We start from the raw sequence: 57,428 nt of genomic DNA, 5'->3' as shown, positions 1-57,428 counted from the left end.
TACCTTTGATCAGTGCGCTGCCGCTGTCGGCGGGTTTGATGCCGAAGATCACCTCCGCCGTTTCCGTTCGCCCGGATCCCAGCAGTCCGGCGAGACCGACGATCTCACCGGGACGCACTTGCAGATCGAACGGGGCGATAGTGCCTTTCTTACCAAAATCACTAAACGCCGCCACCGGTTTATCGCTCAGCAACGTGCGGCCCGCACGCTGTAACGCGTGGGTATCCAGTTCGCGGCCCAGCATCATTTTGACCAGTTCGATCTGCGGCAGCGCATGGGTTTCACGGCAGCCCACAAAGCCGCCGTTACGCAGGACGGTGATGCGATCGCTGACCTGATAAACTTGATCGAGGAAGTGGGTGACGAAGATCAGACTGACGCCGCGATCGCGCAGATGCCGCATCAGGCCGAACAGCATTTCAACTTCCTGGGTATCGAGGCTGGCGGTAGGTTCATCGAGGATCAGTACCTTCGCAGAGAGATCGATCGCCCGACAAATGGCGACGATCTGCTGCATTGCCACGGAAAAGCGGTTCAGCGGCTCGCGCACATCAAGGGAAAAACCGTACGACGCCATCAGTTCCGTCGCGCGCTTTTCCATCTGTTTGCGCTGCAACAGGCCAAAGCGCCGCGGTTCGCGGCCAATAAACAAGTTATCCGCTACCGACATATTGGGCAGCAGGTTCACTTCCTGGTACACGGTGCCAATCCCCAGTTGCTGGGCATGGGCGGTATTTTTGGGGGAGACAGGCTGGCCTTCGAGCCAGATCGTGCCGCGATCGGCATGATATACACCGGTCAACGCTTTGATCAGCGTCGATTTCCCCGCCCCGTTTTCGCCGAGCAATGCCATGATCTCGCCGCGTCGCAGGCTGAAATCCACGTTATCCAGCGCTTTGACGCCGGGAAAGAATTTACTTAAGCCCTCTGTACGGAGGATTTCCTGGTATTGGTCGGTGGTCATGGCATTCCTCCGGTACGAGGTCACGGCGTTTCGTAGGCCTGATAAGCGCAGCGCCATCAGGCAACAAATGCCGGATGGCGGCGTAACGCCTTATCCGGCCTACAAAGAGCTTAATGTAGGCCGGGCAAACGCAGCGCCCCCGGCAGTTTCATGAAGGCTCAGTAGCCCATGTTTTTCTTCTTCTCTAACTCTTCTTTCGCGGTATCCGGCAGATAGAGGATCGATTTGGTAATGGTCAGCTTCTCAGGCATCGTGCCGTCTTTTTTGAATTTCTCCAGCGCGTCAAATGCCGGACCAGCCATATTCGGCGTCAGCTCGACGCTGGCGTTGGCTTCACCATCAATCATCGCTTTGTAGATATCCGGTACGCCGTCGATTGACCCCGTCAGAATATCTTTGCCTGGTTTCAGGCCCGCCTCTTTGATCGCCTGAATAGCGCCGATCGCCATGTCATCGTTGTGGGCGTAAACCATGCAGATGTTCTTGCCGTTGTTTTCCGCTTTAATAAAGCTCTCCATCACTTCTTTCCCTTTACTGCGGGTGAAGTCGCCGGACTGAGAGCGGATAATTTTGATGTTTGGCGCGTTAGCGATGGCTTCAGCGAACCCTTTCTTACGATCGATCGCCACGCTGGCGCCAACGGTTCCTTGTAGCTCAACGACGTTACACGGCTTGCCGTTCACTTCTTTAATCAGCCAGTCGCCGATTAATTTGCCTTCCAGCACGTTATCGGCGGTGACGGTAGTCATATAGAGAGATTTGTCTTTTACATCGATGGAACGATCGAGCAAAAAGACCGGAATGTCGGCATCTTTGGCCTCTTTTAACACCGGCTCCCAACCTGTTGCCACGACCGGTGCAATAAAGATGGCATCGACGCCCTGGGCAACAAATGAGCGGACTGCTTTAATCTGGTTTTCCTGCTTTTGCTGGCCGTCAGCGATTTTCAGCGTAATTCCGCGCTTTTCGGCCTCGCTTTTCGCCACGTTGGTTTCTGCGGCGCGCCAGCCGGATTCAGAGCCAACCTGCGAAAATCCTACGGTTAATGGGGCTGCCATTGCCATAGACGACATGGCTGCCGAAACTGCTGTGACTAAAAGTAAGCGCTTCCACATAAGTGCGTCCTCGTAGGGTGATTATTGTTGGTTAATAAACCGTCGCGAAAAAACTATAGACAATTGAGCATGTAACGGATTGCGTTACATCACACTTCAAAAAAGTAAATAAAACGTTAATCACAAGTTTGTAATCGCTTTCATATCACTATGAAAAATGCGGCTGAAGATATGGATTTTTCTGTCACCGGAGAGAGAGAAAAAGAAGAAAATGGACGCAGAGAAAGCGAAAACAAGCGGAGACATTCCGCGCGAGTTGGCTATAATACCCGCCACTTGTTTGCCATAGCTTATTTAAAGGAAACAGACATGAGCTTACTCAACGTCCCTGCCGGTAAAGACCTGCCGGAAGATATCTACGTTGTTATCGAGATCCCTGCCAACGCAGATCCGATCAAATACGAAGTTGACAAAGAGAGCGGCGCCCTGTTCGTTGACCGCTTCATGTCCACCGCGATGTTCTATCCGTGCAACTACGGTTACATCAACCACACTCTGTCTCTGGATGGCGATCCGGTTGACGTTCTGGTCCCGACTCCGTACCCGCTGGAGCCTGGTTCAGTGATCCGCTGCCGTCCGGTTGGCGTTCTGAAAATGACCGACGAATCCGGTGAAGATGCGAAACTGGTTGCGGTACCGCACACCAAGCTGAGCAAAGAATACGATCACATCAAAGATGTTTCCGACCTGCCGGAACTGCTGAAAGCGCAGATCACCCACTTCTTCGAGCATTATAAAGACCTCGAAGCGGGCAAATGGGTGAAAGTTGACGGTTGGGACAACGCTGAAGCTGCTAAAGCTGAAATCGTTGCTTCCTTCGAGCGCGCGAAGAAGTAATTCTTACTTTTGATGCTAAGCCCCGCATGTCGGGGCTTTTTTGTGTCCTGATGCGAGTGCGGCAGGCACATAAAACAACGCCACCCGAAGGTGGCGCGTTTTACTTATCGGGTATATATCAGTACTGGTCTCTGTCTAACCAGTTACCGCTTTCAATCAGCGTTAAGCCATCAACCGGACGTTGGTACACGTACATCCATGCACTTCCGTACGGCGTTTGAATTAGCTGGCGTGCGTATTCACCACCACGGGTACGCAGAGCGTCAAGCTCTGCCAGCGTGGCGTTATCAATACGATAAACTTCCCCGTGTACTGTTCCATTTCCCGGAACGGCGCCTGGATAGTGGCCCAGGCTGTACAACTGGTAGTTGTCGATACTGAAATTTCCCAGCAACAGGGCATTGGTCATCCAGTGGCTGTTGCCTTGTTTGGTTCGTAAACTGCCATAGACAAATATTCGCATTGCTAAAACTCGAACTGATAGAGCAAATCAAGTGCCTGATCTACGCCAGACACTGCTTCCAGATATAGCTTAGGCATCAGACGATAACGTAGCGTGAGTGTCGCTAAGGAGTCAAATATACCCACACCATATTTCACCTGCAGACCTGGCAGTACGTATCCGCTGACAACGACCTGAGATGAGTCACCCACCCCTTGCGTGTCCAGTGCCAGATTGCTTACGCCAAATGTCTCCCCGATTTTACCCACAACCTGACCACTTTGTGCAACCCCCAGTCCAATAAGCATTGAAGTCATCGCCGCACTGTCGCTCTGTTCACTATCCAGTCCTTGCCCACGAAGCAGGTAGGACAGCGCCATTTGCTGCGACATCGCCGGGTCGGAGAAGATCTCCGCTTTCGGTTCATCAGCCGTGCCCGTGACGCGAACGCCGGCGATCACGTCATCTTCTGTAGCATCCGGGTTACGAATCGCTTCAATATTGAGCAACGGCTGATCCGGCGGACCGGAGAATAACAGCTCGCCCTTACGCACAATCAGATCCTGACCATAGGCATGGAAGCGACCGCTCGGGATATTAATCTGCCCGTTAAGCCCCAGCCCCTGTTTATCCTGCACCACCTTCAGATCGCCCGTCAGACGCGCTTTCAAACCAAAGGCATCAAGACGCACGTTATTACCGACGTGGATATTCAGGTTGCTGTTGATCGGGATCCCGGCGGTCTGTGGTTTCTCGGGCTGCAGATCGTTATTAAGCATCACCATATCGCTGGACACCCCTACCGCGCTTTCCGGCAGATCGTGGACCACGATACGCGCCCACGGCACATCGACATTGCCGTTCAGGGTAAACAGGCTCGGTGTCGCTTCAAATTCCACATCCGGCGAGACATCCAGACGCACCATCGGCGGCACGGTGATCCGCACCCGGCTGCCTTTCGCCGCAACGCGCGCCCGCCAGTTGTCTATTTGACTCCAGTCTGCGTCGCCGCTCAGGTTGATTTCCCCCTGCTGCGTACGCACCACACCCGCCAACGTTGAGCGTGTTCCGGTGAAGTTAACGGCTAACTGGCTTGGCTGCATGTCAAACGGCATAAAGTTACCGTCGATATCCAGTCCGCTCAGTTGCAGTTGTCCAAGCAGTTGCGGGCTTTGCACATCGCCGCCCAGACGCAGGTTGGCGTTGATCGTCCCCGCGGCCTTTTCACCACGTGAGAAGATAGGGTTCACCATCGCCAGATTGAAGTTGCGGATATTGACGTTGCCGCCCAGGTTACGGCGCCCTTGTGGATCCGTCACCTGCACCTTTCCGTCAAACTGCCCGTTATTAGTCAGGCGAATCAGCCAGCCCAGCTCGGCACGGTTGTCGTGCAGGTCGGCGGTCAGATTCAACGTTTCAAATGCCACAGGCAGCGGCGCATCGTTCACGCTTTGCGTGACCTTCACGTTACGCCCGGAAAGCGTGACCTGCCCCTGCGGCAGCCCCTCTTTGGTCGTGTCCCAACTGACATCGGCTTTGCCGGTGAACACCCCGCTGGCCTGAGTCGTATCCGGCATAAACGGTTTCAGCATCGCCAGGTCGAAACGGTTGAGATTCACCACCGCGCGTCCTTCTGCACCAGCATCAATGGTTTGTGGTACGCACAGCTCCGCATTCGGGTTGTTCCAGCAATGCGGTCCAATGCTGATTTTTTGTTCCTGATTGCGATAATCCAACGCGATCGCACGATTGAGCGCCCACGGACCAACCGGCGTCTGGAAACGGGTATTGCTTAATTCCCCTTTCCAGCGCTGCTCTTTGCGATCAAAGCTGCCTGCCAGGGAGAGCTGCCCTGAGACCGGCTCGCCCTGGATGCGCAGCTGTAGCTCATGCTGCTTCTCACTGCCTTTGGCATCGAGCGTCACCAGGCCGATATTCACGTCCGGTTGTACAATCCGTTCTACGCGAACGTTGAGATTACCGGCGATTTGCTCCGCCGATTTCACGTCGCCTTCGACGCGAACCTGAGCAACGGAAAGCTCCTGCCAACGCAGGCCGCGGGCGGTGATGTCCGCCAGTAGTTGTGGCGCTTCTACCGTACCGCGAACTTTTACCAGCCCTTTCGCCGTACCGCCTAATCCCGGCAGCGCGTTATCCAGGCTCGGGGCATCAATCGTCGCGTCGAGATTGAGGTCCTTAACCCCCAGTTCCCCTTTCACGTCCGCACTGTTGCGCCCCAGTTCCAGATGCAGGCCCGGGATCGTCCACTGCAGGTAGCTGTTCCCCTTCAGCGAGCCGTTTACATTAACCTTGTTCTGCTTCACGTTACCGGTTAGCTTCAGCTCAGGAATCTCCATCTGCCAGCTTCCGCCGTACAGACTGCCGCGCGTTTTCACCAGACCATTCAGCTTTGACGGCCAGTCCGGGATTGTTTTCGCGGTGTTGATACCATCCAGCGTTAACTCCCCGCGCCAGCTGATCGCCTGCTGCCAGTCCACCAGCGCTTTCAGTTCGGTTTTCCCTTCCAGCGCCGCAATGCTCAGTTTGTCGAGATTAATCTGCTGTTCGTTGCCTTTGGCGTCCAGCGTAATGGTAGCCGGAGGAATATCCTGCCCTTTCACCGCGGTACGCATCGACAACGTATAGTCGGTCATTTTGCCGGTCAGCTTGAGCTTAATGTCATCGGCCTGGAATTGCTTGTCGCCGGTAAACGGCCAGTAAACCTGCTTACTCACCACTTCCAGATTGAGCGGTAATCCGGCTTCTGCCAGACGCGTTTGCGCACGCAGGTCCATATCAACCGGGCCAGACAGATTGACGCCGACTTCCAGCTGGTCACGCAGCGCGCCGCCGACCTTCAGCTTCACCTTTTCGCCTTTTAATGGATCGACGTTCAGCGTGCTGTTGAGGGTAATATCTACCGGCCATGTGTTGGTGAGCTGCGCCGTACCGCTGGCGTTTACCGTGCCCTGATTAGAGTCGATATCCAGCGCGTCGAGCTTCATGTTGCCGTCCATACTGCTCACTTTGAGCAGCATGTTATGCACCGTTAAATCCGTATCCCCGGTCACGCGCAGTTGCTCGCCGCGAAACTCTTCAATATTGAGGTTGAGCGGCAGATGGACATCGGTCATTTCCGGTAGCACCGGCTTTGAGAACAGATCTTTTAGCGTTTCACCGAGCGGTTTTTCATCCGGCTGCGGGTTTTGAATCTTCGGTTCAACGACCTCTTCCTGCGCCACTTCCGCCACTTTAGGCAGGGCAATCAGCAGGCCCTGTAATGACGTTGGCTTCAGGGTCAGCGTTTTTTCCTGCCAGTTCAGGCCGGAGGTAAAATCGAGCACTGAAACCGTGGTGTCATCGATTTTGATATTGATGTTGTTGAGCGCCACGCGTGAAAGCGTAATCGGATAAGGTGTGGAAAGGTTAAGCGGGCCACTATCCTCTTCCTCAACCGGTGCTGAAGGCGGCATCTTTTTGCTGTCGATCGCCACGTTGATATTTTTCAGCGACAGATCGTTGACGCACAGGCTGCTATCCCAAAGACACTCCAGCCCGACGGCCAGATGCACTTCGCCGGCATTCACCGCCACGCCAGGCTGGTCATAACGAATATTTTTGAGCGATAAATCCCGCCAGCCGCCGGTGACCTGACCAATTTCCAGCCCCGGAACCCAGCGATTAGCTCCTTTGAAGATCAGGTGCAGGCCCGAGGTGGTGCCGACAAGAAACGCCACCGTGCCTAACAACAGCAGGATAAAAATCAGCACGCCGAGGCTTATCTTCTTCCATAAACTCATAATTCAGGCCCCAGACCGATGTAAAACTGTAAACCATGTTCATCTTTGTCGCCGACAGGAACGGCAAAGTCGAGCTTGATGGGACCGACCGGCGATTGCCAGCGTACGCCGACCCCGGCGCCGGTTTTGAAATCGCTTTTGCGGATATCGCTGACCGCTTCGCCGCTATCGACAAACATCGCGCCCCACCATTTCCCGGTCACGTTGTACTGGTATTCCAGCGAGCCAGTTGCCAGCTTCGAGGCCCCTTTCAGCTTACCGTCGCTGCCTTCAGGCGAAATAGATTTGTATTTATAGCCGCGAATACTGCGATCGCCCCCGGCGAAGAAACGCAGATCCGGCGGCACTTTGTCGAAGTCCCCGGTTTCAATCCAGCCGAGGTTACCGCGCATCACAAAGCGATGCTTGTCGTACAGCGTGCGGATCCAGACGTTTTGCGCCTGGAAGACGGAGAAATCAACGTCTGAGCCCCAGGCCGTATTGGAGTAATCAATGGAATAACGCTGTGAATCGCCCCAGACGGGCATCAGACCGCCGCGCGAACGTGTCCGGCTAATCATCACGCCCGGATAGAGCAGCATGGTGGTATTGGTGACGTTACCCTGCGTAAAGTGGTCGAGGCTCCAGCGCAGGTTAATCGCGCGCTGCCAGCCACTGGAGAGATCCCAGTAGCGGGAAACCGCAAGCGTCGTGGAGTCCTGCTCGGTGTCGTTTAAATCGGTACGCTTAAAGCCGCCCTGCACCAGGTAATACTGCTCCAGCGGGTTCTTTAACAGCGGCATTTTATAGCTAAAATCAAGGACCTGCTCTGGCGCAGAGATGCTGGCGCTGGTGGTCAGGCTGTGGCCATAGGAGTTCATCCACGGCTTTTTCCACGAGGTCTTTACCCGTGGCCCGACGTCAGTGGAATAACCAACCCCGGTTTCGATAGTGTTTTCGGTGCGCGGCGAGACCACGCCTTTTAGCGGCAGCACTTTGGTTTTGCGGGCTTTATCAAATTCCGGCGCGACAACCACAGAATTAAACCATCCGGTCGCCGACAGACGACGGTTCAATTCCCCCAGATCTTTCGACTCGTACTCTTCACCTTCTTTAAATGGCACCAGGTTTTGCAGGTACTCATCACGAATTTGCGAGCCTTCAAAGGTGACATGCCCAAAGCGATAGCGTTCGCCGCTGTTGTAATCGATATCCCAGAACGCCTGACGGCGCTCAAGCGCTATTCCAAGCTGACTTTTATTAAATTCACTGTCGAAATAACCTTTGCGCAGCGCCACGCTGGTGAGGGATTTTTTGAAGTTGTCATAGTCTCCCTGATTCAGCACGGTGCCGATTGCCGGGCGCGTTTTCAGCAGATCCAGGTAATCTTTATCCGTACGCGCGCCACCGCGCAGAATCACTTCGGTGCCGCCAATCAGCACCGGCTCGCCGGGGGTTACTTTGGCAATCAGCACCTGGCGTCCTTTCGCCGGTGGCGGGCGCAGCTCAAAATCGATGGTCGGCTCAAAGTAGCCCAGCGCTTTTAGCCCTTCGCGGATGGCATCATCAACGCGCGCACGAAAGCGTCGGTCTGGCGTGACTTCATCACTTTGAATCGTGGACAGCTGCGCACGGACGTTTTTCTCCAGCGGTCCTGATAATCCTTCGACCTGTAAGCGAACATTCGCGGCGGCGGCGGAGCCACTTAAGCACAGTAATCCCACCCAACATAACTGACGGATATGTGGCACATTTTCTCCTGAATATCCTTTTTTCCCACCCCTGGAAAAAAATACTATGCCGTTCCTCGGCTTAACAAAAAATCAACAATAAGAGTTGAAAAACAGACGGCAACCCAAATATTTCTTATGTTTAACTCTAGACGTATTCATGCCGTTTATTGTGGGCAAAGACGCGTCTCGTTACAACCTTAACCCAAATGACTGATTTCGGGAGAACGGCCATGAGTTTATTTGATAGAAAGCATCTCGTTACTCAAGCAGATGCGCTACCTGGACGCAACACCCCGATGCCAGTGGCAACGCTGCATGCGGTTAACCAACATTCGATGACCAACGTGCCCGACGGTATGGAAATCGCCCTTTTCGCCATGGGATGTTTCTGGGGCGTGGAGCGTTTATTCTGGTCATTACCCGGCGTGTACAGCACCGCAGCCGGATACACCGGCGGCTATACCCCTAACCCGACCTATCGGGAAGTTTGCTCTGGCGATACCGGGCATGCCGAGGCGGTACGCGTCGTCTATGACCCGCATGTTATCAGCTACGAGCAACTGCTGCAGGTGTTCTGGGAAAATCACGACCCGGCGCAAGGTATGCGCCAGGGGAACGACCAGGGTACGCAGTATCGTTCCGCTATTTATCCCTTAACGCCAGAGCAAACCGCCGCAGCACAGGCCAGCCTTGAGCGTTTTCAGGCGGCGATGACTGCCGCTGGCGACGAGCGGACCATTACAACGGAAATCAGTACGGCAACCCCGTTCTATTATGCCGAAGACGATCACCAACAATATCTGCACAAAAACCCTTATGGATACTGTGGAATTGGCGGGATTGGCGTGTGTTTGCCACCACAAGGTTAAATTTCCCCCTCTGGCGACGTTACAGTACCTTACGCTATACTAGCTTCTGAATTTACCGGCTCACTTCCACGAGCCGGTTTTCAATGTGTATTTCACACGGATTTATCAACTTCTCCCTTCCGAGGATCTGACCCGAACGGTCGGATAAGATATGTTAAACAGTATTTTAGTCATTCTCTGCCTGATCGCCGTGAGTGCGTTTTTCTCGATATCCGAGATCTCGCTTGCCGCATCACGCAAAATCAAACTTAAACTGCTTGCCGATGAAGGCAATGTAAACGCACAGCGTGTTTTGAAGATGCAGGAAAACCCCGGCATGTTTTTTACCGTGGTGCAGATTGGCCTTAACGCGGTCGCCATTCTCGGCGGTATCGTTGGTGATGCGGCCTTTTCCCCGGCGTTTTACAGTCTGTTCTCAAAGTACTTCGCTCCAGAGCTGTCCGAACAGTTAAGTTTTATTCTGTCCTTCTCACTGGTTACTGGCCTGTTCATCCTGTTCGCGGATTTAACCCCGAAACGCATCGGTATGATTGCGCCAGAAGCTGTGGCTTTGCGTATCATCAACCCGATGCGCTTCTGTCTGCTGGTCTTCCGCCCGCTGGTGTGGTTCTTTAACGGTCTGGCAAATAACATTTTCCGCCTGTTTAAAATCCCCATGGTGCGTAAAGATGACATCACGTCAGACGACATTTACGCCGTGGTCGAAGCCGGTGCGCTGGCGGGTGTTCTGCGCAAGCAGGAACATGAGCTGATTGAAAATGTGTTCGAACTGGAATCCCGTACCGTACCGTCTTCAATGACGTCGCGCGAGAACATTATCTGGTTCGATCTTCACGAAGACGAGCAGAGCCTGAAGAACAAAGTGGCGGAACACCCGCACTCCAAATTCCTGGTGTGTAACGAAGATATCGACCACATCATTGGCTATGTCGATTCAAAGGATCTCCTCAACCGCGTGCTGGCCAACCAGAGCATGGCGCTGAACAGCGGCGTGCAGATCCGCAATACGCTGATTGTCCCGGATACGCTGACGCTCTCTGAAGCGCTGGAAAGCTTCAAAACCGCAGGCGAAGATTTTGCCGTCATCATGAACGAGTATGCATTGGTGGTGGGGATTATCACGCTCAACGATGTGATGACCACGCTGATGGGCGATTTAGTTGGTCAGGGCCTGGAAGAGCAGATCGTGGCGCGTGATGAAAACTCATGGTTAGTCGACGGCGGTACGCCGATTGATGACGTCATGCGCGTCCTGGATATCGACGAATTCCCGCAGTCCGGCAACTATGAGACCATCGGCGGCTTTATGATGTTCATGTTGCGTAAAATCCCGAAACGCACCGACTCGGTGAAATATTCAGGCTACAAATTTGAAGTGGTGGATATCGATAATTATAAGATCGATCAACTGCTGGTGACGCGTCTGGACAGTAAACCTACCGTTCTGGTCCCAAAACTGCCGGATGCGAAGGAAGAGGCGAAGGCGTCATAGCGCCTTGCAGAAACATCAACGGCTCCAGTCCTGGAGCCGTTTTTTTAACTACCGCATAGCACTTTGATCAAGCCATCTCAGTTTGCAGACGCAAGACCTGACGGTTAACTTCGGACATCACCGAAAAATGCAGCTTGTCCTTCACTTTTGGGATAAGAATCTTACCCTTATCAAATTCAAAAGCGCCTACGTCCTTGATATATAACCGTCCACGAAACAGGATCTTCACGTACTTCGCCACCTGCAGCGGGTTGTATCGTTGGAAAATTTTCATTGTTGTCTCCTGCTGAGCATTACGCCTTTGCGGTACCACAATCGGTCCGACAATCCTCAGGCGCAAATTTTAATGCCCTATGACTATAGACTATCTCGTTGATGTTTCCAGCGTGTATAAGTTTATTTACCTTCAAGTTACAATTATTCAGAATTATCTTTTCAACGCTTCGCTGTCTTCAGTATAAGCCTTCGATTTTCGCAGGATTTGTGCGCCCGTCCGCAAACTGGCATCGCGCTTGCGGGAAAAAGCATCAATCGCACATATGATTAAATTCCAGACCCAAGTGGTCGGATCACCTGCAAAATAAAGAAAGAAGGAAAACCTATGACCTTACGAAAACTGCTGGCGCTGTCGTGCCTGCTGCTGCCGATGATTGCCTCCGCCCATAAGTTTGAGACTAACCAGCGCGTACCACCGGTGGGGATCGCCGATCGCGGCGAACTGATTCTTGATAACGATAAGTTTAGCTACAAAAGCTGGAATAGCGCGCAACTGCCCGGCAAAGTACGGATTGTGCAACACATCGCCGGACGCACCTCCGCTAAAGAGAAAAACGCGAACCTGATTGAAGCTATCAAAGCGGCGAACCTGCCGCACGACAAATACCAGACCACCACTATCGTCAACACGGATGACGCCATTCCCGGCTCCGGTATGTTTGTGCGCAGCAGTCTGGAGAGCAACAAGAAGCTCTATCCATGGTCACAATTTATTGTCGACAGCAACGGCATTGCGCGTAAAGCCTGGCAACTGGATGAAGAAAGCTCCGCTATTGCGGTACTCGATAAGGACGGACGCGTACAGTGGGCAAAAGATGGTGCATTAACGCAGGAAGAGGTGCAGCAGGTGATTGCCCTGCTGCATAAATTGCTCAGTAAATAGAGACCCGAAAGCCGGGGTTGAGGAACGATTCACGTGGGGTGTAGTCCAGCGGTTTCCCCTGCCAGTCGTGAACGTGCGCTCCGGCTGCGGCGGCAACGGCGTGGCCAGCGGCGGTGTCCCAGACGTTAGTTGGTCCAAAACGCGGATACAGCTGCGCGTGCCCTTCCGCCACCAGGCAGAATTTCAGCGACGAGCCAATCGACGTGGTCTGGTGTTCGCCCAGTTGTTGCAGATACTCTTTTAACTCATTGTCGGCATGCGAGCGGCTAATCACCACCAGCGGTGGACGCGCGTCACGTACCAGGATCTGTTTGCGCACACCGCACTCTTCTTTCCACGCTTTACCTTCTGCCGCGCTGTACATGACCTTCATTACTGGCGCGTAAACCACGCCAAGCACCGGCTTTCCCTGTTCAATCAGCGCAATATTGACGGTAAATTCACCGTTACGTTTAATAAACTCTTTGGTACCGTCCAGCGGGTCCACCAGCCAGTAGCGCTGCCAGTGCTGGCGAACATCCCAGCCAGGAGGAGCTTCTTCAGACAGAACCGGAATATCCGGCGTCAACGCCTGTAATCCTTCGAGGATCACCGTGTGCGCAGCGATATCCGCCGCCGTGACCGGAGAATCATCCTGCTTGCTGGTAATCTCCATCGGTTTGATTCCATCGTAGACCTGCATAATGGCATCGCCCGCGTTCCGTGCAAGCTGGCATACATGTTCTAACATTCTCCACCTCGTTTGTCAGTGGTGTTAACTCGTTGTTTTACTTATACCCGATCGTCAGGGGATCCGCCAACTGTGATAGCGTCTGCGGTTTTAAACGCTATATTCATGTCATGATTCACAGTTCTGTAAGCAAGAAGATTTATATACATTTTCTTTTGTGGCTTAGATCTTAAAAGGATGCCCCTGATGATTAAGTTTAGTGCAACGCTTCTGGCAACGCTGATTGCAGCCAGCGTGAATGCCGCGACCGTCGATCTGCGAATAATGGAAACCACTGATTTACATAGCAATATGATGGATTTCGATTATTACAAAGACACGCCGACTGAAAAATTTGGCCTGGTGCGCACGGCAAGTCTGATCAACGCCGCGCGTGGTGAAGTCAAAAACAGCGTGCTGGTTGATAACGGCGATCTGATTCAGGGCAGCCCGCTCGGGGATTACATGGCGGCCAAAGGGCTGAAAGCGGGCGAAACTCACCCGGTATATAAGGCGCTCAATACGCTGGATTACGCGGTGGGTAACCTCGGCAACCATGAATTCAACTACGGTCTGGCGTATTTGCATAACGCGCTGGCCGGAGCGAAGTTCCCCTACGTTAACGCCAATATCATCGATGTTAAGACCAAAAAGCCGCTATTTACGCCTTATTTGATCAAAGAAACTGAAGTGGTCGACCAGCAAGGTAACAAGCAGACGCTGAAGATTGGCTATATCGGCTTTGTGCCACCACAAATCATGACCTGGGATAAAGCTAACCTTAGCGGCAAAGTGACGGTAAATGACATCACCGAAACCGCGCGTAAGTATGTGCCGGAAATGCGGAAAAAAGGCGCTGATGTCGTGGTGGTGATTGCTCACTCCGGCCTTTCTGCCGACCCGTATCAGACGATGGCGGAAAACTCCGTTTATTATCTCAGTGAAGTACCGGGTGTGGATGCCATTATGTTTGGTCATGCTCACGCCGTTTTCCCGGGTAAAGATTTTGCCAATATTAAAGGCGCGGATATCGCGAAAGGCACGCTCAATGGCGTACCGGCGGTGATGCCGGGCATGTGGGGCGATCATCTGGGCGTCGTGGATTTGGTACTGAATAACGACAGCGGTAAATGGCAGGTCAGCCAGGCGAAAGCAGAGGCACGCCCCATTTATGACGCCGCGGCGAAAAAATCACTGGCCGGTGAAGACAAAAAAATCGTAGAGATCCTGAAAGCCGATCACGACGCCACTCGTGAATTCGTCAGCAAACCGATCGGTAAATCCGCCGACAATATGTACAGCTACCTGGCGCTGGTTCAGGATGATCCGACCGTGCAGGTAGTGAATAACGCCCAGAAAGCCTATGTGGAACATTTTATTCAGGGCGATCCCGACCTGGCAAAATTGCCGGTACTTTCCGCGGCCGCGCCGTTTAAGGTCGGTGGACGTAAGAACGATCCGGCCAGCTTTGTCGAAGTCGAAAAAGGCCAGTTAACCTTCCGTAATGCCGCTGATTTGTATCTCTATCCCAATACCCTGGTGGTCGTGAAAGCCAGCGGCAAAGAGGTGAAAGAGTGGCTGGAATGTTCCGCCGGGCAGTTTAATCAAATTGATATTCACAGCAGCAAGCCGCAGTCGCTGATCAACTGGGATGGGTTCCGTACTTATAACTTTGACGTGATCGACGGCGTGAATTATCAGATTGATGTTTCACAGCCCGCCCGCTACGACGGCGAGTGCCAGACCATCAACCCAAAAGCAGAGCGGATTAAGAATCTGACCTTTAACGGTAAGCCTGTCGATCCTAACGCCACCTTCCTCGTCGCGACCAACAACTATCGCGCCTATGGCGGTAAGTTTGCCGGAACCGGAGACAACCACATCGCGTTTGCGTCACCAGATGAAAACCGCTCGGTGCTGGCCGCATGGATTGGTGCTGAGACGAAGCGTGCCGGTGAAATTCATCCGGCGGCAGATAACAACTGGCGTCTGGCGCCGATTCACAGTGATACGCCACTGGATATTCGTTTTGAAACGTCACCGTCTGAGAAAGCCGCAGCGTTTATCAAAGAGAAAGGACAATACCCGCTGAAAAAAGTCGCTACCGATGATATCGGCTTTGCGATTTATCAGTTGGATTTGAGTAAGTAACTCTCGTGCCGGATGCGACGCACTAACGTCTTATCCGGCCTACAAAACACACTGCCAACCTATCACGCAACCCGCTCTTCCCGTTGCGCCAAAACCTGCGGCAAATTCAGTTCTATCCAGTCCGCCAGCGCGGCGACTTTATCGCTCACCTGCTCACCCAACGGCGTCAGGCTATATTCCACGTGCGGCGGCACCACCGGATAGGACACTCGATTGATAAATCCGTCCTGCTCCAGTGCCTGCAGGGATTGCGCCAGCATTTTTTCACTGACGCCGCCCATCTTCCGGCGCAAATCGCTAAAGCGGTGCGTACCATCGCGCAGCGCCACCAGAATTAACACGCCCCAGCGGCTGGTGACGTGTTTTAACACCTCGCGGGAGGGACACTGTTCGGCAAACAAATTGCCATCGCGTAATTGCTGGGAGAGGGTCGACGCTGTCATTTTCATACTAACCTTTTTGTGCGTACTTACTAAAAGTAAGTTTAAGTGTTAGCGTGATTAAACACAAGACCAATACCAAGGAGTTACCCCATGATCGCAATTACCGGCGCCACCGGCCAACTGGGCCAACACGTTATTGAATCGCTACTGAAAACCGTTCCTGCCAGCCAGATTGTGGCTATCGTGCGTAACCCCGCTAAAGCGACGGCGCTTAGCCAGCAGGGCATTACCGTTCGCCAGGCGGATTACAGCGACGAAGCCGCGTTTTCGACTGCCTTACAGGGTATCGACAAGCTACTGCTGATCTCCTCCAGCGAAGTGGGACAACGTGCCCCACAGCATCGCAACGTGATTAATGCAGCAAAGGCTGCCCACGTGAAATTTATCGCCTACACCAGCCTGCTGCACGCCGACACCTCCCCGCTGGGGCTGGCCGATGAACACGTCGCCACCGAGAAGATGCTGGCTGAATCCGGTATCGCTTATGCGCTACTGCGCAACGGCTGGTACACCGAAAACTATCTCGCCAGCGCGCCAGCTGCACTGGAACACGGCGTCTTTATCGGGGCGGCGGGAGAAGGCAAAATCGCCTCGGCAACCCGCGCCGACTATGCCGCTGCCGCCGCGCGCGTCATCAGTGAAGAGGGGCACGCCGGTAAAACCTACGAACTGGCGGGCGATGCAGGCTGGACCCTGAGCCAGTTGGCTGCCGAGCTGGCAAAGCAGAGCGGTAAAAAAGTGGTGTATCAGAACCTGAGCGAAGCTGATTTTGCCGCAGCGCTGAAAGGCTTTGGTCTGCCTGCCGGGCTGGCGGAGATGCTGGCTGATTCTGACGTTGGCGCCTCTAAAGGCGGTCTGTTCGATGACAGCCATACGTTGAGCAAACTGATTGGCCGCCCAACCACATCATTGGCTGACAGCGTCAAAAGCATCGTATAAGTGTTAAAAATTAGTTAATTGTGGTGGCATCCCCGCGCATCCTCTCTGATAATGACAGGATGATGCGTGGGGAGAGAAAACGTGCAAGGTGTACCTGAGCAGTTTATTGATGAGAAAGACAGCGCCCGCTTTCGCCATCTGGCGCAGGTGCCGGGCGTTGAGCTGTATCATGCGCACATCTCACGTTACGCCTTTGAACCACATACCCATGAAGCGTTTGGCATTGGCGCGATAGAAGCCGGAGCCGAACGTTTTCGCTATCGCGGTACGCAGTACGTCGCGCCCGCCCATTCTGTCGTCACCATGAATCCCGATGAGTTGCATACCGGCGAAGCCGAAACCGCCGATGGCTGGCGCTATCGGATGATCTATCTTGAGCCCGATCTTCTGGAAGAGGTCACCGGGATCCGCCACTGGTGGTTTCATGACGTAACGCGTCACGATCCGCTGCGCTCGCGCCAGATCTGCTCACTGATCCACGGCCTGTGGAACACAGAGGATGCGCTGGCGCAAAAAGGGTTATTGCTCGATCTGATCGACACCTTCCAGCCGCTGGCCCGCCATGCGCCAACATCTACAGAGGGGGCGCATCGCTTTGAGCGGGTACGCGAGTATCTGCATGATAATTACATGCACCCGATAACGCTCGACGAACTGGCGCGGGTTGCCTCACTGAGTCCCTGGCATTTTCAACGCCAGTTTAAATCTCATTTCCACGTTACGCCGCACCAAATGCTGATGGCCATTCGCCTGTGGCGAGCCAAAGGTTTTCTCACTCACGGAATGCCCGCCGCAGAGGTCGCCGCCGCAACCGGTTTGACCGACCAGTCGCATCTCACCCGCGCATTTACTCATCGTTACGGCATTACGCCGGTACGTTATCAGAAGCAGGTTTATTCGCGCTAATGCGCAATCTCATACAATACGGCTGCACTCTCCCTGCCTACACTCAACGCAATGTTTAATGATGTGGATGTTAACAATGATTAGCGGCGTGCTGTACGCCCTGCTGGCAGGGCTGATGTGGGGATTAATTTTTGTCGGGCCGCTGATCGTGCCGGAATACCCGGCAGTATTACAGTCGATGGGACGCTATCTGGCGCTGGGGCTGATCGCCGTGCCGATCGCCTGGCTGGGACGCGCGCGTCTGCGCCAACTGACGGGTAAAGACTGGATAACGGCGCTGGCGCTAACGATGATGGGTAACCTGATTTATTACGTTTGCCTGGCCAGCGCCATCCAGCGTACCGGCGCGCCAGTATCAACGATGATTATTGGTACATTACCGGTGGTGATCCCGGTCTTCGCCAACCTGCTCTATAGCCAGCGTGACGGTAAATTATCCTGGTGGCGTCTGTCACCTGCGCTGATATTAATTGCTATTGGCCTGCTGTGCGTGAATATCTCGGAGCTGAACCAGGGATTACCCGATTTCAGCGGCTGGCGTTATGGCTCTGGTATCGTGCTGGCGCTTGTCTCAGTGGTGTGCTGGGCGTGGTATGCACTGCGTAATGCCCGCTGGCTGCGCGAGAATCCAGATAAGCATCCGATGATGTGGGCGACAGCTCAGGCGCTGGTGACGCTGCCCGTTTCTCTGCTGGGGTACATTGCAGCATGTCTGTGGCTGCATGGGCAAACGCCAGGTTTCGCCCTGCCCTTCGGCCCGCGTCCGGATGTGTTTATCGGCCTGATGATAGCCATTGCGGTATTGTGTTCGTGGGTGGGCGCGCTGTGCTGGAACGTCGCCAGCCAGAAGCTGCCGACGGTGATCCTCGGCCCGCTGATTGTCTTCGAAACGCTGGCTGGCCTGCTGTATACCTTTATGCTGCGCCAGGCTTTTCCGCCGCTGCTGACGCTAAGCGGTATTGCGCTGCTGGTAATAGGCGTGGTAATTGCGGTGCGGTCAAAACCGCAGAAACCGGCGGTAGTGCCGGTTTCAGGGGATGCCTGATGGCGCTGCGCTTATCAGGCCTACAAGGACTGTACGATCTCATGTAGGCCGGATAAGGCGTTTACGCCGCCATCCGGCGCGACACTTTAAATACCGCCACGGTCTGGTTCAGTCGTGCTGCCTGCTCTTCAAGCGCGGCGGCAGCGGAAGCGGACTCCTCCACCAGCGAAGCATTTTGCTGCGTCACGCGATCCATCTCGGCAACGGCCTGACCTACCTGATCGATACCCCGGCTCTGTTCATCAGAAGCCGAGGCAATTTCGCCCATAATGTCGGTCACGCGGGTCACGGCGCTGACAATCTCCGCCATCGTTTCGCCTGCTTCATGCACCAGCGCCGTACCGGCATTGACCCGATTGCCCGAGTCATCAATCAGCGCCTTAATCTCTTTTGCCGCCTGAGCGCTACGCTGCGCCAGAGTACGAACTTCGCCAGCGACCACGGCAAAACCACGGCCCTGTTCGCCCGCACGCGCCGCTTCTACCGCCGCGTTCAGCGCCAGAATATTGGTCTGGAAGGCAATACCGTCGATAACAGAGGTAATTTGCGCGATTTTGCTGGAACTGGTGGCGATTTCGTCCATCGTACGCACTACGCCATCAACCACGGTTCCACCTTTCAGCGCCGTCTGTGAGGCGTTTTTTGCCAGACTGGTCGCCTGACGCGCGTTATCCGCGTTCTGCTTCACGGTGGCGGTGAGTTGTTCCATGCTGGCAGCGGTCTCTTCCAGAGAGGCAGCCTGCTGCTCGGTACGTGAAGAGAGATCGTTACTGCCTGCGGCAATTTCACCCGCGCCGGTGTAGATAGTGTCAGCCCCGTCACGCACCACGCTGACCGTATTCGCCAGCGCCTGCTGCATGTCACGCACATTACTTGCCAGCAGCGCCATTTCATTGCTGCCATCGGCGTTGATGCTATGCGTCAGGTCACCCGCAGCGATGTGGCGAATATGTCCCATCACCTCGTGGAGCGGCTTGAGCAACACGCGCTGCATCGCCAGCCAGCTGGCGACAATCACAGTGACGACAGTCAACATCACGGCAGACAACAGCCAGATTATCTTGCGGTAATCACTCTCATTGTCCTGCACGCCGGCAGTGGCCAGCGCCGTTTGCGCGGCACGCCATTCCCGATATACTTCCTGCATGGCCGTCTGCTTCTGCTCAGCATTCTGCTTGAACATCTCTTCCAGCTTACCTTCAGCCAGCAGCGCGTTCATTTTAGCCAGCGTCGCAGAATAGATGCCGTACTGTTCTTCCAGCCGATCGGCCAGACGCTCATCCAGCCCCGGCGTTTCTGGCAGGGCGTAGTATTTATCGTAATGCTCTTTCGACTCGGCCAGCAGACGATTTGCCGTGTTCACCAGTTCTTTCAACTGACCACCGTTGATCTCGCTGGCCATCGTTCCCTGTAAACGCAGCATCCCCCGGTTGAGCGTGACGCGAGCCTGGTTCAGGCTAATCCACGCATCGGTAAATTCAGCCACGTTCTGACTGGAAAGCTGAGAGACATTAAAGTTCTGTTTATCGTTATTGAGTGCGCCAATAAAGACGCCTGCGGAGATGAGCTGCATTGCGCCCAGCGCGAGTAACACGGTGATAAGTAAGGTTATCACTTTGATTCGTTTGAACATCTGTTGCCTTTTATTATGCAGGTATTGTCTGAGGTCTAACTATCGGCAGCGGCGTGCGCTTATTTAATTCTCTGGCGCAGCTTTTTTCGCCATTTCTCCCCTTTTCAATAAGATTCAGCACCTTAACGAAATAAGAAATTTTCGTGACGCTCATCACAAAACACCCCACCCCGAAAGGGTTATAGCCTTCCTTATAAGTTGCATTTAAAATACATCTTATATTATTGAGAATGAGGTAACGGCAATGTCTTATCGCGATCAACCTTTAGGTGAACTGGCGCTCTCTATTCCTCGCGCTTCGGCCCTGTTTCGTAAATACGATATGGATTACTGCTGCGGCGGTAAGCAAACGCTGGCACGCGCTGCCGCGCGTAAAGAGCTGGATTTAGACGCTATCGAGGCGCAGCTCGCGCAACTGGCTGAACAGCCGTTGGAGAAAGACTGGCGTACCGTGGCGCTGGCTGAAATCATCGACCATATCATTGTGCGTTATCACGACAGACATCGCGAACAGTTGCCGGAACTGATCCTGCAGGCCACGAAAGTTGAACGCGTCCACGCAGACAAACCGAACGTACCGCGCGGTCTGGCGAAGAACCTGAGCATGCTGCATGAAGAGCTGTCCAGCCACATGATGAAGGAAGAGCAGATCCTGTTCCCGATGATTAAACAGGGCATGGGTAGCCAGGCGATGGGACCAATCAGCGTGATGGAAAGCGAGCATGACGATGCCGGTGAACTGGTCGAAGTGATCAAACACATCACCCATAATGTGACGCCGCCGCCAGAAGCCTGCACCACCTGGAAAGCCATGTATAACGGCATTAACGAGATGATCGACGACCTGATGGAACACATCAGTCTGGAAAATAATGTGTTGTTCCCGCGTGCCCTCGCAGGTGAATAAAAAAAGGCGCCCGAGAGCGCCTTCCTGAAGTCCGAATTCGGCCACTGCTTATGTGGCCTTTTTTGTGTCCGATATGGCTACGCCTAACGCACGCCTGCCATACGTTTCTTACCGATAAACAACCAGCCCAGACCCAGCGCGATGAACCACAGCGGCGTCACGATCAGCGCCTGGCGAGTATCCTCTTCCAGCGTCAGCAGTACCAGTACGAAAACAAAGAACGCCATACACACCCAGCACATCAGCTTACCGAGCGGCATCTTGTAGATTGATCTTTCATGCAGGTGCGGACGCTGCTTGCGGTACACCAGGTACGAGCAAAGAATGATGGTCCATACGAACATGAACAGAATCGCCGACACGGTGGTGATCATGGTGAACGCGCCAATCACGCTCGGATTCACATACAGCATCACCACGCCGCCCAACAGGCAGATACAGGAGAAGGTTAAACCTTTCGCCGGAACCGCGCGTTTAGACAGCTTGGCAAACGCTTTAGGCGCCACGCCTTCCTGCGCCAGACCAAACAGCATACGGCTGGTAGAGAACACGCCGCTGTTTGCGGAAGAGGCCGCAGAAGTTAGCACTACAAAGTTGATCAGGCTCGCCGCCGCGGGCAGACCGACCAGGACAAACAGTTCAACGAATGGGCTCTTGGATGGCACCACCGAGCTCCACGGCGTGACGGACATAATCACAATCAGCGCGAAAACGTAGAACATGATGATACGGATCGGGATCGAGTTAATGGCGCGCGGCAGAGATTTCTCCGGATCTTTGGTTTCCGCAGCGGTTGTCCCCACCAGCTCAATGCCCACAAACGCGAACACCGCAATCTGGAAGCCGGCAAAGAAGCCGCTCAGCCCTTTCGGGAACCAGCCACCGTCATTCCACAGATGCGTGAACGATGCCTGAACGCCAGTTGGCGACTGGAAGTGCGTCAGCACCATCACCAGGCCGACGACAATCAGACCGATAATGGCAACGATTTTGATCATCGCAAACCAGAACTCCATCTCACCGAACATTTTTACCGTGGCGAGGTTAAGGCTCAGCAGCAGCACGATCACCGCCAGCGAGGCGACCCAGTCTGAGAGTTCAGGGAACCAGAATTGCGCATACGCCGTAATGGCGACAACGTCGGCCATCCCGGTAACAACCCAGCAGAACCAGTAAGTCCAACCGGTAAAATACCCGGCCCATGGCCCAAGCAGGTCGGAGGCAAAATCACTAAATGATTTGTACTCCAGATTCGAGAGCAGCAACTCTCCCATTGCCCGCATCACGAAAAACAGCATGAAACCGATGATCATATACACAAAGATGATCGACGGTCCGGCAAGACTAATAGTTTTACCGGAGCCCATAAACAGGCCGGTACCGATAGCGCCGCCAATGGCAATAAGTTGAATATGACGGTTTGTGAGATTGCGCCGTAGCGACTGTTCAGACGAAGCCTCTTCTGCGGCTTCGACTTTTACCTGATCTACCATGTTTTTTCTTCCTGTACCTGTCTGTGTTGTTCAGGCTCTACGGCCTTTAGTGTGTCTATGATACGACGATCCTGTTATCAGGACTCATCGATATTAGGTAAGAATTGGCGGGATGAATACTAAGATTTAGATATAATGTTAATTTAATGTTTAAAGTGAGTGTCATATCACTCTGATAGCGCGAATCAGCTCACAAAAATACACGCTGGTGAGGCATTTGCAAGATAAAATATCGACAACGGCGTAACTATAGCTTTTCACGCTATTTCTTTGCTCCCCCCGGCCTCGGGGGGAACAGAAGTCACTGCTTACAGAATCTCAAGCAGTTCAACGTCGAATACCAGCGTGCTGAACGGAGGAATGGACGCGCCAGCGCCACGCTCGCCGTAAGCCAGTTCCTGAGGAATAGTCAGTTCCCATTTGGAACCCACCGGCATCAGAGTCAGCGCTTCAATCCAGCCAGGGATGACGCCGTTAACCGGGAATTCAGCCGGTTCGCCACGTGCGACAGAACTGTCGAACACGGTACCGTCGATCAGTTTACCGGTGTAATGCACGCGAACGCGGTCGGTGCGTGCCGGGATAGCACCTTCGCCCTGGGTCAGAACACGGAACTGCAAACCGGATTCAGTGCTGTTCACACCCTCTTTCTCACGGTTTTCTTCCAGATATTTAACGCCATCAGCGGCCATAGCCTGGAAACGCTCGCGACGAACTGCATCAGCACGCTCGTGGATTTCACGCAGTGCGCGATGCACAACATCAACCGGCACTGCCGGATGCTTGCCTTCCAGCGCGTCAGCGATACCCGCTACCAGCGCTTCAGGCAACAGCCCTTCCAGACCGGATTCGCTCAGCTGCTGTCCTACCTGCAAACCAATGCCGTAGCTTGCTTGCGCTTCGATAGTGTCAAAAGTCGGGGTAGCCATCATATTTCCTTTCATCGGATGTAAAGTAGCGGGCAGCATATCAGCCATGCCGCATCCGGTAAAACTTTGTCTCGGGAACTGATGACAAATCGCGAGGAAAAAGAAACAATGACTATTGTCCGCATGAATGTCACGAAAGCGGGTACCCGAACAAGTATCATAGAGTTAGCGATCTATACTCTATGACTGAGGAACGAGACGCGGAGCAGGAGGAAAGCCATGCCCGGGCGCTTTGAATTAAAACCAACCCTGGCGAAAATCTGGCATGCACCGGACAATTTTCGCATTATGGACCCGCTGCCGCCGATGCACCGCCGCGGCATTATTGCTGCTGCTATCGTGCTGGTGATCGGTTTCCTGCTCCCTTCCAGCGACAACAGCGATGCACCAGTGGTCGCGCGTACTGCCCAGTTGGATTTGCAGTCGCAGTCACAGCCGCCGACGGAGGCCCAGCTTCAGGCACAACTGGTCGCCCCGCAAAACGACCCTGGCCAGGTCGCGCCGGTTGCGCCGGAACCCATCCAGGAAGGGGAACCAGACGCACAACCGCAGGCCCAGCAATCTCAGCCACAGACGCAACCTTTCCAGCCGGATAGTGGAATTGACCAGCAGTGGCGTTCCTACCGCGTAGATTCGGGTAAAACGCTGGCCCAGGTATTCCGTGACCACAATCTCCCGCCAACCGATGTGTACGCCATGGCGCAGGTAGAAGGGGCCGGGAAACCGCTGAGCAATTTGAAAGACGGACAGATGGTGCAGATCAGGCAGAATGCCAGTGGCGTAGTGACAGGGTTAACCATCGATACGGGTAATGGCCAGCAGGTCCTGTTTACCCGCCAGCCTAACGGCAGTTTTATTCGCGCCCGATAGCCAGCACACCTGATAAGCGCAGTGCCATCAGGCAGCAAGGTGAAGCGTTAGCGTTTCACCTTGTTCACCCACCAGATCCCCGAACAGACCAGCACCAACGCTACTGCATATTTCCATTCGAGAATATTTTCGCCGAGGAAAATGGCCGACAGTACCGCGCCTGAAACCGGGATCAGGAAGTTAAACGGCGCAATCATCCCCACGCGGTTGTGTTTAAGCAAAATACTCCACAAGGCAAATGCCACCGAAGAGAGCAACGTCAGGTAGCCCAGAATCGCCAACGAAGACGCGCCGTGTACGGTCAGCGTGCCACCAAAAGCGTAACCGCCGATCACCAGCGCCAGACCGCCACCGCCCAGTTGATACCCCGTCATTACCGTCGGGTCGACCGTCTGAGAAATGCGTTTGCCGTATAACGTAGCGGCGGAGAGAATAAAGGCAGCCATCACTACCGAGCCGTCCCCTAACAGGCTGAAGCTAAAATCCAGTCCGCTGTTAAAGTTCACCACCATCACGCCGAGAAAGCCCAGGATACAACCCAGCGCCTTGTTGTAGCTGAGTTCATCGTTCTGATAGATAAAATGCGCCAGCAGCACGCTGAAGAACGTGCCTGTCGCGTTCATGATGGACCCTTTCACCCCCGTGGTGAACGCCAGGCCAATATAAAAGAAAATATATTGCAGCGAAGTCTGCGTCAGCCCCAACAACGTGAGCTGACCATATTGACGCGGACTTAACCGGCCAATCGGTTTACGCTGCGCCACCGCCAGCAGGAGCAACAATAATCCCGCAAACAGGAAGCGATAGCCGGCAAAGACAATTTTCGAGGGAATGTCATCCGTGGCAATCTGGAAGATCTCGTATCCACTTTTGATCGCCGGGTAGGCGCTCCCCCACAGCAAGCAGCAGAATGCCGCGCTCAGATAGACAACATTTTTACGCGCAAACAGAGGTTGGTGCGTTGGTTCCATTCCATCACCACTTTGAAATAATGTTTTATTTTTATGATTATCCCGAAAAGGACAAAGAATAGCCAGAGAGAAAGACGGGGAACAGAAAAGCAAAACGCCGGCACTGGGCCGGCGCTTTTACGCGGTTAGCAGAATAAAAACTTATTCCGCAACTACGTTTACAGTCAGCTTAGCAAACACTTCGCTGTGAACCTGGAAGCTCACTTCGTGCTCGCCAGTGGTACGCAGAACGCCGTTCGGCAGACGAACTTCGCTCTTAGCTACTTCAACGCCAGCTGCAGTTACAGCGTCAGCGATGTCGCGAGTACCGATGGAACCGAACAGTTTACCTTCGTCGCCTGCTTTAGACGCGATGGTTACGGTTTCCAGTGCGTTGATTTTCTCAGCACGAGCTTCAGCAGCGGACAGAACGTCAGCCAGTTTAGCTTCCAGCTCAGCGCGACGCGCTTCGAAAAATTCAACGTTTTTCTTGGTAGCAGGAACAGCTTTACCCTGTGGTACCAGGAAGTTACGAGCATAGCCCGCTTTAACGTTAACCTGATCACCCAGGCTACCCAGGTTTGCTACTTTATCAAGCAGAATAACTTGCATTACCTTATCCTCTCAAAGTCGTATTAATGGACCGTGACCGATTACTGATGACGATCAGTGTACGGCAGCAGGGACAGGTAGCGAGCGCGTTTGATAGCGCGAGCCAGCTGACGCTGGTATTTTGCACGGGTACCGGTGATACGGCTTGGGACAATCTTACCGCTTTCGGTGATGTAGTTTTTCAGCGTAGCGATATCTTTATAGTCGATCTCTTGAACGCCTTCCGCGGTGAAACGGCAGAACTTGCGACGACGGAAATAACGTGCCATATGGCTAGTCTCCAGAATCTATCAATTCAATCTGCTCGGCATGCAGAACCATTTTGCTCAGGCCGTTCTTTGCCTTATGGCAAGAGATGAACCCCTGAACGGTTACTGCGCTACCGACCGTTATACTGTGAGTAATGGCCTGGTTTTCGTGTCCGCTAACAATAACGGGCATTTGGCACCACGCCTGCCGGTGAAACCCGGCTTCCTCCTGCACAGAACGATGCTCAAGCACGAACTGGCAATGAGGAATTCCTGATGGACTGACCTTTCGAAGGGGGGCCCTGCACACGGTGCCGGACAACGCCAGACGGTTGGTCATCAGAAATTACTCTTCAGAATCCCCAGCTTCAGCATCATCTGCGGTTTCGTTTGCGAAATCATCGCGACGCTCACGGCGCTCGTCTTTCGCTTTAACCATCGGAGATGCTTCGGTAACAGCGTGTTTTGTACGCATAACCATGCTGCGGATAACGGCATCGTTGAAGCGGAAGGTAGTTTCCAGCTCATCGATCACTTCCTGCGGCGCTTCAACGTTCATCAGAACGTAGTGAGCTTTGTGCAGTTTGTTGATCGGGTAAGCCAGCTGACGGCGGCCCCAGTCTTCCAGACGGTGGATCGTGCCTTCTGCGCCAGTGATGGCAGCAGTGTAGCGTTCGATCATACCCGGAACCTGTTCGCTCTGGTCAGGATGGACCATAAAAACGATTTCGTAATGACGCATCGAATTGCTCCTTACGGATTATTCAGCCTCCTGTCTGGGTCAGCCGAGGCCCATGGAGGCAAGGAACGTGTTAAAGGTCGGCTGAAAAATGACGCGTCATAATACTGGGGTCAGCCGGTAAACTCAAGGTGCTTGTACGATTATTTACCATGTCGCCATTAATACATATCCAGCAGCATTTTGACGCTAATGCAAATGGAGACAATGACAATCATCGGCCGGATAACTTTCTTTCCGCGCGTCAGTACCACCGTTGCGCCCAGGCGCGCGCCGAGCGATTGTCCGGCAAACATCACCAGCCCCAGCGACCAGATCATTTTGCCGCCGAAAATGAAGAACAAAATCGAGGCGATATTCGATGCAAGGTTAATAAAATTCGAGTGAATTTGTGCCTTATCGATGCTGTATCCCCACAACAGGATATAGCAGAGCGTATAAAAGGAACCCGCACCAGCGCCAAGAAATCCATCATAAAAGCCAATGCAGCCGCCGCAGATCAGAGAAAAGAAAAACAGGGATACCTGCGGCTTTCTTTTCGGTTCGCTGAGGTTGGGAGCGGAAATAAAGTAGATGGCGACGGCGATAATCAGTACCGGAAGCAGTTTTTTCAACACCTCCGGTTCAATGAACTGAATGAGCGTCGTGCCTAACGCTGAGCCGATAAAAGCAGACAGGAATACATACTTGTGCTCCTGCACGTTGATATGTCCCCGGCGTAAAAAGTAAATCCCGGAGGTTAGCGAACTGCCCAGCGCCTGAATTTTGTTGGTTGCCAGCGCATTCGCCGGGGGTAAACCAGAAATTAACAGTGCGCCAATAGAGAGAAACCCACCGCCGCCCGACACCACGTTAATAAAGCCAGCCACCAGTGCGACCATAAACATAATCACGAAGTAGCTGAAATCCATGAATGAAGTATCCATAAGTTTTTGCCTTATTATCATAAAGTTATATTAATTATACGGCTCACTATAAACAGGGTATCCATCCGTTTAAATTGACTATTTGGTATGAGCTTGTGCGCGAAATACAGGTATTTTTTAACGCAGCGGTATCTATCAGTTACCTGTAAATAAAAGAAAAGGCGGGTATGCGGTAATTTTTTGAACAACTGCATCAGAAATGGTCGCTAACGCCTGCGCCGGTAGCGGTTAAAATTACATCAGAAGCTCATCACTCACAGGAGAGAAGCAACCAGAGACCGCAGTCGAGGAGGTACATATGCGAGCCCGTGTTTTGACCCTTCTGGCTGTGCTTTTGCTCAGTGCAAATGCAACGGCAGCCATCCAAATTGACAATCATCAGGCCAGGAATATGGATGATGTGCAGAGCTTAGGCGTCATTTACATAAATCATAACTTCGCCACTGAAAGTGAAGCCACTCAGGCCCTGAATGAAGAGACCGATGCGCAAGGCGCAAACTACTACCACGTGATCCTCACCAGGGAACCCGGCAGTAACGGAAATATGCACGCCAGTGCGGATATTTATCGCTAGCACCAGAAACAACCAACGAGAACATTGCCACCGTTTGACTTGCCCCCCTCACCGGGGGCTTTTTTTTGCACATCCGGTAAATGAGAATTATTTTTCTTTGTATCTTATCCTGGTCATCATTTACTGATTAAATAAAGCATTACCGAACTGATACTCTGGGGCGAAACCATGTTTGCACGCTATGCGACGCTGAATCGCATACCAAAAGGCGTTTGGGTGCTGGGCGGCGTGAGTCTGCTTATGGATGTCTCCTCCGAAATGATCCATAGCCTGCTGCCGTTGTTTATGGCAACCACGCTGGGAGCCAGCGTCATTATCATTGGCCTGATTGAAGGATTAGCTGAAGCCACCGCGCTGATCATTAAGGTTTTTTCCGGCGTTCTCAGTGATTATCTGGGAAAACGCAAAGGGCTGGCGATGCTCGGTTATGGTTTGGGGGCACTGAGTAAGCCCCTGTTCGCGATGGCGGGCTCATCAGGCATGGTACTCAGCGCTCGCATGATTGATCGTGTGGGTAAAGGTATTCGCGGTGCCCCCAGGGATGCGTTAGTCGCGGATGTCACCCCGTCCGAGATCCGCGGCGCCGCCTATGGTCTGCGTCAGTCTTTGGATACCATTGGCGCATTTCTGGGCCCCCTGCTCGCCGTCGGGCTAATGCTGCTATGGAACAACGATTTTCACACTATCTTCTGGGTTGCCGTCATCCCTGGGGTACTCTCTATCGCCCTGCTATGGTTTGGCCTGAGTGAACCGAAAACCCCCGTCACTGATAAACGCACCAATCCGTTACGACGGGAAAACCTGAAAAAGTTGAGTGCAGCCTACTGGTGGGTCGTGGGACTGGGCGCGCTCTTCACGCTCGCCCGCTTTAGCGAAGCGTTTCTCGTGTTGCGCGCATATCAAATGGATATCCCGCTGTTTGCCATTCCGCTGGTAATGGTCGCCATGAATCTGGTCTACAGTCTGTCGGCTTATCCTTTTGGAAAAATGTCTGACAGCATGAACCACACCCGCATGTTACAGGCGGGACTGCTGGTCCTGATCGCGGCGGATATCACTCTGGCGCTGAGTCACCACTGGAGCACGTTACTGATAGGCGTGGGACTGTGGGGGATTCATATGGGCATGACGCAAGGGTTGCTGGCTGCCATGATTGCGCATACCGCGCCAGCAGAACTACGCGGTACGGCCTTCGGTATGTTTAATCTGATCAGTGGCATCGCCCTGCTGTTAGCCAGTACCGGCGCGGGCATTCTGTGGGAAACGTTGGGCGCAGCCTCGACGTTTTACGCTGGTGCTGCCATTTGTGCGATAGTTTTAGCAGGAATGCGTTTTACGCCAGCGGCTTACCAGCAACGCTGAAGATTGCCCCGAACAGATCGGTGACGCACATCCGCAGATGCACGTTGTCCGGGGCAAAGACGTTACTTCTGCCCGTAGTAGGCGTTTGGGCCGTGCTTACGCATGAAGTGTTTATTCATCAGATAACTGTCGATGGGGCTGAGGGTCGGATTAATGCCACGCGCAATCCATGCCATTTTTGCGACCTCTTCCATCACCACAGCGTTGTGTACCGCGTCGTGCGCATCTTTACCCCAGGCAAACGGACCATGCTGATACACCACCACGCCGGGCGTATGCAGAGGCTCCACGTTCCCCAGCGTTTCGATAATCACCTTGCCGGTATTCAGCTCATATTCGCCCTCAACCTCTGCTTCAGTTAACGCCCGCGTGCAGGGGATATCACCAAAGAAGTAATCCGCATGCGTCGTGCCGAGTGCCGGAATTGCCAGACCCGCCTGTGCCCATGCCGTCGCGTGGGTTGAGTGGGTATGCACCACGCCGCCAAGAGATAAATAGCGGCGATACAGCGCCAGATGGGTGGCGGTATCGGAAGAAGGACGATAGCGTCCTTCCACCACGTTGCCATACAGATCCACAACCACCATGTCATCCACTGTCATTGTTTGGTAGTCGACGCCGCTGGGCTTAATCACCACCAGCCCGCGTTCGCGGTCGATGGCGCTGACGTTACCCCAGGTAAACGTCACCAGCCCGTAACGCGGCAGATCCATGTTGGCCTCAAAAACCTGCTGTTTAAGTTTTTGCATTACACCGTCTCCACCAGACCTACGCTGGCCATCCGCGCTTTCACCCAATCGCGCGCCTTCGCCACTTCACGCGCCGGATCGTCCGTTGTTTCGCTCCACATCTCAATCAGGTATGGCCCGCAATACCCACTCTGTTTGAGCGTCGCAAAACAGCGTTCGAAATCGACAACACCTTCACCAAACGGCACATTTTTGAACACGCCGGGTCTGGTGTCCTTCACGTGAACGGCCACGATATGGCCTATTCCTGCCTGCAACTCCATCTGTACATCGTTATCCCACGCCGACAAATTGCCGATATCGGGATACAGCTGGAACCACGGATTATTGAGATAGTGGGCATAACCCAGCGCCTTACTGATCGAATTCATCAGCGGATAATCCATGATCTCCATCGCCAGCGTCACCTGCGCGCGACTTGCCATCTCAACGCTCTCTTTTAGCCCCTCGCGAAATCGACGACGCGTTTCGTTATTAGCCTGCTGGTAATAGACGTCGTAACCCGCCAGTTGAATCACGCGAATACCAATATCCTGCGCAAACTGAATGGCTTTCCGCATGATCGCCAGTCCCTGATCGCGCACCGCATCATCTTCGCTCCCCAGCGGGAAACGGCGGTGAGCGCTCAGGCACATAGAAGGTACACGTACTCCCGTTTCGGCGATGGCGGCCACCAGCGCCAGACGCTGCTCGCGGCTCCAGTCAAGGCGCGCGAGGCGGGCATCGGTTTCATCAACCGACATTTCGACAAAGTCAAAACCTAACTCTTTCGCCAGCCGCAAGCGATCCAGCCAGCATTCCCCTCCAGGGAGCGCTTTTTCATAAATACCGAGCGGGACCTGTTTCGACAGCATAGTCGCTCCTTAGCCCCACAACTGGGCGATGGAACGTTTGAACTGACGCGCCGCCTCAACCGGAGAAGCGGCATCACGAATGCTGCGGCCAGCGATAAAGACGTGAATCGGAATCCCCTGGAACAGCGGCAGATCCTCCAGCGCCAGACCGCCGGTGACGGTGACTTTAAAGCCCATATCAGACAGGCGTTTGATGGCACTGATATCCGCCTCTCCCCACGCCACTCCTGCGGCCTGCGCATCACGACTGCGATGATAGACAACCTGCCCGATACCCGCGTCACGCCACTCCTGAGCCTGTTCCCAGGTCCAGTAACCGGTCAGTTCAATCTGTACGTCGCCGTTAAATTCTTTCGCCACCTCGAGCGCACCTTTGGTGGTATTGATATCCGCACAGCAGATAACAGTGACCCAATCAGCGTTGGCCTCGAAACACATGCGAGAGAGAATTTTACCCGCATCGGCGATTTTGGCGTCCGCCAGCACAATTTTATGTGGGTAGAGCGCCTTCAGGTCACGTACGGCACGTACGCCCTCAGCAACACAAAGAATGGTGCCCACCTCAATGATATCGACCTCTTCGGCGATCAGACGCGTCGTTTCATACGCAGAAGACATTGATTGGTTATCCAGCGCAACCTGCAACATAGGTAATGACATTTCGGTATCCTTTTAAACAGCCGCCGCAGTGGCGTTATCAATTAAATCCAGCACTTCCTGCGCGGTGCGGCAGGCACGTAGACGGTCGAAATTGGCTTCATCGTCAAACAGATTCACGATCTGCATGATGCCCACTTCCTGATGCGTGTTTGCGTCGACCGCCGCCATCGTGATCAGAATATCCACCGGGTCGTTATCTTCGTGGTTAAACACCAACGGTGTTTTCAGCGTCACCAGCGCAAAGCCGGTCTTCTTAACGCCTTCTTCCGGGCGTCCGTGCGGCATCGCCAGTCCTGGCGCAATCACAAAGTACGGACCAAACTGTTCAACCCCATCAAGAATGGCCTGGTAGTAGCGCGGTTCAACCACGTCGGCCTTAACCAGCAGATCGACGCCCAGCTTTACCGCTTCCTGCCAGGTGTTGGCCTCAGCCTGTAGAAGGATGGCGTTATTGTCTGCCAGCGAATCACGTAATTTCATATGCCGTATCCTTACTTCACGTCCTGTGGGAAATGCGCTTTGATCACTTCCAGCAGTTTTGGTCCAAAATCGGCGGGCGACAGCATGTTGCGTACGCCAACAACATATTTATTGCCAGTTACGGTAATTTCACCGGCAATATGGGTAGAGGCGATGATGATATCCGCGCCGTTCAGTTCACTTTTGTACTCACCCACTGCGCAGCTGTTCACTGTATGGTCAATATTTGACTGGGTTAAAAACTGGTCCACTTTCATCTTCATGATCATGGAACTGCCCTGCCCATTGCCACACACAGCCAGAATACGTACGGTCATAATCGGAACTCCTTATTAAGCAGAGTGTTCTGCCAGTTGTTTTTCTGCGTCTTCCTCAGCGCGCAACGTGCGTCCTGCGAAAAACATATAAGCCAGTGCAATCAGAATAATGACGGCCATAAACGCGATGCCGATGGAGGCAAAGCCCTGCATCATCGGCGGCGCCAGAATTGACCAGTCCGCCATCCCCATCCACGCGCTCATACCGGTGAGTTTCACCGCCCAGACGCAGCCAAAGATTTCAATCATCCCCATCACCAGACAAATCTTGAGCGCCGCGCGCCAGCCGCCAAAGTGGTTCGCGAACACGCCAATGGTGGCGTTGGAGAAAAACATTGGGATAAAACCAGGAATAATCAGGATGGAAGAGCCGCAGCCCACGAGGATGCCGACCGCAATCAGTTGGCCGATGGTGCCCCACATGAAGCCCCACACCACCGCGTTGGGAGCAAAGCTGTATATCGCCGCACAGTCAATCGCCAATACCGCACCGGGAATCAGACGCTGCGAGATACCGTTGAACGCTTCTGAAAGTTCGGCGACGAACATACGTACGCCCTGGGTGATGATGAAGATCGCCACGGCAAACGAAAAACCGGTCTGCAGGATGTACACCGTCCAGTGCGTTTTCCCCGCCATCGCCTGAACCACATCAATGCCGAAAGAAAGCAGGATCGCCCCGAAGAAAATGGTCATGACAATCGCGGTCGAAACGATGTTGTCATGGAAGATATTCAGCCAGCCAGGCAGTTTGAGATCTTCTACGCTCTCCTCTTTTTTACCCAGATAAGGCGCGACCTTGTAGGCAATCCATGAAGCGAACTGCTGCTGGTGGCCGATGGAAAAACCGCAGCCGTCGGTCACTTCCTGCGTCGGCTTGTACATCATATTGGAGGTAATCCCCCAGTAGAGCGACACCAGCACCGCCGTGCAGATAATGGTGGTCCACATGGAATAGCCGAAGATATAGAAAGAGACCGCAATTAAGCCCGCCTGCTGGAACATGATGTGCCCGGTGAGCATGATGGTGCGAATGCCGGTAATACGTCGCAGCAAGACGTAACAAATGTTCAGCGCCAGCGCCAACAGCACGGCATAACCTACCCAGCTATAAGCGTCTCCCATACGTTCAATGGTTGCCATCATGGAGGCATACGTATCGGAAATCGCACCATTGATACCGTAAACCTCGGACATCTTCGCCACCACCGGTTTAAACGTGCTGGTCAGAATGCCCGATCCCGCCTGCAGCAGCATAAAACCGATAATCGTTTTGATCGTGCCTTTGATAATGACGCTGACGCTTTTGCGCAACAGGATGTAGCCGAGGCAGGTCACAATACCCAACAGCAACGGCGCGTTGGTCATGACCTGATTAAAAAAGACGGTAAAGATGTTGTAGAGGATCTCCATAACGATCTCCAGTAGACAAAGTTGCTGAACATTCATTACAGATGTTCAGGATGTTGTGCCCCCACTCTAATTTTCAAAAGTAATCACAACAAGATTGAATTTGATTAAATGTGATGGAGTACGCAAATAAATCTCTTACCCGAGCCAGGGTTTTATGGAACATTCATAGAGCAAAAAATAAAACTCATAAAAACAATAAAATACAAAAATAGATTGCTACAAAGCATCCCGTTACGTTGTGAGTAATAGATGCTTTACGACGGAATCAGAAAAATCCACGCATTGCCTTCTTGATAAATTGATGTCAGTATCAATCAAAATAAATCATAATTTGATTCAACTTGAACCAACATGAAGGTAAATGCGATGAGTAAAGTAAAAAGCATCACGCGCGAATCATGGATTCTGAGCACATTCCCGGAGTGGGGAAGCTGGCTGAATGAAGAGATCGAACAGGAACAGGTCGCACCTGGCACCTTTGCTATGTGGTGGCTTGGCTGTACCGGAATTTGGCTAAAGTCGGAAGGCGGGACTAACGTCTGCGTCGATTTCTGGTGCGGAACAGGTAAGCAAAGTCACGGTAATCCGCTGATGAAAACCGGTCACCAGATGCAACGCATGGCGGGCGTGAAGAAACTGCAGCCAAACCTGCGTACTACGCCGTTTGTACTTGATCCGTTTGCGATTCGCCAGATCGATGCGGTGCTGGCTACGCACGATCATAACGATCACATCGACGTTAATGTCGCGGCTGCGGTCATGCAGAACTGCGCGGACGACGTGCCGTTTATTGGGCCACAAACCTGTGTGGATCTGTGGGTCGGCTGGGGCGTGCCGAAAGATCGCTGCATCGTGGTAAAACCCGGCGATGTGGTTAAAGTGAAAGATATTGAAATTCATGCGCTTGATGCTTTTGATCGTACCGCGTTGATTACTCTTCCCGCCGATCAGAAAGCGGCGGGCGTGCTGCCGGACGGTATGGACGCGCGCGCCGTTAACTATCTGTTCAAAACACCGGGCGGCACGCTGTATCACAGCGGCGACTCACACTACTCCAACTATTATGCCAAACACGGCAATGAGCATCAGATTGACGTCGCGCTCGGATCCTATGGCGAAAACCCGCGTGGCATTACCGACAAGATGACCAGCTCCGACATGCTGCGTATGGCCGAAGCGTTGAATACAAAAGTCGTCATCCCCTTCCATCATGACATCTGGTCTAATTTCCAGGCCGATCCTCAGGAGATTCGTGTGCTGTGGGAGATGAAAAAAGATCGGCTGAAGTATGGCTTTAAGCCATTCATCTGGCAGGTAGGTGGCAAATTCACCTGGCCGCTGGATAAAGATAACTTTGAATATCACTATCCACGCGGCTTTGATGACTGTTTCACGATTGAACCGGATCTACCGTTTAAATCCTTCTTGTGATTCACACCAAATGCCGGGCATAACCCGGCATTTTTTCCCCATTTACTTTAGTATTTCCAGGCTATTTCAAATATCATCTTTTCAAATCAATTTGTATCGGAATAGCTCATGACTGAAGCACAAAGACATCAAATATTGCTGGATATGCTGGCGCAGTTGGGCTTTGTTACCGTTGAGAACGTAATTGAGCGCCTGGGAATTTCCCCCGCCACAGCCCGCCGGGATATCAACAAACTCGACGAAAGCGGCAAACTCAAGAAAGTTCGTAACGGCGCAGAAGCCATCACGCAGCAGCGCCCGCGCTGGACGCCAATGAATCTGCATCAGGCGCAGAACCACGATGAAAAGGTTCGCATTGCCAAAGCGGCCTCTCAACTGGTGAATGCCGGTGAAAGCGTGGTGATCAACTGCGGATCGACCGCCTTCCTGCTCGGACGTGAAATGTGCGGCAAGCCAGTGCAGATCATCACTAATTATCTGCCGCTGGCGAACTATTTGATCGACCAGGAGCATGAGAGCGTGATCATCATGGGAGGACAATACAACAAAAGCCAATCTATCACGCTTAGCCCACAAGGTAGTGAAAATAGCCTGTATGCCGGGCACTGGATGTTCACCAGCGGCAAAGGGTTGACCGCAGATGGACTGTATAAAACCGATATGCTGACCGCGATGGCGGAGCAGAAGATGCTTAACGTGGTGGGCAAACTGGTGGTGTTGGTCGATAGCAGTAAGGTCGGTGAACGCGCGGGGATGCTGTTCAGCCGCGCCGATCAAATCGATATGCTGATCACCGGCAAAAATGCGGACCCTGAGATCCTGCAACAGCTCGAAGCTCAGGGTGTAAGCATTATGCGCGTTTAAAGGTGCTGGCGGAAAAACGTCACCGTCGCAGCCAGCGCTTCTGGCGTAATGCGGTGGCGTACGCCTGCTTCCCACAGACAGGTCAGGTTATTGTCCAGACCAGCCTGAATCAGCGCCTGCTGTAAGCGAAAAGTTTCAATAGCCGGTACCACATCATCTTCCTGCCCATGCCATAGTAGCAACGGTCTGTCGGCCAGGCGTGGCAACTGGTGCGTCACTTCCCATTCGGCCAGCGGCGCGATGAGGGCATCAAACGCAGCCTGCTGTTCTGGCGTCTGGACCAATAAAGGCGGAAAAAGCGTCTGCGCAAGCCGGGTAAAGTAGCCCGAACCCATCAGGCTGGCTACACATTTCACCTCGGGGTGACGAGCCATAATGCCCAGGGCCGTCATTCCCCCCATTGACGCTCCGCCTACGGCAAGCCGTTCATCTGACAGCCAATTTTCTGCCACCAGCGCCGCACGTAACGTCGAAAATTCCTGCATGTTTTGCTGCAATATGTGCCAAAAGCGGTATATCCGCCCCTGTGCGTCACCCTTGAAGCGGGCACCATGGTCTGGCGCATCTGGCATCACTACCCGGAATCCAGCCTGAGCCAGAGCAACGGCAAAATAGCTGTAGACCAGACTGGAAGATGTAAATCCGTGATAGAAAATAATACAGGGGAGTGAACATGCGCGTTTGCCAGCCGGAACGGCGTGCAGGACAGGGATACCCGCCAACTGTCGTGTTTCAATTTCGATCATTTGTCGCCTCTTTCTTTCTGGTATGCCACGCAGCAATACTTAACGCAAGCGAATGTGTTCGACAATGATTCATAATGTTGAGAACTGGGTTACGCTTTCGCAACATTTTCATTCGAAAATCGCGTGAGAGATAACAATTCGGGAACATTCCCCTAAAGGGAAATTAATAAGGCACTACACTATGGCTATCAGGAAACGAGATAGAGTTATGCGTCGGTTTGCCTCTTTGTTGCTGGTTTTATTTTTAAGCGCCTGTAGCGTGCTACAGGGAACGCCGCAACCCGCACCGCCCGTTGCCGACCACCCGCAGGAGATCCGCCGTAACCAGAGTAATGGGTTACAGCGAATAGGGACGGTTAGCGCGCTGGTAAGAGGCTCACCGGATGATGCGCTGGCTGAAATCCGCGACAAAGCCGTCGCGGCAAAAGCTGATTATTATGTGGTCTTATTAGTCGATGAGACCATTGTGACAGGCCAATGGTATTCACAAGCGATTTTGTATCGTAAATAACATTGGTTTGAAATTTAGTCAGCTTTACATTGCTTTGCGCCCCTATGCGTTTACCTGTGCACAATAAACCAACAGCAGGAAGCTTGAGGTTTATTATCGCGATGGAATGCCCTGCCGTGTGTAGGGGTACGAATAATGGAGCTGACGATGAAACAATCACTTGCCTTATCCTCACTGCTGCTTTCTACCGGACTGGTAGGTACTACGGCGCAGTCTGCCGAGTTCGCCAGTGCTGACTGTGTTACCGGCCTGAACGAAATAGGGCTGATATCCGTCAGTAACATTGCAGGAAATCCGCAGGATGTAGAACGTGTCGTTGCGTTAAAAGCGGATGAACAAGGTGCTTCATGGTATCGGATCATTCAAATGTATGAAGATCAGCACCCCGATAACTGGCGCGTCCAGGCCATACTCTATGCGTAACAGATTGCCGGATGGGGTAAACTTATCCGGCCTGCTTTAACGTAGGCATTATGATAAGACGCGCCAGCGTCGCCATCAGGCATATTATTACCGTAATCCTCCCGTTGCCCGTAGCAGCAGATCATTCTGTACCTGTTCAGACAACCGTCGTCCACCACGCGTATCCAACATCATCTGACACCAGGCCTGCGCCACTGGCGGAGAGGCATAGCGCAACATTTCCGCCCCGCAACCGAGCAGGAAAAGCTGCTGCGTAATCTCCCGTCCCAATTCTTCAATGGGTTTACGCAGGTGTTGCTGCAACTGACGAACCATCCGATCGTAATGACGATCCTGCCCTTTGACCTCGGCAAAGGCTTCGCTGAGCATATCGTAGATACCGGGTTGTTTTGCCAGCACCCGCAATACATCAAGACACATAATATTGCCGGAGCCTTCCCAGATACTGTTTACCGGCATCTCACGGTACAGACGTGGCAGCTCACTCTCCTCGCAGTAGCCAACCCCACCCAATACTTCCATCGCCTCAGCGACAAACGGCATCCCGCTTTTGCAGACAGAATATTTCGCCGCTGGCGTAAACAACCGAGCCCACAGCGCTTCTTTGGCATCAGCGCGGCGGTCCCAGGCCCGTGCCAGCCTAAACAGTAACGCAGTCTGGCCTTCCAGTTGGAGCGCCATTCGGCTTAAGACCTGACGCATCATCGGCTGTTCAATCAATGGCTTGCCAAATACCTGTCGTTGGTGCGCATGATAAATCGCCACGGAAAAGGCACGTCGCATCATGCTATGGCTACCGAGCGCACAGTCAAAACGCGTCATACCACCCATTTTCAGGATATGGCGTATACCTTCTCCTTCTTCGCCCAGCAGCCAGCCAATAGCATCGTGGAATTCGACTTCGCAGCTGGCATTGGAGCGGTTGCCTAACTTATCTTTCAGCCTCTCGAGACGGATAGCATTACGTTGACCATCGGGTAAAAATCGCGGTACAAAAAAGCAGGATAATCCCCCCTTTGCCTGCGCCAGCACCAAATGGGCATCGCTTTGTGGCACAGAGAAAAACCACTTATGTCCCACCAACCGATATGAGCCGTCTGCGAGGCGTTCCGCCTGGGTGGTATTGCTCAACACATCTGAGCCCCCCTGTTTCTCGGTCATTCCCATACCGATCAGCAGCCCACGCTTTTGCCCACCCGGCAATAAATGCGAGTCATAACGGTCACTTAGCAGCGGCGTAAACCAGTCGTGAAATTGTGAAGGTAGCATCTGCAGTAACAGCGGCGTGGCGGCAAAAGTCATGGTTACCGGACACAAAGTGCCTGCTTCCACCTGCGCATGCAGCATGAAACGCGCCGCGCGGGCAACAAATGTTCCCTGCCGCGCTTCGTCTTCCCAGGCAAGGTTATGCACGCGGTTGGCGCACAGCCCCTGCATCAGCAAATGCCAGGCAGGATGAAAACGCACATCGTCCAGTCGCTGCCCCTGCGGATCGTAGCGCAAAAGCTCGGGTGGAAAAGCATTAGCCAGGCGACCCAGTTCGAGCGACTCCGCGGTACCTAGCTGCTGGCCAATACTCGCCAACACATCGCTGTCCCAGCCCGCCCCTTCGCGGATAACCGCTTCGCACAGGGCGCCATCGGACAGGTATAAGTTGCTGTTATTGAGCGGTACAGGTTGGTTAAAAACGGTATGCGTTTGCCAGTGCATTGTGTTTCCCTCCGTCAATGGCCGTGGCCTTAAGTATGGCCAGCCAGACAAGAGAGTGCCTGGGATGAAGGTCACAAAAAAGCCATCCCAGGGGATGGCTTGAGAGAAATTGAGAATGAATTAGCCGCGCTGACGAACGGCCTCAAACAGGCAGATGCCGGTCGCGACTGAAACGTTTAGCGACGAAACGCTCCCTGCCATCGGGATACTGATCAGTTCGTCACAATGTTCGCGGGTCAGACGACGCATTCCTTCGCCTTCAGCCCCCATGACCAGCGCCATACGTCCGGTCATTTTGCTCTGATAGAGAGTATGGTCGGCTTCGCCAGCGGTGCCCACAATCCAGATATTCTCTTCCTGCAGCATACGCATCGTGCGCGCCAGGTTAGTTACGCGGATCAGCGGTACGCTTTCAGCCGCGCCACAGGCCACTTTTTTCGCCGTCGCATTCAACTGTGCGGAACGATCCTTCGGTACGATAACCGCATGTACACCAGCAGCATCCGCGCTACGCAGGCATGCGCCCAGGTTATGCGGATCGGTGACGCCATCGAGGATCAAAAAGAACGGCTGATCGAGCGCAGCAATCAGATCCGGCAGATCGTTCTCCTGATACTGACGACCCGGCTTCACGCGCGCAATAATCCCCTGATGTACCGCACCCTCGCTTTTCTCATCCAGGAACTGACGGTTAGCCAACTGAATGACAACGCCCTGCGCTTCCAGTGCATGGATCAACGGCAGCAGGCGTTTATCTTCACGGCCTTTGAGAATAAAGACGTCCTGGAAGCGCTCAGGCGCACGTTCCAGCAGAGCCTGCACCGCGTGGATGCCGTAAATCATTTCACTCATGAATGTACTCGTTAATAGTTTGTGCGTAACGCCGGGCAACATAATAGTTGCCCGACTTACCGTTTATGGCTGTTATTGTGCGACGTTCTTTTTCGCCGCACGTTTAGCTTTGGTGGCGGCAGCGATTTTACGCGTTTTTGCCGATGGCTTTTTCGCTTTTTTATCGCCTTTCTTCTCAGCCGTTTTTTTATCCGCCTGAGGTTTGGCTCTGCCTTTCTTCTCGCCGCGGAATGCGCTGTCCGGCTCGAAATTCACCTTTTTGCCCATTTGACGACGTTTACCGGTAGTTTTACCTGCATCGCCTTTTTTAGCTTTTTCGCGTGCGGTTTTGCCCTCATTGCGCGGCGCACGTTCGCTGGAGATCAAACTGAAATCGATTTTACGCTCGTCCATGTTGACCGCTTCCACGCGAACTTCCACACGATCGCCCAGGCGATACATCTGACCGCTTGACTCACCCGTCAGACGCTGCCCAACCTGGTCAAAGCGATAGTAGTCGTTATCCAGGGAGGAGACATGCACCAGACCGTCGATAAACAGTTCGTCAAGACGGACAAAGAAGCCAAACCCGGTCACGCTGGCAATTACGCCTTTAAAGACGTTACCCACCTGATCCAGCATGAAGTCACACTTCAGCCAGTCAGAGACGTCGCGCGTAGCTTCGTCAGCACGGCGTTCGGCCATCGAACAGTGCTGGCCCAGTTGCAGCATCTCTTCCATTGAATAATGATAGCCACCGGTTTCCGTGGTGTTGCCTTTATGGCCCTGCTCCTGCGCCAGCAAATATTTAATTGCACGGTGCAAAGAGAGATCCGGGTAACGACGAATCGGCGAGGTAAAGTGCGCATAAGATTGCAGCGCCAGACCAAAGTGACCCCGGTTTTCTGGATCGTAAATCGCCTGCTTCATCGAGCGCAGCAGCATAGTTTGCAGCATTTCCGCGTCAGGACGGTCGGCAATCGACTCCAGCAATTCAGCGTAATCGCGCGGCTCGGGTTTATTGCCGCCAGGCAGTTCCAGGCCCAGTTCGGCCAGTACGGAACGGAAGGAGGTAATCGCTTCGGTCGTCGGCTTATCGTGAATACGGAATAAGGCTGGCTCTTTGGCTTTCTCAACGAATCGCGCCGCTGAGATGTTCGCCATGATCATGCACTCTTCAATCAGCTTGTGCGCGTCGTTACGTTGCGTCTGTTCGATACGTTCAATACGACGTTCAGCGTTGAAAATAAACTTCGCTTCTTCACTTTCAAACGAGATACCGCCGCGTTCTTCCCGGGCTTTATCCAGCACTTTGTAGAGATTATGCAGCTCTTCAATATGTTTCACTAACGGCGCATACTGCTCGCGCAGTTCCTGATCGCCTTGCAGCATGTGCCAGACTTTGGTGTAGGTCAGACGCGCATGGGAGCTCATTACCGCTTCGTAGAATTTAAAGCCGGTTAACCGACCTTTCGACGAAATGGTCATTTCGCACACCATACACAGACGGTCTACCTGCGGGTTCAGCGAACACAATCCGTTAGACAGCACTTCCGGCAGCATCGGGACAACCTGCGACGGGAAGTAGACAGACGTGCCACGACTGCGCGCTTCCTGATCCAACGGAGTCGGCGGGCGGACGTAATAGCTTACGTCAGCAATCGCCACCCATAAACGCCAGCCGCCGCCGCGTTTCTTCTCGCAGTAAACCGCATCATCGAAGTCACGCGCATCTTCGCCATCAATAGTGACCAGCGGGAGATCGCGTAGATCAACACGTCCAACTTTCGCCTCTTCCGGCACTTCTTCTTTCAGCCCGGCAACCTGTTTTTCGACTGCCTGCGGCCAGATATACGGGATTTCATGGGTACGCAGGGCCATATCAACAGCCATGCTGGTGCCCATGTTGTCGCCCAATACTTCAACGATTTTACCCACAGCTTTGGTGCGACGGGTTGGACGCTGGGTCAGCTCAACCACGACCACAAAGCCCATACGCGCCCCCATCACCTCTTCCGGCGGAATAAGGATATCGAAACTCAGGCGGCTATCGTCCGGGACGACAAACCCAACCCCAGCATCGGTAAAGTAGCGGCCGACAATCTGGCTGGTTTTCGGCACCAGTACACGCACAATACGCGCTTCGCGACGACCTTTACGGTCCGCGCCCAGCGGCTGCGCCAGCACCTGATCGCCATGAATGCAGGTTTTCATCTGCTCGCTGGACAGGTACAGATCATCTTTGCGGCCTTCGACGCGCAGAAAGCCGTAGCCATCACGGTGGCCAATAACGGTACCTTTCAGCAGGTCAAGACGTTCCGGCAGCGCGTAGCACTGACGACGAGTGAAGACCAGTTGCCCGTCACGCTCCATCGCGCGCAGGCGACGACGCAGCGCTTCTTGCTGTTCTTCACCTTCAATGTTGAGTTCAGCGGCCAACTCATCGCGGTTGGCCGGTTTTTCACGTTTAGTTAAATGTTCGAGGATAAATTCCCGGCTCGGGATAGGGTTCGCGTATTTTTCAGCTTCGCGTTCCTGGAAAGGATCTTGTGACATCTCGGTTCCTCCGTTGTCATCTCTGATGAAGATTTTCGTCACTCCACCAGCAATAATTTATAAAGCGGTTGATTTTCTTCAACCAAATCAGCAAGTGTGTAGTTGTCCAGTTCCGTGAGAAAACTTTGCACTGCTTTAGAAAGCGCCTGTTTGAGTCGGCAGGCAGGGGTTATGTGGCAAAACTCGCTGCTACAGTTGACCAGCGATAAGGGTTCCAGCTCGCGAACCACATCACCAATACAAATATCCTTAGCGGGTTTACCCAGGCGGATACCGCCATTTTTTCCTCGAATAGCAGTAACAAAGCCCGCCCGGCTAAGTTGATTGATTATTTTGACCATATGATTACGGGACACGCCGTAGACTTCTGTCACCTCAGAAATACTGGTCATACGTCCTTCGGGAAGTGACGCCATGTAGATTAGCGCACGTAATCCGTAATCGGTGAAACTTGTTAACTGCACATCAACCTCAGGAAAAGGGATAAAACGGATAAACCTGGTGGTATTAATTATATTGATGATAAACCAGCCACCAGCCAGGTCGCTAATTTATTTCAGTTCGGGAAGGAAAAAAGCGAGGAACTTACGTGATTTTAAGCCGGATTCTAATGCAAAACGCCTCATCCGGCCTAAGATAGTGCAAGCGCAGCGCCATTCGACGCTACGCCATAACCAGAATTATGCGTCGAACGGGTCGCGCAGGATCATGGTTTCAGTACGGTCTGGGCCAGTTGAGATAATGTCAATCGGCACACCGGTCAGTTCTTCAATACGCTTGATGTAGTTCAGCGCCGCCTGCGGCAGACCACTACGTTCCTTCACGCCAAAGGTGGATTCAGACCAGCCTGGCATGGTTTCGTAAATCGGCTCGATACCTTTCCAGTCGTCAGCCGCCAGCGGGGTAGTCGTAACTTCACGGCCATCCGGCATACGGTAAGCGACACAGATTTTCACCTCTTTCAAACCGTCCAGTACGTCCAGTTTGGTCAGGCAGAAGCCAGACAGGGAGTTAATCTGTACTGCACGACGTACGGCAACGGAGTCCAGCCAACCGGTACGACGACGACGACCAGTGGTTGCGCCATACTCGTTACCTTGTTTGCACAGGAACTCGCCAACGTCATCAAACAGCTCTGTCGGGAACGGACCCGCGCCAACACGAGTAGAGTAAGCTTTGATGATACCCAGCACGTAATCCACATAACGTGGGCCCAGGCCGGAGCCAGTCGCCACGCCACCCGCGGTGGTGTTGGAGGAGGTGACGTACGGATAAGTACCGTGGTCGATATCCAGCAGCGTACCCTGCGCGCCTTCGAACATGACGAAATCGCCACGCTTACGCGCCTGGTCCAGCAGATCGGAAACATCAACAACCATAGAAGTCAGGATGTCGGCAATCGCCATCACATCATCCAGCACTTTCTGGTAGTCAACCGCTTCGACTTTATAGAAATTCACCAACTGGAAGTTGTGATATTCCATCACTTCTTTCAGTTTTTCAGCGAAGGTTGCTTTATCAAACAGATCGCCAACGCGCAGACCGCGACGAGCCACTTTATCTTCATAAGCCGGGCCGATACCGCGACCGGTAGTACCGATCGCTTTCTCGCCACGCGCTTTCTCACGAGCGTTATCCAACGCAACGTGATAATCAAGGATCAGCGGACAAGCTTCAGACAGCAGCAGGCGCTCGCGAACCGGGATACCACGATCTTCCAGCCCTTTCATTTCTTTCATCAGCGCGGACGGAGACAGTACAACACCGTTACCGATGATGCTGATGACATTCTCGCGAAGAATACCTGATGGAATAAGATGGAGGACGGTTTTTTCACCGTTGATTACGAGAGTATGGCCTGCGTTGTGTCCACCCTGGTAGCGCACAACATATTTAGCCCGTTCAGTCAGAAGATCGACGATCTTCCCTTTACCTTCGTCACCCCATTGGGTGCCCAGTACGACGACGTTGTTACCCATTTTTCAAAATCACCGTTTGCTTAAAAATGGATTCTACCACCGCTTTTTCAGATATACAGCACTTTTTGCATGCTAAAATCCGCAAATTAGGCTACTTATTGATCAGCCAATCGTTTTCCTCAACATGTAGTAGACCACAACGCCCGCAACCACAAGACCTCCACCAAAACGACGCAAAGTATTTTCGGGGAGTTGCGCCATCGCGGAGATCATTTTCTTCCATGCGCCGGGATAAAGCATCGGACCCAGGCCCTCCAGCACCAAAACCAGCGCGAGTGCCAGCCAAATTGTTGAATTCATCCATCGTCCTTATATAAAAAGAAAACCACCGCATCCCTGGGGACGCCGGTGGTTTTGCTGGTTTAAAACCGCTGAAACTATTTTAGCGTGTCGCGGTATTCGGTGTCTTCATGTAGCGGAAGAAATCGCTGTCCGGGCTCATGACCATCACGTCCTGGTTACCTTCGAAGCTCTTCTCATATGCACGCAGGCTACGAATGAAGGCGTAGAAGTCAGGATCCTGGCTGAACGCGTCGGCAAACAGTTTCGCGGCTTCTGCATCGCCTTCACCGCGCATAATGCGGCCCTGACGCTCAGATTCTGCCAGCGTTTTCGTTACTTCGTAATCCGCCGTTGCACGCAGTTTTTCCGCTTCTTCCTGACCTTGTGAACGATGGCGACGGGCTACCGCTTCACGCTCAGCGCGCATACGGTTATAGATAGCCTCAGAGACTTCCGCAGGCAGGTTGATTTGCTTAATACGCACGTCAACCACTTCGATCCCCAACGCCGCCATACTGTTCGGGTTGATGACCGGAACTTTACCGTTCGTTTCAGCCTGAACACGCTCAGCCGCTTCGGCAATCGCACTATCCGCCGCCGGCGTCGCGACTTCATCTTCCGTACCAGCAGAACCGGAGTTCAGCGCGTCACGGACTTCCAGAGTCAGACGACCACGGGAATCGGTAACGATGTCTTTCACGTCGAGACGACCGATTTCAGAACGCAGACGGTCAGAGAACTTACGTTTCAGCAGGACTTCTGCCTGAGAAACATCGCCACCGCCCGTTGCCAGGTAGTAACGGCTAAAGTCACTGATGCGCCACTTGATGTAGGAGTCAACGATCAGGTCTTTCTTCTCTTTGGTGACAAAGCGATCGGCCTGGTTGTCCATGGTCTGAATACGCGCATCCAGCATCTTCACTGATTCAATAAACGGAATCTTGAAGTGCAGGCCAGGTGCAACAACCAGCGGCTTGTTTTCATCGTCACGCAGAACTTTACCAAAGCGCAGCGTAATACCGCGCTCGCCTTCTTTGACCACAAAGACAGACATGAACAGAACTACCAGAACGATGATGATAATCGCAATAACTGACTTACGCATCGTTATTCCCCCTGACGCTGGTAGTCGTTACGCTGCGCGTTCGCGCGGCGTTGGTCCATAATATCGCCCTGACTGGTGGACGAGGTGTTGCTTGCTCCAGTGCTGGAGGTCGTCGCTGGCGGCAGACGCAGCAGGTTTGAACTGCTGTCACTCTTTGCTGCTGGCGCACTACCGCCTTTCAGCATTTGATCCAGCGGCAGAACCATCAGATTGCTGCCTTTATCGTTAACCAGGACTTTGCGGGTATTGCTCAGCACTTTTTCCATGGTCTCGATATACAAACGCTCGCGAGTAATTTGCGGCGCGGCTTTATATTCCGGCAGAATTTTCGCGAAGCGCGCCACTTCACCCTGAGCTTCCAGGATGGTTTGCGTTTTATAAGCACGCGCTTCTTCCAGAATACGCTGCGCCTGACCGTTCGCACGCGGCTGAACTTCGTTGGTGTACGCTTCCGCTTCACGGATGTACTGCTGTTCGTTTTCGCGCGCGGCAATCGCATCGTCAAACGCGGCTTTTACCTCTTCCGGCGGACGTGCGGCCTGGAAGTTGACGTCCAGCAGGGTGATACCCATGTTGTACGGACGGATCGTTTCTTCCAGTTCACGCTGGGTATCGCTACGAATAACGGTACGCCCTTCGGTCAGGATACGGTCCATAGTGTACTTCCCGATAACGCCACGCAGTGCGCTGTCGGTTGCCTGACGCAGGCTGTCATCCGCGCTGGTTACGCTAAACAGGTAACGCTGCGGATCGGTCACACGGTACTGCACGTTCATTTCAACGCGCACAACGTTTTCGTCAGATGTCAGCATGACGCCAGATGCGGCAAGTTCACGCACGGCTTCAACGTTGACCGGGGTCACTTCGTCGATAAAGGTCGGTTTCCAGTTCAGACCCGGCTCAACCAAATGGCTGAATTTACCGAAGCGTGTCACCACGCCGCGTTCCGCTTCTTTAATGGTGTAGAAACCGCTGGCCGCCCAGATTATGACGATAGCGGCCGCAGCGATAGTAAAGACCCGACCGCCCAGTTGCGGACGCGGGCCTTGCGATGAACTACCGCCGCCAGAACCAGTACCTTTACCGCCGCCCAGACCACCGAGCTTTTTGCTCAGTTTGCGGAAGATATCATCCAGATCGGGAGGTCCCTGATCGCGCCCACCTTTGTTTCCATTTCCCTCAGGGTTGCCGCCAGGTTTGCTGCTTCCCCACGGGTCGCGGTCTTGTCCGTTATTACCGGGCTGATTCCACGCCATTTTTGTGCTCCATATTTGTTATGCGATGCTATACCTGCGTCTTTTGTGCTGCCGATGCGTTGGCTACGCAAAATCCACAAGGTATAGAGGCGAAAAAATCTTCAGGCCATATCCGTCAGATCAGACAACATAGTCTTCCAGTGCCGGTTCTTGTTTACAGAGGCGACGCCAGTCTACGATCGGCATACGAACCTGCAGACCTACGCTGCCGTCCTCCTCCATCCACTCTTTTTCTATTGCCTGAAGTTGATAAAACCGACTTCTCAGACGCCCTTCCTGCGGCGGCAAACGCAACGTATGCTGCGCCACCTCACCGGAAAGCCGCTCAGTCAAAGCCTGAAAAAGCTGTGGTATACCTATTCCCGTTTGCGCTGAAACCCAAACGCGAATGGGTTTATTCTCTTCATCTCTGTCGATACGCGGTTCAAAGTCATCCAGCATATCGATTTTATTCATCACCAGCAGGGTCGGGATCTCATGCGCATCGATCTCCTCAAGCACCGTATCGACGGCCTCGATGTTTTCTTGCACACGAAAATCTGCTGCATCAATAACGTGCAGCAGCAATGTCGCCTGACGTGTTTCCTGCAAGGTGGCTTTAAATGCCGCCACCAGGTCGTGCGGTAAGTGACGGATAAACCCTACGGTATCCGCCAGCACGGTTTCACCGACATCCGCGACGTCGATCCGTCGCAGGGTCGGGTCCAGGGTCGCAAACAGTTGATCCGCTGCGTAGACCCGGGCTTCAGTTATCTGGTTGAACAGGGTGGATTTTCCGGCGTTGGTATATCCCACCAGTGATACGGTCGGGACATCCGCTTTCTTACGCGACTGTCGCCCCTGCTCACGTTGCTTTTCAACTTTTTCCAGGCGCGACTGTATCTGCAAAATGCGATTACGCAGCAAACGACGGTCGGTTTCGAGCTGGGTTTCACCCGGACCGCGCAAACCAATCCCGCCCTTTTGCCTTTCAAGGTGGGTCCAGCCACGGACCAAACGCGTAGCCATATGGCGCAGTTGCGCCAGCTCAACCTGCAACTTACCCTCATGGGTTCGAGCACGCTGGGCAAAAATATCCAGAATAAGACCAGTCCTGTCGATAACCAGACACTGGCACAATTGTTCCAGGTTACGTTCCTGGGCAGGGCTTAGAGCATGATCAAAAATCACCACCGCAGCGCCAGTCGCTTTTACGGCTTCGGCAATTTCGATTGCCTTGCCTTCACCAACAAAATACTTCGGGTGCGGTGCTTTACGGCTCCCGGTAATCACCTGCATTGCTTCGACACCGGCGGAAGAGACCAGAGATTCAAACTCCTGGAGGTCTTCCATATCTTTGTCTTGCGAAAAATAGATGTGTACCAGTACCGCCTGCTCACCGGCATCATAACGGTCAAACAAGCGTCAACCCCTTAATATGTATCAACGGGGAACGCAGGTTCGCTGGCTCCCCGTATGTAAAACAGCAATCAACCTTATTCGGTTTCTTCGCTGTCCTGTTGCGCAGATGAACCTTGCGCGTTGCTACCGTGATGGTAGTTGCTGCCAGTGCCGCCGGTGGCATTATTGCTGTGATGAGAAACCGGGCGAGACGGGACAACAGTAGAAATCGCGTGCTTATAAACCATCTGGCTGACCGTGTTTTTCAACAGGATCACGAACTGATCAAAAGACTCGATTTGACCTTGCAGCTTAATACCATTCACCAAATAAATAGAAACTGGAACACGTTCCCGACGCAGTGCGTTCAGGAACGGATCTTGTAAAGATTGCCCCTTAGCCATTCTCTCTTTTCCTTATATGCTTATTTGTACTTTGAACCTTTCGATTCTGAAAAATTGCGCACGATACGTTTCAATTGTACACATTCAGTTCGCGATAGCACCAACAACCTGTAATACTTCGTTTCGCGCCTGGTCAGGCTTTTCACTGTCAAGCCAGTGCACCCCTTCCCAACCACGCAACCAGGTCACCTGCCGCTTCGCCAACTGCCTCGTGGCGCAAACACCTCTATAAACCATTTCATCGTATGAAATTTCGCCTTCAATGTATGACCACATCTGGCGATACCCGACACAACGAATGGAAGGCAAATCCGTATGCAAATCTCCACGGGCAAAAAGCGCCCGGACTTCTGCTTCAAAACCTGAAGCTAACATCTGATGAAAACGCTGCTCAATTCGCTGATGGAGCAGTTCACGGCTCGCCGGGGCGATTGCAAACTGATGCACCTCATACGGCAAAGCATCTCCTGACGTTTGCGTCAGCTCCGTTAAAGTTTTACCCGAAATGAAAAAAACTTCCAGTGCCCGGGAAAGTCTTTGCGGATCATTTGGATGAATACGCGCGGCAGCTACGGGATCGATCTCCTGAAGCTGTCGGTGTAACGCATCCCACCCATGCTCTGCCGCCTGCTGCTCAATTCTGGCCCTGACGTCCGGGTCTGCCGACGGTAACGGCGACAGCCCTTCAAGCAAGGCTTTGAAATATAACATTGTGCCGCCCACCAGCAGCGGGATACGCCCCGCGGCGGTGATATCGGCCATCTCGGCTAACGCATCGCGGCGAAAATCCGCAGCAGAGTACGCTTGCGACGGATCGCGAATATCCAGTAATCGGTGCGGCGCGGCCTGTAATTCATCTGCATCAGGCTTGGCTGTACCGATATCCATCCCTTTGTAAATAAGGGCGGAATCAACGCTTATCAACTCTACAGGCAAAACTTTACGCAATTCAATTGCGAGCGCTGTTTTACCGGAGGCCGTTGGCCCCATTAAAAAAATCGCCTTTGGCAGGCTCGCCTTACGGGTATCACTCATGTTTCAGGGCATTCATTACCGAATGTAAATCAACAGGTTGTAACAGACCACCCGGCGGCGCCTTCACGAGTTGTGGGCAAAGCCGCTCAACATCCGCTAACAGCGTAATCGCCTGGGCCATGCTCCACTGCGGATGCTCGCTAATCAGGTTACGTGCAATCCACTGTGCAATATTGCCCGGCTCGAATACGGACTGCTGCGCCAGGTAGCCTATCAGTTCAGGAATCAAGATTTGTAAATTTTGTTGGCGTAAGGGTAAAGGCACTGCCCGGATGGTCACATGCTGCGCATCCAGTTGAAATTCAATGCCCAGATCGGCCAGTTGGCTCTGCCCTTTCTGCAGCGCCGCTTTTTCATCGGCGGTCACTTTTAGACGTAAAGGAATCAGTAATGGTTGGGCGCAAACAGCCCCCTGTCCCGGCGTTAATTGCGCCTGACGCAGCCAACGTTCCGCCACAGGTAATGCCAGTAACCGAATATGACCATCGCATTCGAGTAACGCACAGTCCGCACCGACAATCGTTAGCACCCGACCAAACCCCTGACTGTTGCCGGTCAGAGGAGCCGATGGCGCTTCAGATACCGGCGCTTTACGCGTTGGAACTGGCGTCTGCAGCAGTTGCTGATAAATCTCACCCTGCTGCTTTTGATATCCAGGCTGGGCATGAGGCCAGCTGGCGCCCGCCTGACGACCACCACCGCCAGCGGGGGCAGAGTAGCGAGGTGCAGCAGCTTCACGCGCCGGAGCGGGCTCGGCAAAATGGTTACGTCCGGCTGCAACGCGGTTTTCCGGGATGTGCCGTGGGGCAGGTTCGTCGTCATCAGCCAACGGCAGCGGCGTTTCAAGCTGCTGTTGCAGAACGCTCAATACGCCCTGGTAGATAAAATCATGCACCAGACGCGACTGATGGAAACGGACTTCATGCTTGGCGGGATGCACATTAACATCCACCTGATGCGGATCGATTTCCAGATATAAAACAAATGCCGGCTGCTGATCGGCGCCCAGCTTATCTTCACAGGCCTGGCGGATAGCGTGGTTGATCAGGCGGTCACGCATCATCCTGCCATTCACGTAACAGTACTGGATTTCCGCCAGCGCCGTCGTTGTGTGGTGAGGATCGGCTACCCAGCCCCGTAGCGTCAAATCGCCATGCTGCCATTCAATCGCCAGCGCATGTTCCAGAAACGGCATACCGCAAATCGCGCCCAGACGGCGCTCTTTTTGTCCATCCGCAGCCACTGCACGGTACTGACGCACCACTTTGCCATTGTGCGACAAATTAATCGTCACATCAAAACGCGCCAGCGCAATGCGGCGGATAATCTCATCGATATGATTAAATTCGGTTTTCTCGGTGCGCATAAACTTGCGCCGCGCCGGGGTGTTGTAGAACAGATCCAACACCTCCAGCGTGGTACCCACCGGATGCGCGGCGGGTTTAACCGTGACATCCATGTCGCGTCCTTCAGCATAGGCTTGCCAGGCTTCAGGCTGCTCTTGCGTGCGCGACGTCAGGGTTAAACGAGAGACCGAGCTAATACTGGCTAACGCTTCGCCGCGAAACCCAAGGCTCACGATGGCTTCGAGATCGTCAAGCGAGGCAATTTTACTGGTGGCATGACGCGCCAGCGCCAGCGCCAGCTCGTCTTTTTTAATCCCGCAGCCGTTGTCACGAATACGAATAAGCTTCGCGCCGCCGCGTTCGATATCAATATCAATACGCGTCGCGCCGGCATCGATACTGTTTTCCACCAGTTCTTTCACCACTGACGCAGGCCGTTCTACCACCTCGCCCGCGGCAATCTGGTTCGCCAACTGTGGCGGTAGAACCTGAATCGGCATGGCTAATCCTTAATTTGTTAACGTGTTGCCAGGCGACACGGCGCTGGCGGTTTGCGCCGGTGCGCCCTGCGGCCCGGTTTGCATCGGGTGCGACTGGAAATAGTTACGCAATCCTTTGTAAATCGCCTCGGCCAGTTGCTGCTGGTAATCATCGCTCGCCAACAGACGCTCTTCGCTGTTGTTACTGATAAAGCCAGTTTCAACCAGCACTGACGGGATATCCGGCGAACGCAATACGCCCAGGCTGGCATGTTCCGGCCGACGTTTATGCATTGAGCCAATACGTTCTAACTGACCGATCATGCTGGTCGCCACATCATACCCGACGCGTTGCGAATGACCGAACTGCAGATCCAGCACGGCCTGGCTGAGGTAAGGATCGGCCTGGCTGTTGGCCAGCACATCGCCCGCACCACCTAACAATTCTGATTGCTTCTCATGCTGTTCCAGCCAGCCAGCCATTTCACTATTCGCCCGGCGGTTTGACAGTACCCAGACGGAAGCGCCAGTGGCATCCCGGTTTGGCGCGGCGTCAGCATGAATCGAAACCAGGAAGTTGGCGTTTTGTTTACGCGCAACGTCGGAACGTCCCATGACCGAGATGAAGTAATCGCCATCGCGGGTGAGGACGCCTTTAAACATCGGGTCATCATTCAGCAAACTGCGTAGTTTACGCGCCACGGCAATCGTGACATTTTTCTCACGCGTACCGCCGGGACCAATTGCGCCGGGATCCTGTCCGCCATGCCCGGCATCAATGGCGATAACCACTTTGTCGCCGCTATTGGTGCTGGCGCGCGCCGCAGGTCGCGTGGACGTATTACTGCTGGTAACCGCCGTAGTGCGATCGTTTTCCGCTTTAAACGGATTACGTGCAGGCTCGGTAGGGCGCGGGGCGACAACCGGCGCTTCGACACGTTTCGCGACCACCGGAGGCGGTGGAGGCGGCGGTGGCGCATCGGCCTTGATGGTAAACACGACGGTATAATTACCGCCGTTCTGGCGTTTTACGGCATCGGCTTTGCCGTTCTCGGTTAAATCCACCAGCAGGCGCAGAGACTGCGCGTCTTTTGGCGTACCGGAACGGATAGATTTGACCAGATTATTACCGCTAAACAGCAACGGTAATCCCTGAATCACACCGGTTTGTTTAATATCCAGCGCGACGGTTCGTTTCCCATCCTGCGAAACGGCGTATTCAGGATCGCCGATAAAACTCAGCGTAATCCGCGCCTGTTGATCGCCGTTGGAAACCTGAAGATCGGAGAGGCTGGCGGCCCCTGCCTGCGCGCACAGCAGGACCAGGGTTGCCATCAGCCAGTTTCTGATGTGATAAATCATCCTGCCACCCTTAAGGTTAATCGGCTAAACGCGCCAGCAATAAATCACCCGATGAGGAGACTGCGCTTACGCGCGCCTCTCGACCTTGTGCCTGGTATTCGATGTGTATTTCGACGTCCGGGTCTGGCAGAACACCTTTACCTTGTTGCGGCCATTCCACCAGGCAGATGGCATCATTGGCAAAATAATCGCGGATCCCCATAAATTCCAGCTCCTCCGGGTCCGCAAGTCGATACAGATCGAAGTGATAAACCACCAAATTATCGAGCGAATAGGGTTCAACCAGCGTGTAAGTCGGGCTTTTGACATTACCTTTGTGGCCTAACGCCTGCAGGAATCCACGGCTAAAAGTGGTTTTGCCCGCTCCCAGGTCGCCGTACAAATAAATTACCGTCGCGCCGTCACAGGCTTTGGCTACCCGCAGTCCCAGGTCTAAAGTCGCCTGTTCATCAGGTAGTGGAATTACTCGATTCATCATGATAAACGTCAATCACATCAGGGTTAACAATACGCTGTAGCGTAGTAAAGAGATCGGTCGCCAGCATGCCGCGCGTACCAAAACGCGCAGCCAGCACATCCGCCGCCGCACCGTGCGCAACACATCCCGCACACGCTGCATCATACGGGGTAAGCTTCTGTCCGAGCAATGCGCCAATAATACCGGAAAGCACATCACCCATTCCGCCGCTGGCCATGCCTGCATTGCCGGTATCAATAATACCCAACTCAGCCGGTTCAGCAGCAACAACCGTACCCGCGCCTTTCAGCACTACCACGCCTCCGTACCGTTTTACCAGACGTTGTGCACAAAGTAAGCGATCGTCTTCAATTTCTGCAATGGAACAGCCCAGTAGTCGCGCGGCTTCTCCCGGATGCGGCGTGATCACGCGATTGTGACGTTTATCGGGGTTGATTGCCAGCAGGTTGAGCGCATCGGCATCCCAGAGCATCGGTTTGCGAAAATTCTCGACCTTTTGCAGCGCTTTTTTGCCCCATTCCTGCTGACCAAGCCCAGGACCAATGACCACAACATCCGCCCACGCCAGGCTTTCATCCAGAGTCTGCGGCGTTAGCGTATCAACCATCAGTTCCGGCCTGGCGGTCAGAATCGGAGCGATGTTTTCACTGCGAGTCAGCACTTTGACCAGCCCGGCTCCTGCACGCAGCGCCGCTTCACCGGCCATACGTATTGCGCCTGCCGTCCCGTGGTCCCCGCCGATAATCACCAGCCGACCGTGGGAACCTTTGTGCGAGGTAGGTCGGCGTGGCGTCAGCCAGTTCGCAAGCTGTAGAGCATCAAAACGTTGAATTGGCGCATCCTGCCCAGCCAGCCAGTCGTCCAGCCCAAGCGCGTTAACATGCAGGCGTCCGGTGACATCGCGCGCTTTACCGGTTAACAGGCCTGGTTTGAGCGCAATAAAGGTGACGGTATGCGCCGCATTGAGGACCGCACCCGGTGTCGCCCCTGTTTGTGCCAGCAGGCCGGAAGGAATATCTATCGCCACGATGGGGGCTGGGTAAGTATTGGCACGTTCAATCAATACCGAGAGAGCCTCACGCGGCGCGTGTTTTAAGCCAGTCCCTGACAGCGCGTCGATGATGACGTCCACGCTACCAGGCCAGGTGATATCCGCAGCATGAATGACGCCACCGGCGTTAAGCCAGGCATCGCGCGCCTGCTGTGCTTCCTCCGGGAGCGGTTTGTCACTCTCTTGCGCCAGCAGCGTGACCTCAAGTCCCTGCGCTTTGGCAAGCCTTGCCACTACGTAGCCATCGCCGCCGTTGTTGCCATGACCGCACAGCACCAGCCAGTGTTGAGCGTGCGGATAGGCTTCGCGGGCGACCTGAAACGCGGCCTCTCCCGCCCGTTGCATCAGTTCGTACAACGTCAGCCCTAAGCTGTCTGCCGCCTCTCGCTCCATCCGCCTGATGTCATCGGCGTACCAGATGGAGTGTGGTATACTTGCGGGGTTTTTCTTCATTTTATGGTCCGTCATGTCAGAGCCCCTCGATCTCAATCAGTTAGCGCAAAATATTAAGCAGTGGGGGCTGGAGCTTGGCTTTCAGCAGGTCGGTATTGCCGATACCGACCTCAGCGAAGCGGAGCCCAAACTGCAGGCCTGGCTGGATCAACACTATCACGGCGAGATGGACTGGATGGCCCGTCACGGCATGATGCGCGCCCGACCTCACGAATTATTGCCCGGTACGCTACGTGTCATCAGCGTACGTATGAACTATCTCCCTGCCAAGGCGGCCTTTGCCAGCACGTTGAAAAACCCCTCTCTGGGTTACGTCAGTCGCTACGCGCTTGGGCGCGACTACCATAAGCTGCTGCGTAACCGCTTAAAAAAGCTGGGCGAGATGATTCAACAACACTGCGTTTCGCTGAATTTTAGACCTTTTGTCGATTCCGCGCCCATTCTTGAGCGTCCGCTGGCGGAAAAAGCCGGGCTTGGCTGGACAGGTAAGCACTCACTTATCCTTAATCGCGAAGCCGGTTCATTTTTCTTCCTTGGTGAATTACTGATCGACTTGCCCTTGCCGGTCGATAAGCCAGTAGAAGAAGGATGCGGGAAATGTGTCGCCTGTATGACCATCTGTCCCACCGGGGCCATCGTTGAACCCTACACCGTAGATGCGCGCCGTTGTATCTCTTATCTCACTATCGAACTGGAAGGCGCTATCCCTGAAGCGTTTCGTCCTTTGTTGGGGAATCGCATTTACGGCTGCGATGATTGTCAGCTCATTTGTCCCTGGAACCGCTATTCGCAGTTGACGGTCGAGGATGACTTTAGCCCACGCAAGCAGCTTCATGCTCCGGAGTTAATAGAGCTGTTTAGCTGGAGCGAAGCGTGGTTTTTAAAAGTCACTGAGGGGTCTGCCATTCGTCGTATTGGTCATCTGCGCTGGCTGCGAAATATCGCTGTTGCGTTGGGCAATGCACCCTGGGATGAAGCCGTAATTAACGCTCTGGAAAACCGTAGAGGTGAGCACCCACTTCTCGACGAACACATAGAGTGGGCGGTTGCTCAGCAAATTGAGAAGCGAAACGCCTGCGTAGTTGAGGTGCAGTTGCCGAAGAAACAACGTTTAGTCAGGGTCATCGAAAAGGGTCTACCGCGCGATGCTTAAGTCATCCACAGCTTGTGTATAAAAATAAAAACACATTGATATTCAAGAGGGAAAAAATCGTCAAGTGATCGCATTAACAATTTGAAATGATAATTAATCCAGTAATTTCAATGTGTTAAAATGATACTATTAACCAGGCGAAGTTTTTTGCATTCCAGGAATAATACCCGGACCTGTGGATAAGTCTGTTTACAAGAGTATGTCAACGACGAAACAAAACGTCCCCAACGCGATTCTTCGTTGTGGATATTTTTTTTGAGGTAAGAATTTGGAGCGGGAAACGAGACTCGAACT

General features: G+C 53.4%; 56 protein-coding genes (1 of these 56 running past the window's edge). 17 read left to right on the top strand and 39 right to left on the bottom strand.

From position 1 onward, the window contains the following. Both ytfR and ytfQ read right to left on the bottom strand, forming a co-directional pair. A protein-coding gene (gene ytfR, locus FDW97_RS15855; protein ID WP_137351296.1) for a galactofuranose ABC transporter, ATP-binding protein YtfR crosses the window boundary here: on the bottom strand, positions 1–964 show its 5' portion. Its footprint begins 539 nt before the window's first position; only the first 964 of its 1,503 coding nucleotides appear in the window; its start codon is at positions 962–964; the stop codon falls past the left edge of the window. Positions 965–1,122: 158 nt separating this feature from the next. Beyond that, positions 1,123–2,079, bottom strand: coding sequence for a galactofuranose ABC transporter substrate-binding protein YtfQ (gene ytfQ / locus FDW97_RS15850; protein WP_006686362.1), 957 nt, complete (start codon positions 2,077–2,079; stop codon positions 1,123–1,125). 309 nt (positions 2,080–2,388) lie between these two features. On the opposite strand from ytfQ, the gene ppa reads away from it, so the two are divergent. Next, entirely contained in the window at positions 2,389–2,916 is a 528-nt protein-coding gene (ppa, locus tag FDW97_RS15845) for an inorganic diphosphatase (RefSeq protein ID WP_038636623.1), read from the top strand. A 118-nt stretch (positions 2,917–3,034) separates the two neighbouring features. Here ppa and FDW97_RS15840 read toward each other — a convergent pair whose 3' ends face one another. Genes FDW97_RS15840 through tamA form a run of 3 tightly spaced genes read right to left on the bottom strand, consistent with a single transcriptional unit; the run spans position 3,035 to position 8,888 of the window. Continuing rightward, complete coding sequence (locus tag FDW97_RS15840) at positions 3,035–3,379, bottom strand: gamma-glutamylcyclotransferase (RefSeq protein ID WP_003025723.1); 345 nt, start codon at positions 3,377–3,379, stop codon at positions 3,035–3,037. Positions 3,380–3,381: 2 nt separating this feature from the next. Then, the gene (tamB, locus tag FDW97_RS15835; protein ID WP_137351295.1) at positions 3,382–7,158 is read right to left on the bottom strand and encodes an autotransporter assembly complex protein TamB; all 3,777 of its coding nucleotides are present in this window, start codon (positions 7,156–7,158) and stop codon (positions 3,382–3,384) included. Next, complete coding sequence (gene tamA / locus FDW97_RS15830; protein WP_038636617.1) at positions 7,155–8,888, bottom strand: autotransporter assembly complex protein TamA; 1,734 nt, start codon at positions 8,886–8,888, stop codon at positions 7,155–7,157. The genes tamB and tamA overlap by 4 nt, the downstream gene beginning before the upstream one ends. Before the next feature lie 212 nt (positions 8,889–9,100). Between tamA and msrA the strand changes: the two genes are divergently transcribed. Together msrA and FDW97_RS15820 are read left to right on the top strand one after the other, a co-directional pair. After that, complete coding sequence (gene msrA / locus FDW97_RS15825) at positions 9,101–9,739, top strand: peptide-methionine (S)-S-oxide reductase MsrA (RefSeq protein WP_032940276.1); 639 nt, start codon at positions 9,101–9,103, stop codon at positions 9,737–9,739. A 151-nt stretch (positions 9,740–9,890) separates the two neighbouring features. Then, the gene (locus FDW97_RS15820; protein ID WP_003025713.1) at positions 9,891–11,231 is read left to right on the top strand and encodes a hemolysin family protein; all 1,341 of its coding nucleotides are present in this window, start codon (positions 9,891–9,893) and stop codon (positions 11,229–11,231) included. Between the two features lie 67 nt (positions 11,232–11,298). Here FDW97_RS15820 and FDW97_RS15815 read toward each other — a convergent pair whose 3' ends face one another. Further along, entirely contained in the window at positions 11,299–11,505 is a 207-nt protein-coding gene (locus FDW97_RS15815; RefSeq protein ID WP_003025710.1) for a DUF1107 domain-containing protein, read from the bottom strand. A gap of 327 nt (positions 11,506–11,832) precedes the next feature. On the opposite strand from FDW97_RS15815, the gene FDW97_RS15810 reads away from it, so the two are divergent. After that, the gene (locus FDW97_RS15810; protein ID WP_038636612.1) at positions 11,833–12,390 is read left to right on the top strand and encodes a YtfJ family protein; all 558 of its coding nucleotides are present in this window, start codon (positions 11,833–11,835) and stop codon (positions 12,388–12,390) included. Here the strand turns inward: FDW97_RS15810 and cysQ are convergent. Continuing rightward, positions 12,380–13,120, bottom strand: a complete 741-nt coding sequence (gene cysQ / locus FDW97_RS15805) for a 3'(2'),5'-bisphosphate nucleotidase CysQ (RefSeq protein ID WP_038636607.1) — start codon at positions 13,118–13,120, stop codon at positions 12,380–12,382. The genes FDW97_RS15810 and cysQ overlap by 11 nt on opposite strands. Positions 13,121–13,306: 186 nt before the next feature. Here cysQ and cpdB point away from each other — a divergent pair, with 186 nt between their 5' ends. Further along, positions 13,307–15,250 (top strand): 2',3'-cyclic-nucleotide 2'-phosphodiesterase, encoded by a 1,944-nt coding sequence (gene cpdB, locus FDW97_RS15800; RefSeq protein ID WP_069324748.1) that lies wholly within the window; start codon positions 13,307–13,309, stop codon positions 15,248–15,250. A gap of 62 nt (positions 15,251–15,312) precedes the next feature. Here cpdB and FDW97_RS15795 read toward each other — a convergent pair whose 3' ends face one another. Beyond that, positions 15,313–15,693, bottom strand: a complete 381-nt coding sequence (locus FDW97_RS15795) for a helix-turn-helix domain-containing protein (RefSeq protein ID WP_038642973.1) — start codon at positions 15,691–15,693, stop codon at positions 15,313–15,315. Positions 15,694–15,783: 90 nt separating this feature from the next. Between FDW97_RS15795 and FDW97_RS15790 the strand changes: the two genes are divergently transcribed. The 3 genes from FDW97_RS15790 (at position 15,784) to FDW97_RS15780 (ending at position 18,583) form a co-directional block, all read left to right on the top strand. Further along, entirely contained in the window at positions 15,784–16,632 is an 849-nt protein-coding gene (locus tag FDW97_RS15790) for an SDR family oxidoreductase (protein ID WP_061382740.1), read from the top strand. A gap of 81 nt (positions 16,633–16,713) precedes the next feature. Continuing rightward, positions 16,714–17,538, top strand: a complete 825-nt coding sequence (locus FDW97_RS15785; RefSeq protein ID WP_137351294.1) for an AraC family transcriptional regulator — start codon at positions 16,714–16,716, stop codon at positions 17,536–17,538. A 76-nt stretch (positions 17,539–17,614) separates the two neighbouring features. Beyond that, on the top strand, positions 17,615–18,583 hold the full coding sequence (locus tag FDW97_RS15780; RefSeq protein WP_110496170.1) for a DMT family transporter: 969 nt from the start codon (positions 17,615–17,617) through the stop codon (positions 18,581–18,583). A 61-nt stretch (positions 18,584–18,644) separates the two neighbouring features. Here FDW97_RS15780 and FDW97_RS15775 read toward each other — a convergent pair whose 3' ends face one another. Further along, positions 18,645–20,216 (bottom strand): methyl-accepting chemotaxis protein, encoded by a 1,572-nt coding sequence (locus FDW97_RS15775; protein WP_061382738.1) that lies wholly within the window; start codon positions 20,214–20,216, stop codon positions 18,645–18,647. Positions 20,217–20,460: 244 nt separating this feature from the next. On the opposite strand from FDW97_RS15775, the gene ytfE reads away from it, so the two are divergent. After that, on the top strand, positions 20,461–21,123 hold the full coding sequence (gene ytfE, locus FDW97_RS15770) for an iron-sulfur cluster repair protein YtfE (RefSeq protein ID WP_069324744.1): 663 nt from the start codon (positions 20,461–20,463) through the stop codon (positions 21,121–21,123). An 83-nt stretch (positions 21,124–21,206) separates the two neighbouring features. Here ytfE and cycA read toward each other — a convergent pair whose 3' ends face one another. Both cycA and fklB read right to left on the bottom strand, forming a co-directional pair. Continuing rightward, on the bottom strand, positions 21,207–22,616 hold the full coding sequence (cycA, locus tag FDW97_RS15765) for a D-serine/D-alanine/glycine transporter (RefSeq protein WP_137351293.1): 1,410 nt from the start codon (positions 22,614–22,616) through the stop codon (positions 21,207–21,209). 308 nt (positions 22,617–22,924) lie between these two features. Beyond that, positions 22,925–23,545: an FKBP-type peptidyl-prolyl cis-trans isomerase gene (gene fklB / locus FDW97_RS15760; RefSeq protein WP_038642968.1), complete on the bottom strand. Its 621-nt coding sequence runs from the start codon at positions 23,543–23,545 to the stop codon at positions 22,925–22,927. A gap of 219 nt (positions 23,546–23,764) precedes the next feature. Between fklB and FDW97_RS15755 the strand changes: the two genes are divergently transcribed. After that, positions 23,765–24,415 carry an OapA family protein gene (locus tag FDW97_RS15755; protein WP_069324743.1) on the top strand — a complete coding sequence of 217 codons (651 nt, stop codon included), beginning with the start codon at positions 23,765–23,767 and terminating at the stop codon, positions 24,413–24,415. A gap of 47 nt (positions 24,416–24,462) precedes the next feature. Here FDW97_RS15755 and FDW97_RS15750 read toward each other — a convergent pair whose 3' ends face one another. The 6 genes from FDW97_RS15750 to FDW97_RS15725 all read right to left on the bottom strand — a co-directional run bounded on the left by FDW97_RS15750 (position 24,463) and on the right by FDW97_RS15725 (position 27,890). After that, positions 24,463–25,386: a DMT family transporter gene (locus FDW97_RS15750; protein ID WP_137351292.1), complete on the bottom strand. Its 924-nt coding sequence runs from the start codon at positions 25,384–25,386 to the stop codon at positions 24,463–24,465. A gap of 141 nt (positions 25,387–25,527) precedes the next feature. Next, positions 25,528–25,977 carry a 50S ribosomal protein L9 gene (rplI, locus tag FDW97_RS15745; RefSeq protein ID WP_003025676.1) on the bottom strand — a complete coding sequence of 150 codons (450 nt, stop codon included), beginning with the start codon at positions 25,975–25,977 and terminating at the stop codon, positions 25,528–25,530. Positions 25,978–26,018: 41 nt separating this feature from the next. Continuing rightward, complete coding sequence (gene rpsR / locus FDW97_RS15740) at positions 26,019–26,246, bottom strand: 30S ribosomal protein S18 (protein ID WP_000135199.1); 228 nt, start codon at positions 26,244–26,246, stop codon at positions 26,019–26,021. Between the two features lie 4 nt (positions 26,247–26,250). Continuing rightward, on the bottom strand, positions 26,251–26,565 hold the full coding sequence (gene priB / locus FDW97_RS15735) for a primosomal replication protein N (RefSeq protein WP_006686338.1): 315 nt from the start codon (positions 26,563–26,565) through the stop codon (positions 26,251–26,253). A gap of 6 nt (positions 26,566–26,571) precedes the next feature. Then, complete coding sequence (gene rpsF, locus FDW97_RS15730; protein ID WP_003025672.1) at positions 26,572–26,967, bottom strand: 30S ribosomal protein S6; 396 nt, start codon at positions 26,965–26,967, stop codon at positions 26,572–26,574. A 158-nt stretch (positions 26,968–27,125) separates the two neighbouring features. After that, on the bottom strand, positions 27,126–27,890 hold the full coding sequence (locus tag FDW97_RS15725) for a TSUP family transporter (protein ID WP_038636579.1): 765 nt from the start codon (positions 27,888–27,890) through the stop codon (positions 27,126–27,128). Between the two features lie 298 nt (positions 27,891–28,188). Here FDW97_RS15725 and yjfY point away from each other — a divergent pair, with 298 nt between their 5' ends. Further along, on the top strand, positions 28,189–28,464 hold the full coding sequence (gene yjfY / locus FDW97_RS15720; protein ID WP_038636575.1) for a DUF1471 family protein YjfY: 276 nt from the start codon (positions 28,189–28,191) through the stop codon (positions 28,462–28,464). 168 nt (positions 28,465–28,632) lie between these two features. Then, the gene (locus FDW97_RS15715; RefSeq protein WP_137351291.1) at positions 28,633–29,826 is read left to right on the top strand and encodes an MFS transporter; all 1,194 of its coding nucleotides are present in this window, start codon (positions 28,633–28,635) and stop codon (positions 29,824–29,826) included. 62 nt (positions 29,827–29,888) lie between these two features. On the opposite strand, the gene FDW97_RS15710 is transcribed toward FDW97_RS15715, so the two are convergent. Genes FDW97_RS15710 through ulaA form a run of 6 tightly spaced genes read right to left on the bottom strand, consistent with a single transcriptional unit; the run spans position 29,889 to position 34,299 of the window. After that, a complete protein-coding gene (locus FDW97_RS15710; RefSeq protein ID WP_137351290.1) occupies positions 29,889–30,575 on the bottom strand; it encodes an L-ribulose-5-phosphate 4-epimerase in 687 nt (228 codons plus the stop codon). Further along, entirely contained in the window at positions 30,575–31,429 is an 855-nt protein-coding gene (locus FDW97_RS15705) for an L-ribulose-5-phosphate 3-epimerase (protein ID WP_137351289.1), read from the bottom strand. Before FDW97_RS15705 ends, FDW97_RS15710 begins: the two co-directional genes overlap by 1 nt. Before the next feature lie 9 nt (positions 31,430–31,438). Continuing rightward, positions 31,439–32,089, bottom strand: a complete 651-nt coding sequence (ulaD, locus tag FDW97_RS15700) for a 3-keto-L-gulonate-6-phosphate decarboxylase UlaD (protein WP_032940270.1) — start codon at positions 32,087–32,089, stop codon at positions 31,439–31,441. A gap of 12 nt (positions 32,090–32,101) precedes the next feature. Then, positions 32,102–32,569 carry a PTS ascorbate transporter subunit IIA gene (ulaC, locus tag FDW97_RS15695; protein ID WP_038636563.1) on the bottom strand — a complete coding sequence of 156 codons (468 nt, stop codon included), beginning with the start codon at positions 32,567–32,569 and terminating at the stop codon, positions 32,102–32,104. Between the two features lie 11 nt (positions 32,570–32,580). After that, the gene (gene ulaB, locus FDW97_RS15690; protein ID WP_001577590.1) at positions 32,581–32,886 is read right to left on the bottom strand and encodes a PTS ascorbate transporter subunit IIB; all 306 of its coding nucleotides are present in this window, start codon (positions 32,884–32,886) and stop codon (positions 32,581–32,583) included. Between the two features lie 15 nt (positions 32,887–32,901). After that, positions 32,902–34,299 carry a PTS ascorbate transporter subunit IIC gene (gene ulaA / locus FDW97_RS15685; protein ID WP_038636554.1) on the bottom strand — a complete coding sequence of 466 codons (1,398 nt, stop codon included), beginning with the start codon at positions 34,297–34,299 and terminating at the stop codon, positions 32,902–32,904. A 366-nt stretch (positions 34,300–34,665) separates the two neighbouring features. Here ulaA and ulaG point away from each other — a divergent pair, with 366 nt between their 5' ends. After that, positions 34,666–35,730 carry an L-ascorbate 6-phosphate lactonase gene (gene ulaG / locus FDW97_RS15680; protein WP_038636551.1) on the top strand — a complete coding sequence of 355 codons (1,065 nt, stop codon included), beginning with the start codon at positions 34,666–34,668 and terminating at the stop codon, positions 35,728–35,730. Positions 35,731–35,838: 108 nt separating this feature from the next. Beyond that, positions 35,839–36,594 carry an HTH-type transcriptional regulator UlaR gene (ulaR, locus tag FDW97_RS15675; protein ID WP_006686325.1) on the top strand — a complete coding sequence of 252 codons (756 nt, stop codon included), beginning with the start codon at positions 35,839–35,841 and terminating at the stop codon, positions 36,592–36,594. On the opposite strand, the gene yjfP is transcribed toward ulaR, so the two are convergent. After that, positions 36,591–37,340 (bottom strand): esterase, encoded by a 750-nt coding sequence (gene yjfP, locus FDW97_RS15670; protein ID WP_085048467.1) that lies wholly within the window; start codon positions 37,338–37,340, stop codon positions 36,591–36,593. The two genes, ulaR and yjfP, sit on opposite strands and share 4 nt — an antisense overlap. A 181-nt stretch (positions 37,341–37,521) precedes the next feature. On the opposite strand from yjfP, the gene bsmA reads away from it, so the two are divergent. Both bsmA and yjfN read left to right on the top strand, forming a co-directional pair. Beyond that, positions 37,522–37,851 (top strand): biofilm peroxide resistance protein BsmA, encoded by a 330-nt coding sequence (gene bsmA, locus FDW97_RS15665; RefSeq protein WP_038636544.1) that lies wholly within the window; start codon positions 37,522–37,524, stop codon positions 37,849–37,851. Between the two features lie 147 nt (positions 37,852–37,998). Beyond that, positions 37,999–38,274 carry a DUF1471 family protease activator YjfN gene (gene yjfN, locus FDW97_RS15660; RefSeq protein WP_077223936.1) on the top strand — a complete coding sequence of 92 codons (276 nt, stop codon included), beginning with the start codon at positions 37,999–38,001 and terminating at the stop codon, positions 38,272–38,274. An 87-nt stretch (positions 38,275–38,361) separates the two neighbouring features. On the opposite strand, the gene FDW97_RS15655 is transcribed toward yjfN, so the two are convergent. From FDW97_RS15655 to nnr, 15 genes are all read right to left on the bottom strand, one after another. Next, positions 38,362–39,984, bottom strand: a complete 1,623-nt coding sequence (locus FDW97_RS15655; RefSeq protein ID WP_137351288.1) for an isovaleryl-CoA dehydrogenase — start codon at positions 39,982–39,984, stop codon at positions 38,362–38,364. 120 nt (positions 39,985–40,104) lie between these two features. Further along, positions 40,105–40,836, bottom strand: a complete 732-nt coding sequence (gene rlmB, locus FDW97_RS15650) for a 23S rRNA (guanosine(2251)-2'-O)-methyltransferase RlmB (RefSeq protein ID WP_038636534.1) — start codon at positions 40,834–40,836, stop codon at positions 40,105–40,107. A 72-nt stretch (positions 40,837–40,908) separates the two neighbouring features. After that, positions 40,909–43,371 (bottom strand): ribonuclease R, encoded by a 2,463-nt coding sequence (rnr, locus tag FDW97_RS15645; protein WP_038636531.1) that lies wholly within the window; start codon positions 43,369–43,371, stop codon positions 40,909–40,911. A 38-nt stretch (positions 43,372–43,409) separates the two neighbouring features. Continuing rightward, a complete protein-coding gene (nsrR, locus tag FDW97_RS15640) occupies positions 43,410–43,835 on the bottom strand; it encodes a nitric oxide-sensing transcriptional repressor NsrR (RefSeq protein WP_038636528.1) in 426 nt (141 codons plus the stop codon). A 216-nt stretch (positions 43,836–44,051) separates the two neighbouring features. Continuing rightward, positions 44,052–45,350, bottom strand: coding sequence for an adenylosuccinate synthase (gene purA / locus FDW97_RS15635; protein WP_003025606.1), 1,299 nt, complete (start codon positions 45,348–45,350; stop codon positions 44,052–44,054). 102 nt (positions 45,351–45,452) lie between these two features. Continuing rightward, positions 45,453–45,650 carry a DUF2065 domain-containing protein gene (locus FDW97_RS15630; RefSeq protein WP_085048470.1) on the bottom strand — a complete coding sequence of 66 codons (198 nt, stop codon included), beginning with the start codon at positions 45,648–45,650 and terminating at the stop codon, positions 45,453–45,455. An 82-nt stretch (positions 45,651–45,732) separates the two neighbouring features. Further along, a complete protein-coding gene (gene hflC, locus FDW97_RS15625; RefSeq protein WP_003830491.1) occupies positions 45,733–46,737 on the bottom strand; it encodes a protease modulator HflC in 1,005 nt (334 codons plus the stop codon). 2 nt (positions 46,738–46,739) lie between these two features. Beyond that, the gene (gene hflK / locus FDW97_RS15620; RefSeq protein ID WP_069324734.1) at positions 46,740–47,993 is read right to left on the bottom strand and encodes an FtsH protease activity modulator HflK; all 1,254 of its coding nucleotides are present in this window, start codon (positions 47,991–47,993) and stop codon (positions 46,740–46,742) included. Between the two features lie 120 nt (positions 47,994–48,113). Beyond that, on the bottom strand, positions 48,114–49,394 hold the full coding sequence (gene hflX / locus FDW97_RS15615) for a ribosome rescue GTPase HflX (RefSeq protein WP_003025589.1): 1,281 nt from the start codon (positions 49,392–49,394) through the stop codon (positions 48,114–48,116). Between the two features lie 74 nt (positions 49,395–49,468). Further along, complete coding sequence (gene hfq / locus FDW97_RS15610; RefSeq protein ID WP_003025584.1) at positions 49,469–49,777, bottom strand: RNA chaperone Hfq; 309 nt, start codon at positions 49,775–49,777, stop codon at positions 49,469–49,471. A gap of 84 nt (positions 49,778–49,861) precedes the next feature. Then, the gene (gene miaA / locus FDW97_RS15605; protein WP_038636521.1) at positions 49,862–50,812 is read right to left on the bottom strand and encodes a tRNA (adenosine(37)-N6)-dimethylallyltransferase MiaA; all 951 of its coding nucleotides are present in this window, start codon (positions 50,810–50,812) and stop codon (positions 49,862–49,864) included. After that, positions 50,805–52,658 (bottom strand): DNA mismatch repair endonuclease MutL, encoded by a 1,854-nt coding sequence (gene mutL / locus FDW97_RS15600; protein ID WP_137346741.1) that lies wholly within the window; start codon positions 52,656–52,658, stop codon positions 50,805–50,807. The genes miaA and mutL overlap by 8 nt, the downstream gene beginning before the upstream one ends. A gap of 9 nt (positions 52,659–52,667) precedes the next feature. Continuing rightward, the gene (amiB, locus tag FDW97_RS15595) at positions 52,668–53,999 is read right to left on the bottom strand and encodes an N-acetylmuramoyl-L-alanine amidase AmiB (protein WP_137351287.1); all 1,332 of its coding nucleotides are present in this window, start codon (positions 53,997–53,999) and stop codon (positions 52,668–52,670) included. Between the two features lie 16 nt (positions 54,000–54,015). Next, positions 54,016–54,477 (bottom strand): tRNA (adenosine(37)-N6)-threonylcarbamoyltransferase complex ATPase subunit type 1 TsaE, encoded by a 462-nt coding sequence (gene tsaE / locus FDW97_RS15590; RefSeq protein WP_137351286.1) that lies wholly within the window; start codon positions 54,475–54,477, stop codon positions 54,016–54,018. Beyond that, positions 54,449–55,996: a bifunctional ADP-dependent NAD(P)H-hydrate dehydratase/NAD(P)H-hydrate epimerase gene (gene nnr, locus FDW97_RS15585; RefSeq protein ID WP_137351285.1), complete on the bottom strand. Its 1,548-nt coding sequence runs from the start codon at positions 55,994–55,996 to the stop codon at positions 54,449–54,451. The genes tsaE and nnr overlap by 29 nt, the downstream gene beginning before the upstream one ends. Here nnr and queG point away from each other — a divergent pair. Beyond that, entirely contained in the window at positions 55,995–57,134 is a 1,140-nt protein-coding gene (gene queG, locus FDW97_RS15580) for a tRNA epoxyqueuosine(34) reductase QueG (protein ID WP_085048474.1), read from the top strand. The genes nnr and queG overlap by 2 nt on opposite strands. Positions 57,135–57,428: the final 294 nt, after the last annotated feature.

The sequence above is a fragment of the Citrobacter sp. wls708 genome, assembly GCF_005281255.1.
GTDB lineage: Bacteria > Pseudomonadota > Gammaproteobacteria > Enterobacterales > Enterobacteriaceae > Citrobacter > Citrobacter werkmanii.
This window is presented reverse-complemented; position numbering and strand designations above follow the sequence as displayed.

Coding starts and splice junctions, on each gene's coding strand:
- FDW97_RS15705 (WP_137351289.1), bottom strand. CDS start 31,429: ATGCTGTCGAAACAGGTCCCGCTCGGTATTTATGAAAAAGCGCTCCCT.
- FDW97_RS15815 (WP_003025710.1), bottom strand. CDS start 11,505: ATGAAAATTTTCCAACGATACAACCCGCTGCAGGTGGCGAAGTACGTG.
- FDW97_RS15630 (WP_085048470.1), bottom strand. CDS start 45,650: ATGAATTCAACAATTTGGCTGGCACTCGCGCTGGTTTTGGTGCTGGAG.
- FDW97_RS15840 (WP_003025723.1), bottom strand. CDS start 3,379: ATGCGAATATTTGTCTATGGCAGTTTACGAACCAAACAAGGCAACAGC.
- FDW97_RS15775 (WP_061382738.1), bottom strand. CDS start 20,216: ATGTTCAAACGAATCAAAGTGATAACCTTACTTATCACCGTGTTACTC.
- cycA (WP_137351293.1), bottom strand. CDS start 22,616: ATGGTAGATCAGGTAAAAGTCGAAGCCGCAGAAGAGGCTTCGTCTGAA.
- msrA (WP_032940276.1), top strand. CDS start 9,101: ATGAGTTTATTTGATAGAAAGCATCTCGTTACTCAAGCAGATGCGCTA.
- FDW97_RS15710 (WP_137351290.1), bottom strand. CDS start 30,575: ATGCAAAAACTTAAACAGCAGGTTTTTGAGGCCAACATGGATCTGCCG.
- FDW97_RS15780 (WP_110496170.1), top strand. CDS start 17,615: ATGATTAGCGGCGTGCTGTACGCCCTGCTGGCAGGGCTGATGTGGGGA.
- yjfP (WP_085048467.1), bottom strand. CDS start 37,340: ATGATCGAAATTGAAACACGACAGTTGGCGGGTATCCCTGTCCTGCAC.
- queG (WP_085048474.1), top strand. CDS start 55,995: ATGTCAGAGCCCCTCGATCTCAATCAGTTAGCGCAAAATATTAAGCAG.
- FDW97_RS15725 (WP_038636579.1), bottom strand. CDS start 27,890: ATGGATACTTCATTCATGGATTTCAGCTACTTCGTGATTATGTTTATG.
- rlmB (WP_038636534.1), bottom strand. CDS start 40,836: ATGAGTGAAATGATTTACGGCATCCACGCGGTGCAGGCTCTGCTGGAA.
- priB (WP_006686338.1), bottom strand. CDS start 26,565: ATGACCAACCGTCTGGCGTTGTCCGGCACCGTGTGCAGGGCCCCCCTT.
- nnr (WP_137351285.1), bottom strand. CDS start 55,996: ATGACGGACCATAAAATGAAGAAAAACCCCGCAAGTATACCACACTCC.
- FDW97_RS15795 (WP_038642973.1), bottom strand. CDS start 15,693: ATGACAGCGTCGACCCTCTCCCAGCAATTACGCGATGGCAATTTGTTT.
- miaA (WP_038636521.1), bottom strand. CDS start 50,812: ATGAGTGATACCCGTAAGGCGAGCCTGCCAAAGGCGATTTTTTTAATG.
- rnr (WP_038636531.1), bottom strand. CDS start 43,371: ATGTCACAAGATCCTTTCCAGGAACGCGAAGCTGAAAAATACGCGAAC.
- rpsR (WP_000135199.1), bottom strand. CDS start 26,246: ATGGCACGTTATTTCCGTCGTCGCAAGTTCTGCCGTTTCACCGCGGAA.
- fklB (WP_038642968.1), bottom strand. CDS start 23,545: ATGGCTACCCCGACTTTTGACACTATCGAAGCGCAAGCAAGCTACGGC.
- bsmA (WP_038636544.1), top strand. CDS start 37,522: ATGGCTATCAGGAAACGAGATAGAGTTATGCGTCGGTTTGCCTCTTTG.
- cpdB (WP_069324748.1), top strand. CDS start 13,307: ATGATTAAGTTTAGTGCAACGCTTCTGGCAACGCTGATTGCAGCCAGC.
- hfq (WP_003025584.1), bottom strand. CDS start 49,777: ATGGCTAAGGGGCAATCTTTACAAGATCCGTTCCTGAACGCACTGCGT.
- ulaB (WP_001577590.1), bottom strand. CDS start 32,886: ATGACCGTACGTATTCTGGCTGTGTGTGGCAATGGGCAGGGCAGTTCC.
- FDW97_RS15755 (WP_069324743.1), top strand. CDS start 23,765: ATGCCCGGGCGCTTTGAATTAAAACCAACCCTGGCGAAAATCTGGCAT.
- amiB (WP_137351287.1), bottom strand. CDS start 53,999: ATGATTTATCACATCAGAAACTGGCTGATGGCAACCCTGGTCCTGCTG.
- FDW97_RS15715 (WP_137351291.1), top strand. CDS start 28,633: ATGTTTGCACGCTATGCGACGCTGAATCGCATACCAAAAGGCGTTTGG.
- ulaC (WP_038636563.1), bottom strand. CDS start 32,569: ATGAAATTACGTGATTCGCTGGCAGACAATAACGCCATCCTTCTACAG.
- FDW97_RS15820 (WP_003025713.1), top strand. CDS start 9,891: ATGTTAAACAGTATTTTAGTCATTCTCTGCCTGATCGCCGTGAGTGCG.
- hflC (WP_003830491.1), bottom strand. CDS start 46,737: ATGCGTAAGTCAGTTATTGCGATTATCATCATCGTTCTGGTAGTTCTG.
- rplI (WP_003025676.1), bottom strand. CDS start 25,977: ATGCAAGTTATTCTGCTTGATAAAGTAGCAAACCTGGGTAGCCTGGGT.
- ulaR (WP_006686325.1), top strand. CDS start 35,839: ATGACTGAAGCACAAAGACATCAAATATTGCTGGATATGCTGGCGCAG.
- yjfY (WP_038636575.1), top strand. CDS start 28,189: ATGCGAGCCCGTGTTTTGACCCTTCTGGCTGTGCTTTTGCTCAGTGCA.
- rpsF (WP_003025672.1), bottom strand. CDS start 26,967: ATGCGTCATTACGAAATCGTTTTTATGGTCCATCCTGACCAGAGCGAA.
- ppa (WP_038636623.1), top strand. CDS start 2,389: ATGAGCTTACTCAACGTCCCTGCCGGTAAAGACCTGCCGGAAGATATC.
- hflK (WP_069324734.1), bottom strand. CDS start 47,993: ATGGCGTGGAATCAGCCCGGTAATAACGGACAAGACCGCGACCCGTGG.
- tamB (WP_137351295.1), bottom strand. CDS start 7,158: ATGAGTTTATGGAAGAAGATAAGCCTCGGCGTGCTGATTTTTATCCTG.
- purA (WP_003025606.1), bottom strand. CDS start 45,350: ATGGGTAACAACGTCGTCGTACTGGGCACCCAATGGGGTGACGAAGGT.
- ulaA (WP_038636554.1), bottom strand. CDS start 34,299: ATGGAGATCCTCTACAACATCTTTACCGTCTTTTTTAATCAGGTCATG.
- cysQ (WP_038636607.1), bottom strand. CDS start 13,120: ATGTTAGAACATGTATGCCAGCTTGCACGGAACGCGGGCGATGCCATT.
- ytfQ (WP_006686362.1), bottom strand. CDS start 2,079: ATGTGGAAGCGCTTACTTTTAGTCACAGCAGTTTCGGCAGCCATGTCG.
- tsaE (WP_137351286.1), bottom strand. CDS start 54,477: ATGATGAATCGAGTAATTCCACTACCTGATGAACAGGCGACTTTAGAC.
- FDW97_RS15655 (WP_137351288.1), bottom strand. CDS start 39,984: ATGCACTGGCAAACGCATACCGTTTTTAACCAACCTGTACCGCTCAAT.
- ytfE (WP_069324744.1), top strand. CDS start 20,461: ATGTCTTATCGCGATCAACCTTTAGGTGAACTGGCGCTCTCTATTCCT.
- mutL (WP_137346741.1), bottom strand. CDS start 52,658: ATGCCGATTCAGGTTCTACCGCCACAGTTGGCGAACCAGATTGCCGCG.
- FDW97_RS15750 (WP_137351292.1), bottom strand. CDS start 25,386: ATGGAACCAACGCACCAACCTCTGTTTGCGCGTAAAAATGTTGTCTAT.
- ulaD (WP_032940270.1), bottom strand. CDS start 32,089: ATGTCATTACCTATGTTGCAGGTTGCGCTGGATAACCAATCAATGTCT.
- yjfN (WP_077223936.1), top strand. CDS start 37,999: ATGAAACAATCACTTGCCTTATCCTCACTGCTGCTTTCTACCGGACTG.
- FDW97_RS15810 (WP_038636612.1), top strand. CDS start 11,833: ATGACCTTACGAAAACTGCTGGCGCTGTCGTGCCTGCTGCTGCCGATG.
- FDW97_RS15790 (WP_061382740.1), top strand. CDS start 15,784: ATGATCGCAATTACCGGCGCCACCGGCCAACTGGGCCAACACGTTATT.
- ulaG (WP_038636551.1), top strand. CDS start 34,666: ATGAGTAAAGTAAAAAGCATCACGCGCGAATCATGGATTCTGAGCACA.